Raw genomic sequence first — 57,671 nt, forward strand, 5'->3', positions numbered from 1 at the left:
ATCTCTCAACAAACTAATATATCTGCCCTTTTCTGTTCTCTTTTTTTACATAGTTTATAGTTATAATTATGGAAAATAGAGGTGTTACGATGGCCCGTTTATTTGGTTTTTGTTATCCTGGTTATCGTTATTGTGGGCCTGGTTGCAGTGGACCTGGAGCACCGACGAATCCAGTAGATGCATGTTGTAAGTACCATGATGAATGTTATAGATATTGTGGAGATAAAAAATATTGTGATGAACTATTCCAGCGCTGTTTATATCCATATATCAACCCCTATAGCAAAATGGGGAGAGATGCTAGAGTTTTCTCTAGAGCGATTCATTTAAAGAATTTCTTTTTCTAAAAACCCTTCCTTAAATTTGGAAGGGCTTTTATTTATTAATCAATCATTACAACATGTCCCATCTTCATTTAAATGTCCAGATCGATTGATTTTTGTTTTTAAGTAATTTTTATTATGTTCAGAAATATCGCCCCACAATTGCTTCCTTCCTGCTACAGGGAGCCCAGATGCTTGTAATGCTTCTATTTTTTTAGGGTTATTTGTAATTAGTGTAACTGGTTTAATCCTTAACGCTCGTAAAACACGAATTGCATCATCGTAATTTCGTGAATCATTCACAAACCCTAACATATGATTTGCATCCACTGTATCATAGCCATTTTCTTGTAAAATATAAGCCATCGCTTTACTAAATAGTCCGATCCCTCTTCCTTCATGATTTGCTAAATAGAACAATGCTCCCGTTCCATGTTCTACAATCATTTTCATTGATTCTTTTAATTGGTATCCACAATCACATCGTTTACTACCAAAAATATCGCCGGTATGACAAATGGAATGCAACCGAATAATTGCATCTTCCCCATTTTTAAAGTCTCCATAAACTAGTACACTTGATTGCTGCCGTTCTGCTAAATTTACTGAAGACAATTTATCAATAATCTTTTGAAAATCTTCCGTCACTTCTTCGCAATTTAACCAACAATACCACTGAAAAATAACTGTATTTCCATATAAATTAACTGGTAAGTTTACTGGACCAACTAAATAAATGGCACCTTTTTCGTTTTGTATGAGTTTAATTTTATTTTCTAAAATAGATAACACTTTACTATTTAAATTTACCTGTGCCAATGCGTTTTCCTCCTTCTTTGCTGTTAGTTTGGTTACTTTAGTAAAATTTATGTCACACCGTCATTGAAAGGTTAAGATATTCAGTTGAAAAATGAAGTGATATACTATGAAATACATATATAGAGAAAATGAGGTAAAATAGAATGAAATATAGTTTTCGTAACGATTATAGCGAATTATGTCATCCCGAAATTTTTGAAGCTCTTATAGCAGCTCAAAAGGAACAAAATAATGGATATGGCTTAGATAAACATAGTGAAAATGCGAAAAAGCTAATTCAAGAAAAATTGGAAACGAATAATTGCGATATTCATTTTGTTACAGGTGGAACACAAGCAAATGCAACGGTAATATCATACATATTACGACCATATGAAGCGGTACTAAGTTGTGAATCTGGACATATTAATGTACATGAAACAGGGGCCATTGAAGCAACTGGCCATAAAGTCTATACAGTTCCAGGGCAAGATGGAAAATTATATCCGATTGATATCATCAATGCACTGAAAACTCACACAGATGAACATATGGTGAAAATCGGGATGGTTTATATATCACTATCTACTGAAGTTGGAACTGTATATAGTGTTTCAGAGTTAAAAGCTTTATATGATTGCTGTAAAGAAAATAATCTTTATTTATATATAGACGGCGCTCGTCTTTCAAGTGGTTTAGCAGCAAGTGATGTCGAGTTTCACTTGTTAAAAGATCTATGTGATGTTATGTATATTGGTGGAACAAAAATCGGATTGATGAGTGGAGAAGCCATAGTCATTTTTAACGATCAATTTAAACCTTATTTCCGTCATCATATAAAAAATAAAACTGCTATGTTGGCAAAAGGATTTGCAATTGGCATTCAGTTTGAACGTGCATTCCAAGATAATCTATATTTTGAAATGGGAAAACATGAAAACGAACTTGCATATTTTTTAAGTAATGAACTTAAAACTTTAGGCGTACCTTTACTTAGTGAATCACCTACAAATCAAATTTTCCCTATATTTAGTAAAGATCAAGTTGAGGAATTAAAAGAACTTTATGATTTTGAAATATGGGGAGAAGTAGAAGATAAAATTGCTATCCGCTTTGTTACTTCTTGGGCTACAACAAAAGAAGCATGCATTGAACTAATTCAAGATATTGAGAAAATCATTTCAAAATAAAAATAAAATCTTCCTATTTCTAATTTAAAAGAAAGAGGAAGATTTTTTATTTACCCATTATATAAGTCTTTAATAATGCTAACCGTTCTCGAATATGAGATTTTACCGCAACACTTCGAGGCGTTTTTGCAGCTAATACATCCGCTTCTAAACCAACAACATTTGCTAAAAATTTCGCTCTTGCTAAATGGTAATCATTCGAAACAATCGTAATAGTTTTAACTCCTTCTGGTAAAAAGTCTTTTGAAAATAATAAGTTCTCATAAGTTGAAGTTGATTTTTCTTCCATTTGTATTCTTAATGGGTCAATTCCTGCATCGATTAAATATTGTGCCATTACAGATGCTTCTGTTGCTGGTTCATCGATTCCCTGTCCACCAGAAACAATTACTTGCACATGCTTATGATTTTGCAAATAATCAATCGCTACATCTAAACGATTTTTTAATGATAGCGAGGGATCCCCATTTGGCTTAATTTTTGCACCTAAAATTATTAAATAATCATTAGAACCATCTGCAACAGGTGTTTTGCCCTTCTCTATCTTTTCTCCCAGCCATGTGTAGCCACTTCCAATTAATAATAGAAATACAATTCCCCCACCAATCCAAAATTTCATACACTCACCTCTTACCTCTATTAAACGAATGATTAGAGGAAAGGGTTCTCACTTTTACTAATTTATTGATTCTCTACAAATCGCAATAACTGATTAATTAAATCTGGCATTTCATAAAATCCACTGTTAATTCTTAACCGCTCCGAAACCTGGTGTGCGTCCTTTCCATATGGACCTAAATTCATAACAGGAGCATTAAATTTTGCAATTTGTTCAAATGGGATATCATAAGTTCGATTCCACACAGGGGTATTTTCTTCATAGGCAATCCAACCATTATCATCCATTAGCTGACAATAACTTAAATCGCATATTCCATTAAAATAATGTACTTGTTGTAGTGGAATATTATATTGTTCTGATGCTTTTAATACTACATCAATGGCTTTTTTCACTAGTGGATGATCACTTGAATTCACTGCTGGATAAAATGGTGGTGCAAATAACACGACAACTGCTGGTGCTAACTCCTGACATTGAATCATTAATCTATCTGCAATAGCAAAGGATTGGTCACGCTCATCTAAATTCGGCAATGCCAATACCTCATGTATTAGTTGTTCAATATGTGGCTTCCCTAGTTTGTTTGTTGCGTAATCCAAAAGTTCACTATAACGAATTGTTCGAATTTTTCCTATAGGACTAATTTTCATATTTGCACAAACTTCATCATACCGCGCTTGACATTTTTGCATTGCCTTTTTTGTTACTTCTTCAAACATATCAAAAATTTCAGCCGCGCTTCTCTTCATTAAAAAGACATTGTACATCGCCACTGCTCGATACGGTGTTTGGGTAGAATATTGATCTTTTAAATCTTGTAATTTTAAGGCTACCGGAAGAGGGGTTGTTTCACCGTAAACTGTTTCGCAAAATGTATCGTTCCATTCCATTTCAATTTCCAAATAAGCGCTCATAAAAGGTGCACTTATCCCCTTCAACGGCTCACCTACATGGGTTTCCTTTCCGTAGAATAACGCTGCCGGCATTACTTTCCCAATTGAACCAGTATATAAATATTCATTTGTATCATATGGTCCTTGGGAAAAGGAAGGTTCGCTATTTAAGAATAGACTAATCTCCAAATTATAATTTTCAGTAACTTCTGCAATATGTTTTACAGCGACACGCATACCAGCTGAACTTACTTCTTCGTCTGGTACTGTAACTAATAATAAATTTAATGCCCACTCTTCTTCAATTGCACGTTCTAAAGCTTGCATATGAAGGGCAAGCCCCATTTTCATATCCATTACACCACGACCGAATAAGTAGTCACCGGATTCAAGATCCTTTTGTGCCTGCTCATTTAACATCCACTTTGCTTCATGAAAAGCTTGCGTAATCATTTCAGGTTCTGTGGCAAGCGGCATAAGCGCACCATATTCTTCAATTTGAACCGTATCAAAATGACTAATGAGCACCACGGTCTTTTTTGCGTTTGGATGCTTATATAACGCAGAAAGCACTTGTCTTCCACCTTCAACATCAACGGTTTGTAAAAAGTGTTGATTTGTATTGAAATACGGTAACAATTGAAATTTCGCAAATAACTTTTGTGTAAATTCCTGTTCGCCTTTAGTTAATGTTTGACTTTCCCAACGTACAAGTTCGTATAGTAATGATTTTAATTTTTCTGGAGTATCCCATTTCATCCTATCATCCTTTACTCGAAGATATTTTTTGAATACCCTAAACATCCCTAAACTATCATTTACCTAATAATAATAGTTTTAACTTTGCAAATAGTGGAATTCGTTTAATTTTACAGAACCCTAATAATGGATACAAATATTTGTGCTTTAAGAGCCAGATGTTTTCAATAAATTGGGATGACATTTAATGAGTTGTCTTATGATGGAATTCTCTTGGGAGCTCTTCTAACAAAAGATTAGCGAAAAATTTTCAAAGCCAAGTTACGAAATATCGTTCAAACCAACAACCTGAACTTAAACGCAAATACTTTGACAATTAGTGCCCATAATACTTTTGCGAGAGATTTACTTGAAGTAAAGATTATCAATGTTATTGAAGAAATTTTCTGTAAAACAAAAGGTAATTTGAAGAGGAAAAAACAGATTTGATTGAAGCAAGGATTGGAAACTTAATTGCGTTTTTAAATACGACTTAATCAAAAATATGTGAAAATTAAGATAATAATACCTACTTCTACATTATATTACAAATCAACTTCGATGTCCTATTAGAAATTTAATAAAAAACTTTTATTAATATATTATGTGGTTATAAATTACTGGATCGAAAATTATGTATATACTTAACAATACACTCCCTAGACGCAATCAACGTAAGTTGTATTTTGAATTAAAATAGGTGCTTATCTTTAGTAAAGTTAAGCACCCTTTTATTGAGGAAAGACTTTTTATTGAATATTTACCTTAATCAAAATCATACATATCATCATCATTTTCTTGCTCTACTTTAATAATTCGACCAGTTCTGGCATTGATTTTAACTTCATACATTTTATTTTGCATTGTTAAAACGTAAACTTCATATTTTAATACACCGTTATCCATATCTAGATCCACATGTACGATTTGTCCTGGCACTCTACTAAGAGCAATTTGCTGAGCTTGTTGTACAGAAATTCTTTGGTTATTCTGTAAATACATCGGATTTTGATATCCGTAATACATACTAAATTTACCTCCCCTAAGAAATTCAATCGACTCATATTATTCAAAAGATTGGGGGATGGTTACTTTTCTTAGGTTTTGGCATGATTAGGATTTTAATTTGAACTGTCATCTGAAAAAACCGACATTTGCTAGATTATAATAAAAATAAACATAGACAATTCTACAATACTTGCAGAATCATCTATGTTCTAGTGATTATTTAGAAACGATTTTTCTCTAAGAATTATAAAGATTTAATCATTCCTTAAATTTCTTGACGCTTACTCGCCTACCATACCGTCATGATCATTATCTCGCATGTATTGGTATAACCAGTGATCACTCGTAATTGGCATACTGAAACCAGCTGCTTTTGCCTCTTTAATCGTCACCTGTCCATCCCCGTTTGTATCAATAGTAGAAATATCACCTTTATTTTTTGAACTAGATGATTTAGAAGATTTATTACCAGTTAAACCAAGTGATTTGTTTACTTCATCAGGGTTCACATTATCAAATGTATCAACTACTTTTTTACCTTTTATCGTATATGTATATTTATAACTGGAAGGAATCTGCGTTTTCGTATTTGGATATGTAATAATCGCTTCGAAATTAGTGGCCCCACCAGCTTTACGAATCGCATCCTCCATATAAGCTTGATCACCATGTCGGTTGAGCGTACTGTCTTGAGGGGTAATATTATATGCATTTGATACCCCACCTAGTGAATCAGCAATAATATGCCCTTCATCTAAAACTGGGCTTTCAACACCAGGAACTTTTGCCTCGTCAGCATAATATCTTCCTGAAGACAAAACTGGTTCGTTACGATCATCCTGTAAAATAATTTCATCAGCAATAACACGTACTAGTTGTCCGTACTCATTGGTAAAAGCCCAATATTCACGGTCACCAAAACCAATATCAACGACAACATTTGGTTCACGATAACCAGACAAATCACCACCATCAACTTCAATCAGTTTATGACCTGAAAACAGTTCATCCTTTGATTGGGTTGAAGTCTCTTTTTCTACCGGTTCATCTACAACTGTAGTGACAATTTCATCGTTTTCATTATTATTACTTGTATTTACAGTGTTTTCTTCTTGCTGAACTGTTTCTTCATCAGTAATGGATACATCTTCTACGTTGGTACAACCAACCATAAAAATGCTCAACAATAGCAAGAATAAATAATTTAATTTCTTTTTCATTTAGGACTCTCCTATTTTTTCTTTTTCTAAAATTCTTGGATGGTTTACATAGTTGTTTGATTACTACGGAGATGTGTCCTTTAGTTGAATATCGTATAAGATAAAAATCCAAGCCCACAAACTCTAGAAATTCAAATCAAACTCTAAGTAAAAAACTGTTAGCAAAACCTATAAACCTCACTTATTATATCATGCCTGCCTCATTCCTCTTAAAAGTCAGAATTTACTCAAGCTTCTTAAAATCCCTTTTTGTTCCTATTACCTGTTATTAAATTACTTTTACCTTAACTAGAGGACAGGTTAAAATGAAATCCACTGTTTCTATTTGACTTTTTCATAGGAAGATGGATAATTAATAGAATATAAGAGAAATTTTAGTTGTAAAGGAGAATAATAATGTTTGATCAAGTAGCAGTAGGAATTTTACAAGCTCTTACAGTTGTAACAGTTGCAGTTATTGTTGTAGTAATGCCTCTTGTTGATACAATGGTACGCAAATAATTAGGACAAAATACAACACTGTAAATAAAAAGCCGGTTAAAGTTTACTCAATTGTAAATTTTAACTGGCTTTTTTATGAAAAACTGATATGTGTATATCTCACATTAATCATTTAATACATCAATATTATCAATTGGTTCCCCTGCATTAAACTTTTCACTGTAAACCATTCGAATAAATTTTATTCTTTCTTTTTCATTCAGTTTCTCTAACAATCTATGCCATTCTTCAAAAGCTTTTTCAGCAGTATTAAGTAGACCAGCCTCATGCATTGCTTCAGAAAGTGCTTCATCTTTAATATGATGTTTTGGGTTACTTTTAATTTTAATAGTCATATCCCTGAATACTAGTGTTGCACCTTTTCTAGCATATGCAATGTAGTTTGGTGAAATTTCCATCGCTTCTATAAGTGTTGGTGCATGTAGAATTTTATCCGGTTTATCGAAGGTACAAATCAAATGTTTACCATCTGGATGTACATATATGTATTGTTTTTCTTTCACAGTTTATACCACCTTTTTTAGAACAGCAGCTATTACTTTATTAAAATTAAAGTTATTGTTGAACCATAATCATTTGAGTATACTCCAGTACCATAACAATCCAATATCATATAGTTATTAACTGCCATTACTTAAGTATATAATTAATATTCAAAGAATCAATAAATCTGTCGCATTTCTTGAAATTAGAGCGATTTTCTAACGCGCTTTCTTTGGTGCAAAGAAAAAAAGAGAACTCTTGTTATACAAGAGTTCTCTTCGTAATATTAGTACGTCCCAGGAGGGATTCGAACCCCCGACCGTACGCTTAGAAGGCGTATGCTCTATCCAGCTGAGCTACTGAGACATTATCACTTAAGGAGTGATTTCCTTAAGGACAATATTTATTATAGCAGACCTAGATGAAATGTCAACAACTTAAATAAACATTTTAAGAAAAATTTTCTTTGTTTTTTTATTCTATTCTTCCAATTCAAACACCTTTGTAAATAACTCATTACCTTTATCTGTATACCCCGTTACGGTCCACTTTCCAGATTCAAAATCCACTACTACATAACTTTTATCAGCAATGCCTCGGGGTTTCAGTAAGCTTCCAGGGTTTACAAATAACACATTATCTACAAGTTCTGCACCTAATAGATGGGAGTGGCCAAAAAAGGCAACATCTGCACCCACTTCTTTTGATCGATATAATAAATTCATTGTAGTTGATTTTACATTTAATAAATGACCATGAGCGACAAAAATCGTTAAGCCACCGATTTCAAACACTTCTTCTTCTGGAAATCGTGTATCATGATCACAATTACCGCGCACTTTTTTTACATTTTCTAAATATGGGTGATCAAAGGGTAATTCGCTATCACCGCAATGTATGATTGCATCCACATTCTTATGTTGGTCGCGTACACGTTTAATTACTTCAGCATCTCCATGGGTATCACTCATGACTAAAAGTTTCAACACCCATCCCCCCTCTTACATATTACAGAAAGTGATTATTTCAGTAACGTAGGTAATTTATCCGCTAACTTACGAATTGCATTGCCTCGGTGTGAAATAGCCCCTTTTTCTTCAGGAGATAACTCTGCCATAGAGCGGTCTAGTTCTGGAACGAAGAAAATTGGATCATATCCAAAGCCATTAGTTCCTCTCTTCTCATGAAGAATTACCCCTTCACAAGTTCCAAATATAGTATATGTCTCGATTTCTGGACCAGCTATCGCTAAAGCACAACAGAAACGCGCAGTACGCTCTTTATCTTCAACGCCTTGCAATTTTTCAAGTACCTTTACTATATTCGCTTCATCGTCATGATCTCCTGCATAACGTGCTGAATAAACGCCTGGTTCGCCCCCTAATGCATCAATTGCTAATCCACTGTCATCTGCAATGACAAGTTTCCCAAGGGCATTAGCTAGCGTTTCAGCCTTTAGTATAGCATTTTCTTCAAATGTCGTACCAGTCTCTTCAATCTCCATATCTGGTGCGACATCAAACATCGTTACTACTTCATAACCTAGAGGAATAAACAATGCTTCAAAATCTTTTGCTTTCCCTTTGTTTTTTGTTGCGATAACCACTTGTTTCATTTAAGCTTCCTCCTTCATAGACCGTACAAGATTTGCTGCTTCTCCCAGTACTTCCTTTTGGATAGCAATTAGTTCTTGAATGCCCTTTTCCCCTAAGGATAGCAATGTGTTTAACTCATCGCGGGAAAATGTTGCTTCTTCTCCTGTACCTTGGATTTCTACAAAACGGCCATCCCCTGTCATGACAAGGTTCATATCAACCGCTGCAGCCACATCTTCTACATAGTTTAAATCGACAACTGGGCCTATTTCTTCAAGAATTCCAACACTTGTTGCAGCTAAAAAATCTACAATAGGAAACTTAGTAAAAGGTTTTACTTCATTGTATTTCACTAATGCTTGTGTTAATGCAACAAAGGCACCTGTAATCGATGCAGTACGTGTACCACCATCTGCTTGAATTACGTCACAATCAATCCAAACAGTTTTCTCTCCTAATGATTCTAAATCCACGATTGCACGTAATGCTCGTCCAATTAAACGTTGAATTTCCATAGTACGACCATTTATTTTACCTCGTGAAGCATCGCGTTGAGTGCGTTCTGCTGTTGCTCTAGGTAACATTGAATACTCTGCTGTAATCCAGCCTTTTCCTTGACCTCGTAAAAAGCCTGGAACTCTATCTTCAATTGTCGCTGTACAAATTACTTTTGTATTCCCTACTTGAATTAATACAGAACCTTCTGGATGCATTAAATAGTTTGTCTCCATTTGTACTGGTCTTAATTGTTCTATAGCTCGTCCATCATGTCTTGTCATAAAAGTCCTCCTTGTTACTCGCGTCAATCTTATCACAAAATATTTTTCCGTACCACGCTCATACGATAGGTATCTTTGAATTTGCTAAAATTTCCTATATTACTGTGCTAGTACGCAAAAGTAAAACAGGTATTCAAACGACTGCCTTGTTTGAATACCTGCACATTATAGTTTTATACGTCGAATATCCAAATCATTTATTGATAGCCAGTTTTCAGCAATTGTTCGAAAAATAGGAACGGAACCAGTTGCATAAAAAATGTGATGTGGTTCTTCACTACTTGTGTTTAACTTTTGCTCATAGGCTAGTAGCTCTTTCACTTCTTTTGCTGTTTCCTCTGCAGAAGATAGTACAAATACATCAGATCCTACTACTTTCTCAATATGATGTTGGATAATTGGATAATGTGTACAACCTAAAATAACTGTATCAAACTTTTTGTTCTTGAGCGGTTTTAATCCTTTTGCTACAAGGTCGAATGCAAATTGTCCCTCATATTCTCCACTCTCCACTAATGGAACGAATGTTGGACATGCAAGAGGAATTATTTTCGCCTTCGTACTTAAAGAAAGCAGCGCATTTTCATATGCTCCACTTTTAATTGTTCCTTCTGTTGCAAGAACAACTATTTCGTTTTTCTTTGTTTTTTTCTCTGCAGCACGTGCACCAGCATTAATTACACCGATAACGGGAATCGACAAGTGTTTTTGTAAACTTTCTAATGCTACTGCCGTTGCTGTATTACATGCGATGACTAACATTTTAATGTTCATTTTCACTAATGCATTCGCCATTTGCCATGTAAATTTTAATACTTCATGTCGATTTCTAGGCCCATACGGACACCTTGCAGTATCACCTATATAATAAATTGTTTCATTAGGTAAAACATTTATTATTTGTTTAGCGACTGTTAAACCGCCAACACCTGAATCAATAACGCCTATCGGGGCATTCACTAAAACCGCCTCAATCCTCTTCCATTTGTAAATGTAGTTTGTGTAATAATTTTGATAATGTTTCTACTTCTTCTTTATCAAAATCCACTAATAATTCGTGGAGGTAATTTTGTCGTTTTTTAATTACTTCCTCAATTATTCGTTCGCCTTCTTTTAACAAATGAATGTGTACAACACGACGGTCTTGTTCATCCCGAATACGCACAACTAATTCATTTTTTTCCATACGATCAACCAAGTCGGTTGTCGTACTGAAAGCTAAATACATTTTATTCGATAATTCCCCAATTGTCATATCGCCCGATTCGTGTAACCATTGAAGCGCAATAAACTGTGGAGGAGTAATCGTAAAATCACTTAAAATTTCTCTTCCTTTTTGTTTTATCAAATGAGATGTATAACGAAGTTCTTTTTCTAAAAAAGCTACTGTATCTTTGCTATGCTTTTCAATATCACTCATTTAGTGCATCCACTCCTCAAGAATCAATCCTTGTATAGCATCATCCGAATTATAGTTCATAACAGACTTCTGCTTTTTGGTGTCAATTCTATTTTGAAGTGTTTTTTATGAAATAGCAAGCATCCATTCAATGTAGCGATAATTCATCTAGCCTTAACAATTCAATTAAGGCTTGTGATCTGCTGGATACGCCCAGTTTTTGAATCGTGTTTGAAATATGATTACGCACCGTTTTTTCGCTTATGCCCAACTTTTGCGAAATATCCTTTGTGGAATAATCTAGTATTAATAACTGGAATATTTCCCGCTCCCTTTTCGTCAAAAGTGAACGATGCTGCGGGCTATTCATAAGGCAACACCCTCCTATCTCCTCTTCTATGTAAAGTATGTCAAGAGATGAAAGGCTGTGAGGGCATTTTCACTATTTCCCATGCAATATCTGTTTTTCTTTTTCATTCCATGGTGTTGCTTTACCGGTATTTTTATCAATCTGTACTATTGTACCCCTACCAGTAAAACAGATTTCGTCATTTTCATTTTTAGCTAAATAGTGAAGATCGATTGAGGTAGTTCCAATATGAGCCGCCTTTACATAGATTCGAAGAGTTTCATCGAAGTACACTTGTTTTAAATAATCACATTGTAAGTTAGCCACAACTGGAATTTTTGTTATTTGTTCTGTCGTCCAATTCGTCATGAAACCAAGATGTTTTAAATATTCAATACGGGCAAATTCAAAGTATGCAAATGGCACCGTATTGTTCAAATGTCCAAACATATCAGTTTCAGAAAATCTAACTTTTACTTCAGTAAAAAATTCAAATTCTTCTTCCCATGTTTTCAGATCGTGAATATAATTTGCTCTCATGCTAAAACCCCTTCCAATAATCACCTTAATCCCCATTAAAAATGAATAATGGTTCATTGTATTATATCAGAAGTTTTATAGTTTTCGAAAGCAAATACAATGTGATCCATCTTTTTGAGACATCTTTTTATTGAATGGTGTTAATTCCTTTGTGACTTCTATCTATATTATGCAAGCAATAAAAAAAGGTATCTAAATGTCACATTAAATGACTTAGATACCCTTAAAAGTTTGAATCACTATATTATATCAATATATTAGTCAACCATATGATCTGAACCGAAGAAGTTACGGAACATTTGTACAGTTGTAGAACGGTTAAGTGATGCAATTGAAGTAGTTAATGGAATACCTTTTGGACATGCAGCAACACAGTTTTGAGAGTTACCACAGTTTGCAAGGCCACCATCACCCATAATTGCTTCTAAACGCTCGTCCTTATTCATAGCACCAGTTGGGTGTGTGTTGAATAGACGTACTTGTGATAATGGTGCAGGTCCGATAAATGAAGATTTTTCAGATACGTTTGGACAAGCTTCCATACATACACCACAAGTCATACATTTAGATAATTCATAAGCCCATTGACGTTTACGTTCTGGTAAACGTGGACCTTCGCCTAAATCATAACTTCCATCGATAGGAACCCATGCTTTAACTTTTTTAAGTGCGTTAAACATACGGCTACGGTCAACTTGTAAGTCACGAACCACTGGGAAAGTTCTCATAGGTTCAAGACGGATTGGTTGTTCTAATTGATCGATTAATGTAGAACATGATTGACGTGGACGACCATTAATTACCATTGAACAAGCTCCACATACTTCTTCAAGACAGTTACTGTCCCAAGTTACAGGGGAAGTTTTTTGTCCCTCAGCTGTAACAGGATTTTGTTGAATATACATTAAAGCTGAGATAACGTTCATACCAGGACGGTACGGTACTTCGAATTTTTCCCAACGTGTAGATCCATTTGGATTGTCTTGACGTTGGATTTCGAGTTTAACCGTTCTGCCAGTAGTTTCTACGGCTGTTGTCATGATTAATGACCTCCTTATTAGTTTGAAGAGTAGTCACGTTTACGTGGAGGAATAAGTGAAACGTCTACTTCTTGATAGCTAATTTCTGGTTCTCCTGTTTTAGGATTGAATTTAGCCATAGTTGTTTTTAAGAAGTTTTCATCGTCACGCTCAGGGAAGTCTGGTTTATAGTGAGCTCCACGAGATTCGTTACGTAAAAGTGCCCCTTTAGTAATAACACGTGCTAGGTATAACATATTTTTCAACTGACGAGTAAAGTGAGCACCTTGGTTACTCCATTTTTGCGTATCGTTGATATTAATGTTTTCCCAACGTTGTAACATTTCAGTAAGTTTGTTGTAAGTAGCTTCTAGACGATCGTTATAACGTACAACTGTTACGTTATCTGTCATTAACTCACCAAGTTCTTTATGCAGTAAGTATGCGTTTTCAGTTCCATCCATTTTAAGGATAGCATCCCATTTCGCTTGCTCTTCTTTAACGCGAGCATCGTATAGAGATTGTGGAAGATCTTCAGCGTGTTTCTTTAAGCCTTTTACATATTTAACTGCGTTTGGTCCAGCTACGCTACCACCGTAGATTGCAGATAATAATGAGTTAGCTCCAAGACGGTTTGCACCATGTTGTGAGTAATCACATTCACCAGCTGCAAATAGACCAGGAATTTCAGTCATTTGATCATAATCTACCCATAAACCACCCATAGAGTAGTGAACTGCTGGGAAGATTTTCATTGGTAATTTACGTGGGTCATCACCTACGAATTTTTCATAGATTTCGATGATACCACCTAGTTTAATATCTAATTCATGTGGATCTTTATGAGAAAGGTCAAGATATACTACGTTTTCACCGTTAACACCTAATTTTTGGTTTACACAAACATCAAAAATTTCACGTGTTGCGATGTCACGAGGTACTAAGTTACCGTAAGCTGGGTATTTTTCTTCTAAGAAGTACCAAGGCTTGCCGTCTTTATAAGTCCAAACTCGTCCACCTTCACCACGAGCAGATTCTGACATTAGACGGTTTTTGTCGTCCCCAGGAATCGCTGTTGGGTGAATTTGAATCATTTCACCGTTTGCATATGAAGCACCTTGTTGGTAAACAATTGATGCTGCAGAACCAGTATTAATAATTGAGTTTGTAGATTTACCGAAGATAATACCAGGACCACCAGTTGCCATAATAACAGCATCAGAACGGAATGCTTGGATTTCTTCAGTTTGCATGTTTTGAGCAACGATACCACGGCAGTGACCTTCGTCGTCTAATACAACTCCAAGGAACTCCCAGTGTTCGTATTTCGTAACTAAACCATCAACTTCATAACGACGAACTTGCTCATCAAGTGCGTATAATAATTGTTGACCAGTTGTTGCACCAGAGAATGCTGTACGGTGCATTAATGTACCACCGAAACGACGGAAGTCAATTAAACCTTCTGGAGTACGGTTGAACATAACTCCCATACGGTCGAATAAATGAATGATACCAGGAGCAGCATCACACATTGCTTTTACTGGTGGTTGGTTCGCTAAGAAGTCCCCACCATAAACTGTATCATCAAAGTGGATCCATGGAGAATCCCCTTCACCTTTTGTATTTACTGCACCATTAATACCGCCTTGCGCACAAACAGAGTGTGAACGTTTAACGGGTACTAATGAGAATAATTCAACTTCAGTGCCTTCTTCAGCAGCTTTCATCGTAGCCATTAAGCCGGCTAAACCGCCACCTACGACGATGATTTTGCTTTTCGCCATGATTATTCCTCACTCCTCATTTTTGCTAAGAACTATCTGATGTTCTATTTTGTAATTACACGAATGCTAAAATTGCAGCAACCCCAACGATACTTAATAGTACGAAGAATACCATTGTAACATATGAAGCCACTTTTTGAGATTTCGGTGATTGAGTAATACCCCAGCTTACTAAGAATGCCCAAATACCGTTAGATAAGTGGAAAGTAGCTGATACAATACCCACGATGTAGAATGCTAACATCCATGGATTAGCAACGATTTCTTCCATCATACTGAATTCAACTTCAGCACCTAGCGCTTTTTGAACACGAGTTTGGAAAATGTGCCAAGCGATGAAAATAACAAGGAATACTCCTGTGAAACGTTGAATTGCGAACATCCAGTTACGGAATGTACCGAAGCGTTTCACGTTGTGTGTGGCAGTAAAGGCAATAAAGATACCATACAGACCATGGAATAAAATTGGTATGTAGATTACTACCCATTCAACAATTAACAATAGCCAGTGTGGAATTAAGTCCATCATTCCTGTAGCATTGTTGTAGTTTTCTTCACCACCCGTAGCAGTGAAGTTCAGCGATAAGTGGAACACTAAGAACAGACCTACAGGAATAATACCTAGTAGTGAATGTAAGCGTCGCCAGTAGAACTCTCGATTTTTCGACAAGACTGTTACCCCCCTTAGTACTTTAAATACAGTAGCCAATATAACGTCACTATTTTGTAAACGTTCAATCATTGACTGTGTATTTCATCATGGTACAATATTATGACATGTCCATTGTACTCTCAGAAACCAACACCGTCAAGGTTACTTGGAATTTTTTAATCGACCGAAAATGGAATATTTTTTCTAAGACAAGCCATAAATATTCTGAAAAAAACTTACTTTTCCTAAAATACCCTAAAAAAATAATTAAATTCATGAAAGAAGGAATTTTAGATGACATCAATTCACGATAAAACAGTTCCTGCATTTGGTTACGAAATTATTAGAGATTACATACTTCCTACTATTTTGGGAAAACATGAAAAGGATGTTCTCTACTGGGCTGGAAAAGATTTAGCACGTAAATTTCCATGTACTGATCTTCAACTCATTACCTCATTCTTTCAGGATGCAGGATGGGGTACTCTCTTAGTTGAAAAGGAAGAAAAAGATGGTTATATCCTCACTTTGTCAAATGAAGCAGATTTGTTTAACTTAGAAAATCGAACATTCCGACTAGAAGCAGGTTTTATTGCTGAACAGATACAATCAATTCAAGGCTGTATTACGGAATGCTATGATGAAAAAAGAGAAAAACAAAATCAAATTGTATTTACAGTAAAATGGGACAACAAGGAAAAAATAGGTTAAGAATAAATTTCTTCCATATTAATATAGAAGAAAAGGTGTTTTCGAAAATCGAAAACACCTTTTTATTTCTACTTTACAATTTCCTCTATTAAATTAAATTCATCGTGTAAAGCATTTGCTGCTTTAACCATATCATCTTGTGGTACGACAACTGATACTTTTATTTCTGATGTACTTACCATTTTTACTAGAATATTTTCCTTACGTAATCGATCAAACATACGAGCAGCTACTCCAGGATTTGAAACCATGCCTGCCCCAACGATTGAGACTTTTGATAACCCAACTTCAAAATCCGCAAAGCTAAATCCTAATTCCGGTTTATTTTTTTCAAGTACTTTAATTGCTTCAGCAAAATCCTCTTTATCTATAGAGAAGGAAACAGTCGGTTTTACTCCATCTATTACTGCTTGTACAATAATGTCGACATCGATATTGTTATTGGCTAGAGTTGAAAAAATATTTGCTAACGAAGAATTTTCATACGAATCGTATCCTACCGTTAAACGAATAATTTCTGCCTCATATGCAACGCCTCTAACAACTAGGTTTTTTTCCATGTCAACCTCTCCTTTAATCAATGTTCCTTGAGCTTCCGTACTTGAACGAACTACTAATGGTATTTCATAAATTTTTGCTAATTCAACTGCTCTTGGATGTACAGTTTGAGAACCTAAATGTGCTAATTCTAACATTTCATCATAAGTGATTTGTTTTAACCTTCTTGCACCTTTTACAACTGCTGGATCTGCTGTATAAATTCCATCTTGAGCAGTAAAGATTTCAATATGCTCAGCCTTTAGCGCAACTCCAATCGCTACTGCAGTTGTATCTGCCCCGCCATCACCAAGTGTTAAGATATTATTCCTGTTATCAACACCTTGTGAGCCTGCAACAATAACGATTTCTCCTTTTTTGAGGCGGTCAATAATTCGTTCACCATTGATATTGTTTATTAGAACACTATCATTGTTTTCAATTGTTTCAATCCCCGCTTGCCATCCTGTTAATGAAATAGCTTTAAATCCTTTTTTCTGTATTGCGATTGCTAAAAGGCTACTAGCAATTTGTGCGTTGGTCGATTCAATTACATGCAACTCTCGTTTTGATGGTTTGTCTGATAGGAGATTTACAATTTGATAATTTTTATCTTCCAATAACTCCATATTTGGAACGACCACAATTACATTGCGTCCTCTTTTCTTTTCATCAATAATTCGTTTTGCGATTTGTTCTATTTTTTCAGTTGATGATAGTGAGGTGCTATCAATTTTTATTACGATGCTAACCATTTGTACCCTCTCCTTTATACGAAGAACTTAATTGGTTTTCTATAAAAAAGGGCAACCTCTCACTTATCGTGAAAAGCTGCCCCACCATACATAATGCAAGAAAGTATATGAACTGAGATAGCCCTCCAGAATCATTTTTAGATTCTGACAGTCTTACATTTATTCAATGCAAAACCAGCAAGTAAACCGAACAATTTGTTCACCGCTTCGGCAAGTTACCCTTTCGCAAGTCTTCATTGGAATTGTTCATCCTTCAACAAGTTACTATTGAACCTTGCACCTCTACCATTCTATTAAATTTTCTTGTGCTTACAATATCATACAATTATTCCTTTGGCAATGTATCTTTATGGAAATATTGGTATATTGCATTGGCAGTTTTACTAGGTATGTTTGCTTCCATTAATTGTTCCACAGTAGATTCTTTTATTTTTTTGATTGATCCAAAATGTTTTAATAATTGTTGCTTTCGTTTTGGTCCTATTCCTTCAATTTGATCTAAGACTGATTGTATTGCATTCGTTTGATGTTGTTGACGTAAAAACGTAATTGCAAAACGGTGTACTTCATCCTGAATTCTTTGGAGTAAGTAGAAGCCATCGCTTGTTCGTTTCATTTCAATTGGAACAGGTGGATCACCGAATAGTAGCTGGGAGGTGTTATGTTTTTCATCCTTTGCCAAACCAGCAATCGGTATGTAAAGTCCGAGTTCATCCTCCACTACTTCTCTAGCAACTTCCATTTGCCCTTTTCCACCATCGATGATGATTAAATCTGGTAAAGGTAAATTTTCTTTTAAAACTCTCGTGTATCTACGGCGAATTACTTCCTGCATTGCACCATAATCATCGTGTTTTGCCGCTTCTCGAAGTTTATATTTTCGGTATTCCTTTTTAGCAGGTTTTCCGTCTATAAATACAACCATTGCGGATACTGCATCGGCTCCATGCATGTGACTATTATCAAAGGCTTCAATTCTAAGTGGTGGTGCAATATTCATGGCTAAACCTAATTCCTCACATGCGCCTACAGTACGTTCTTCTTGTCGTTCAATTAGCTGAAATTTTTCATGTAAAGCAATTTGTGCGTTTTTCATCGCCAAGTCCACTAATTCCTTTTTCTGTCCCCTTTTAGGAATGATTACTTTAACATCTAACAATTTTTCTAAAATAGTTTCATCGATATTGCTTGGAATAAAAATTTCTTTTGGTTTTATATGTTCAGGTATGTCGTAAAAACGACCGATAAATGTTAGGAATTCTTCTTCTGGATCTTGATGTATTGGAAAAATTGACACATCTCTTTCAATTAGTTTACCTTGTCGTACAAAAAATACTTGTACACACATCCATCCTTTTTCAACGGCATAGCCGAAAACATCTCGATTGGATAAATCTTTAGAGACAATCTTTTGCTTTTGCATAATCGTTTCGATATGAGCAATTTGATCTCGGTATTCTTTTGCTCGTTCGAATTCCAGATTTTCTGCTGCATCTAGCATTTTCTTTTGCAGATTGTCTTTAACTTCTTCATAGCCACCACTTAAAAATTTAGAAATTTCTTCAATCATTTCCTCATAAACAATTGGCTCTATTTCCTTTACACAAGGAGCTAAACATTGTCCGAGATGATAATATAAACATACTCGATCAGGTAGTTTTGAACATTTTCGGAGAGGATAAATTCGGTCTAACAATTTTCTTGTTTCATTGGCAGCGAATGCATTTGGATATGGCCCAAAATATTTTGCTTTGTCTTTTTTAACTTTTCGAGTTGTTAGTATGCGCGGATATTTTTCATTTGTAATCTTTATATAAGGATAAGTTTTATCGTCTTTTAGCATAATATTGTATTTTGGATCATGCAGTTTAATTAAGTTTAGCTCCAACATTAGTGCTTCTAAATTACTAGATGTGACGATATATTCAAAGTCCTCGATTTCACTAACTAAGCGTTGGGTCTTTCCATCATGCGTACCGGTAAAGTAAGAACGAACACGATTTTTTAAGACTTTCGCTTTTCCAACATAAATAATTGTTCCTTGACGATCTTTCATTAAATAACAACCAGGTTCATCCGGTAAGATTGCCAATTTATATTGAATGTTTTCATTCATACTTATCACCTTTAATTTTTCGATATCTTTATTATAAAATTTAGGTGAAGACAAAAGCGAGAGAAAAGATAAGCAAATTAATTACTTTGAAGAGCAAATATTTTAGCCAAATAAGCAAATAAATCCAGGTCAAAAGCAAATAATAAAGAAAGGCTGTGTTAAAAGTCATTTGACTTTTGACACAGCCCTTGATTAGTAGAATTATTTATTGTTGTTAATGAATTCAGCTAATGCTTCTTTTGGTTGGAATCCAACAGTTTTTGCAACTTGTTGACCATCTTTGAATAATAATAAAGTCGGAATTGACATTACTTGATATTCAGCAGCAGTTGCTTGGTTATTATCAACGTCTAATTTGACGATTTTTACTTCTTCTCCCATTTCAGCATCAAGCTCTTCTAAAACAGGTGCGATCATTTTACAAGGTCCACACCATGTAGCCCAGAAGTCTACTAATACTAAACCTTTTTCGATTTGTTGAGCGAAATCTTGATCTGTTGCGTGTGTAATTGCCATATAAATAGCCTCCTTATTCTAACATCAAATGTAGTATAGCATGATTTACCAGAGAAAAAATAATATTTTGCTTACTGTAGTATTATGTCGAATTTAAGAAGCTTTATTACGCTAGAAAAAACTGCAATCCTATTAAGAATTGCAGTTCACCAAATCAATTATGAATTAACTTTTAATGCTTTAAATTCTTCGATTAATAATGGAATCACTTCGAATAAGTCTCCAACAATTCCATAATCAGCTACTTTGAAAATGTTAGCTTCTGGATCTTTATTAATGGCAACGATTACTTTCGAGTTCGACATACCAGCTAAATGTTGGATTGCCCCAGAGATACCAGCAGCAATATAAAGATCTGGAGTAACTACTTTACCAGTTTGACCAATTTGAAGCGAGTAGTCACAGTATCCTGCATCACACGCACCACGAGAAGCACCAACTGCTCCACCTAGTAAGTTTGCAAGCTCTTTTAAAGGTTCAAAACCATCAGCAGATTTTACACCACGCCCACCTGAAACAATTACTTTTGCTTCCGATAAGTCTACACCTGTCGATGCTTTACGAACTACTTCTTTAATAATTGTACGTAAGTTTTGAATATCAACAGAAAGTTCTACTACTTCACCAGCACGGTTTGTATCTTGTTCAATTGGTGCAATGTTATTTGGACGAATTGTTACAAAAACAATCCCATCTTTAATTTTCACTTTTTCAAATGCTTTACCAGAATAAATTGGACGGATAAATAATGCATCATCACCAGTACCTTCAATTTCAGTAACATCGGAAATTAATCCACTTTGTAATCTTGAAGCGATTTTTGGTGATAAATCTTTTCCTAAAGAAGTATGACCAAGTACAATTGCATCTGGTTTCACTTCATCTTTAATAGCAAGTAACGCTTGGCTAAAGCCATCAGAAGTGTATGATTTTAAATGTGGATGCTGTACGACTACAACACGGTCTGCCCCATATTCTATTAAGCTACCAGCTAATTGAGAAACTTGATCGCCAATTAGTGCGCCTACAACTTCTCCACCATCAGCAATTTTTTGTGCTGCTGCAATTGCTTCAAAAGAAACATTTCGTAAAGCCCCTTCACGTACTTCGCCTAACACTAACACTTTCTTTGCCATATATAAATCCCTCCGTTACCCTTTTTCGTTATCCTCTTAGACTACTTTTGCTTCAGTATGAAGTAAGTTAACAAGCTCTTTTACTTGTGCAGATAATTCCCCTTCTAAAATACGTCCAGCAGATTTTTGCGGTGGTAAGAAAATCTCCACAGTTTCAATTTTTAACTCAACATCATCTTCATCGATGTCTAAATCATCTAATTCAAGTTCTGCTAGAGGCTTTTTCTTAGCCTTCATAATCCCTGGTAAAGATGGGTAACGTGGCTCATTTAATCCTTGTTGAGCAGTTACTAATAATGGTAAAGATGTTTCAATAGTTTCCAAATCCCCTTCAACATCACGAACAATCTTTACGTTCGTTCCATCGATTTCTAAATTTGTAATTGTCGTAACGTAGTTAATTCCTAATAAATCTGCAACGCGTGGACCAACTTGACCTGTTCCACCATCAATTGCAACGTTACCAGCTAAAATTAAATCAGCATCTTTATCTTTTAAATATTCTGCTAGAATATAAGCTGCTGCCCCTTGATCTAATTCATCTAAATCATCTTCTGTATTAATTAACACTGCTTCATCAGCACCCATTGCCAACGCGGTTCTTAGTTGTTTTTCTGAATCTTCTCCACCGATAGTAACAACAACTACTTTGCCACCCTTAGCATCGCGTATTTGGATTGCTTCTTCAATCGCGTATTCATCATATGGGTTAATAATAAATTCAGCACCATCTTCTTGAATTTTACCATTTTGAATAACAATTTTTTCTTCTGTGTCAAATGTACGTTTTACTAATACAAAAATATTCATAATTACTGACCTCCAGTTATAAATTATTTTCCTTTAAAGGATGGTTGCCTTTTTTCTATAAATGCTTGAATTCCTTCTTTGGCATCTTCAGACTCGAATACAGTACCAAAGCTTTGAGCCTCAGCCTTTACCCCTTCATGGAATGATTCAGATTTATTATATTGCAACATTTGAATCGCAGTTTTTAATGCGATAGGGCTCTTTAAAGCTATTTTTTTTGCAATCTCTAACGTTTTTGGTAGTAATTCATCAACTGGATAAGCTTTATTTGCTAATCCCCATTGGACTGCTTCAACCCCAGTAATTGGTTCACTTGTGAAAAGCATTTCTGCTGCCTTTGCCACCCCAACATAACGTGGTAGTCTTTGTGTACCCGCAAATCCTGGTATTAAACCTAGTTGCAATTCAGGCAGTCCAAGTTTTGCATCTTCAGAAACAAAACGCATATGACAACCCATCGCCAGTTCCAAACCACCGCCAAGTGCAGCACCATGAATCGCAGCGATAACTGGTTTTGGGAAAGTTTCTAATCGTTCGAATACTTGTTGTCCACTGCTTGCTAGTTCAGAAAACTCTGCTCCAGAAGCAACTTCTGTAAATTCTTTGATATCTGCCCCTGCAGAAAAGAAGCGCCCTTCACCATGTAATACAATAACGCGAACTGTATCATCATTTTCTACAGCATCTAGTAACTCGTTAATTTCTATAATTAATCCCCTTGATAGTGCGTTTGCAGGTGGTCGCTGAATTGTAACAATAGCAACTGCATCTTCCACCTTCCAACGTAAATATTCCATTTCTCCCACACCCTTTAATTCTTTATTCCATTTAATAACAACTGCGTAACTTTTGGAGCAGTAGCAATTAAATCGTAACGATATTCATTCATTACCCAAGTTGTAATGGTTTCATCAATGGTACCAAATACCATTTGTCGAGCAATTCTAACATCCATATTTGGATTGAATTCTCCACTAACCATACCTTCAATTAATATTTCGTCTAATAACTTCAAATACTCTTTTAATACCGAGTTAATCTTTAATCGCAATTGTTTACTCGATTGTCTCAATTCTAATTGCGTGACTGTTGCAAGGTGGCGATCATTTGCTAGGACCGTAAAATGGTTTTCAATCATTCGAGAAAGTTTCTCAGTTGAAGATTCTCCATTTTTGATGATTTCTTGTAAATTCTCAATAAATACACCCATTTTTTCTTCAAAAACCGAGATTAATATATCTTCCTTATTTTTGAAATACAAATAAATTGTACCGTCAGCAATTCCCGCTTGTTTTGCAATCTTTGAAACTTGAGCTTGATGATAGCCATTTTCTGCAATCGCAATAACAGCAGCATCAATAATTTGTTTATACTTCGGTTTATCACGCTTCATATAGCTCACCACCAAAAAAATATGAAAACATGAATGACGATTCATTCATGTTTTCATATTATAATTTATTCAACTTTCTGTCAATATTTCACTATATTATTTAGCCTGTAATTCTAAGTTTTTTTGTTTTTCTTCTTCCACTAAAGTACGTCTTAATATTTTACCCACTGCAGTCTTTGGTAATTCTTTACGGAATTCATAATATCGTGGCACTTTGAATGCAGCTAAATTTTGACGGCAATATTTATCTAATTCTTCCTCTGTTACAGATTTTCCTTCTTTTAAAACGATAAAAGCTTTTACCGTCTCTCCACGATAAGGATCAGGAATTCCCGCTACCACACATTCTTGTACTGCATCGTGTTCGTATAGTACTTCCTCTACTTCACGTGGATAAATATTAAATCCACCAGCAATAATCATATCTTTTTTGCGATCAACTACATAGAAATATCCATTTTCATCCATATAGCCTAAATCTCCTGTTAAGAACCATCCATCTATAAATGTCATTGCAGTATCTTCAGGTCGATTCCAATAGCCTTTCATCACTTGAGGTCCTTTAATGGCAATTTCTCCAATTTCTCCAGGAGGCAAAATTATTCCATCACTAGAACGGAGGATAACGGCATCCGTATCTGGCCATGGTACGCCGATTGAGCCCTTCACGCGATTACCCCAGATAAAATTAACATGTGTAACTGGCGAAGTTTCCGTTAGTCCATAGCCTTCCACTAATTTCCCACCAGTTATTGCTTCAAATTTTTCTTGCACCTCAACAGGTAATGGAGCAGAACCACTTAAACAAGCCTTAATAGATGATAAATCATATTTTCCTATTTCAGGATGATTCAATAACCCAATGTACATGGTTGGTGCACCAGGGAATAGTGTTGGTTTATGTTTGTCTATTGCTTTTAAAGTTTGTTCAATATCAAACTTTGGTAATAGCACCATCTTGGAATATTTCATGACTGATAAAATTAATACAGTTGTCATCCCATATACATGGAAAAATGGAAGTACACCTAAAAATACTTCTTCCCCGTCTTTACATTTATACATCCATGCATCACACATTTTTGTATTCGCAATTAAATTTTTATGAGTTAACATAACTCCTTTTGGTGATCCCGTAGTTCCACCCGTATATTGAAGCAATGCAATATCATCTTCTGAATTAAAATCAACTTCGAGTGATGCAGGTTCTTGTGTGCGCATAATTTCAGTAAATAAATGTGTAATGCCTTTATGTTCTACTTTGACACTAAAGCCATATTGTTTTTTTTGTATAAATGGATAAATTAAATTTTTCGGGAATGGTAAATAATCTTTAATTGCTGTGATGATAACGTTTTCAATTTTCGTTCTCTTTATCACTTTTGTAATTCTTGGATATAGTATATCTAATGATAAAATAACTTTAGCACCGGAATCTTCCATTTGATATTGTAATTCACGTTCAGTGTAAAGTGGGTTTGTTTGGACAACAATACCACCCGCTAATAAAACACCGTAGTAAGCGATAACTGCTTGCGGACAATTCGGTAACATAATCGCAACACGGTCACCTTTTTCCACACCTAAACGCCTAAGATAATTTGCAAATTTTAATGAGGATTCATACACTTCCTTAAAAGTTAGATTTCTTCCCATAAAGTGAACAGAAATTTTATTCGGATGCTTCTCATATGCCCTAGTTAATAAACTTTGAACAGGTATATCCTCATAGGTTAAACTATGAGGAATTTCTTCTGGATATTGCGAAAGCCACACTTTATCAGTCATGAAAATCCTCCTCTTTATTCAAATTTTTAAATTTTCTTACAATTATTATAATTGAAAAGGAAAAGGCTTTCAAACTATTTTTATAAAACTTTCAAAAATTTGCTAGAAAACGTAAAAATATTCTCGTTTTAATAGCATTGTTATTGATGATTAGATAATAAAATTGGTAGATGATTTCACCAAAAATACTATAATAAGATAACAACTAAACTACGGTATAAACAAAAAAACTAGTAGATTATCCCATTAATCTACTAGCATTAAACCATTTTATATAGTAGACAAATAATAAATGCCTACAATTAAAAATAAAATACAGACAACTATTAATACTTTTGCTAATTTCTCCATTTGTCCTCCTATACAATGCTTGCCCCAATGACAAATGATAAACCGAGAGAAATAGTAAAGGAAATAAATCCAACTGAACGATTATCATTCGCTATCTCTTCATCAACTTTGAAGCGTGGTGTTAAAAACTCGAATAAAAGATACGCAAAAATTAATAATACAAATCCAAAGAATCCCCAACCGACCATTTCAAGTAAGGTCGAATGACGTTCAATCGAATATCTAAATATATTACAAATGCCTAGTATTTTTCCCCCAGTAGCAAGAGCTACGGCGACATTCCCCTTTTTTATTTCATCCCAATTTTTATATTTAGTAACTATTTCAAATACAACCATTGAAACAACCAAACAGAGTACTACAACACTAAAGTATCCTGCTGTTTCTACTAAAGGGTGTTGCCAAAAACTCGAACCTAGCATAATGTCATCCCCTAATTCTAAATTTTAGATGGAGAAGTAAACTCCACCTAAAATTTTGTTATTTCAATTCAACTATAGTGACGCCAAATCCACCTTCACCTGCTTCACCATAGCGGAATGACTTCACACGTTTATGTCCTTTAAGGAAGTTTTGAATTCCTTGTCTTAATGCACCCGTGCCTTTACCATGGATGATTGAAACGCGTGGATAATTAGCCAGAAGTGCATCATCTATATATTTTTCTGTACGTAGGATAGCATCTTCATACCGTTCTCCACGTAAATCCAATTCTAATTTCACATAGGAATTACGATTTTTAACATTTGTCATAGCGACAGTTTGTTTTTGTTTTTCTGGCTTCACATATTGTAAGTCTGATTCTTCTAATTTCATTTTTAAGATGCCGATTTGTACAACCCATTCTTTTTCCGATACTTTCTCAAGTAACGTCCCTTTTTGACCATAACTAATAACTTTTACTTCATCGCCAACTTTTAGATTCTGCTCACGTTCTCTAATTTGTGCTTGCTTCTTGAGTACAGGGTTCTCGATTGGTGCTGCTTCTTCTAGACGTTTTTTCGCATCGATTAGCTCGTGTTCTTTAATAGCCTTATTTGCATTTTCACGCATTTCGCGTAGTTCTGCAATAATTTTTTCAGCCTCTTCTTTTGCTTGGTCAACAATTTTTCGGGCTTTGTCTTTTGCCTTCTTCTCTAAATTATCTTTCTTTTCATCAAATGTTTTTAAGCGTTCATTAAGTTCTTCATGTAATGTACGTGCCTCTTCAAGTAGTTCATGTGCTTCTTCTGCTTCACGCTCAGAACGACGTCTACTTTCTTCTAATGAAGCAATCATTGCTTCAACTTCATGACGGTCAGAACCAGTGAAGGATTTTGCTTGATTGATAATTGATTCTTTTAAGCCTAGACGTTTTGATATTTCAAATGCATTTGAACGACCTGGAACTCCAATGAGTAAACGGTATGTTGGACTCAATGTTTCCACATCAAATTCAACGCTAGCATTTACTACTCCAGGACGATTATAGCCATATGCTTTCAGTTCTGGATAATGGGTAGTTGCCATTACTCTAGCACCTCTGCCAACTACTTCATCCAATATAGAAATCGCTAATGCTGCACCTTCTTGTGGGTCCGTTCCTGCTCCAAGCTCATCAAATAATACAAGCGATCTTGAGTCAAATTTACTTAAAATATCTACAATATTTACCATATGAGATGAGAATGTTGATAAAGATTGTTCAATGGATTGTTCGTCACCAATATCAGCAAATAATTGGTCGAATACGGCTAATTCTGACCCGTCTAATGCTGGAACAGGTAAACCAGCTTGCGCCATTAATGTACAAAGTCCAACTGTTTTTAATGTAACAGTTTTCCCCCCTGTGTTTGGCCCAGTAATAACAATTGCTGTAATATCTCTTCCAAATTCAATTGTATTTGGAACGGCATCCTCTATTGGAATAAGTGGATGTCTAGCACGAACGAGTTTGATATAGCCTTCTTCATTAATTGTTGGTTTTGTACATTTATTTGCTTGTCCGTATTTCCCCTTAGCTAAAATGACATCGATATCACCTAAAATTTGAACTAGAATAAATAGTTCATGAGCAACTTCTTGAACTTTGGCAGAAAGTTCCGTTAAAATTCGTTCAATTTCAACTTTCTCTTTAATTTTTAATCGACCAATTTCATTATTTGCCTGTACAACGGATTCTGGTTCGATAAATAGCGTTTGTCCTGAAGAAGATTGATCATGGACTATACCGCCGTAATGGGCACGGTATTCTTGTTTTACTGGAATTACAAAACGGTCATTTCGAATTGTCACAATGGCATCTGATAGCATTTTTGACGCATTGGATCCGCGCGTTAAACTTTCTAACTTTTGACGCACCTTTGCTTCTTCTGAACGTAATGATTGGCGAATGGATCGTAAAGTCGTACTAGCAGAATCTAGAACTGTACCATTATCATCAATACAATCATTTATTTCATGTTGTAATGCAGTAAGTACAGGTAATTGCTCTTTTCGTTCAATGAAATGAGGAATTTGGATTTCTCCCTCTTCTTGAATTTCTTCAATAAAATTACGCAAGATTCGACTTGCGCGGATTGTACTTGCAATTTCCATTAATTCAACAGGGCTTAACATACCGCCGATTTGTGCTCGTTTGGCATGTGGTCGCACATCAAAAATGCCCCCCATTGGTACATTTCCTTTTACACGTAAAATCGAAAGTCCTTCATCCATTTCTTCTAACAGTTCAACAACTTTTGCAAATTCTGTTTCGGGAATTAGTTGTTCAATTGCACTTTTACCTAATGAAGATGTACAGAATGTGGCTACTTGTTCACGTACTTTATCATATTCTAATGTCTTCAATGCTCGTTCTGCGATCACTCCCGAACACCTCCTAAATCATACTTATATTTCTCTACTTGTTTTTTCTAATAAAAGTTTCAAATTGTTCTTTTGACCATGTATTTACAACTAAATCTTTTTTCACCCATGCTTTTTGCGCATATTTCGTACCAATTTCCATAAATAATAGTTGCTCAATTGCATGGGCATCTGTATTTATTGCGATTGGCACATTTAATTCCATCGCCATCATAAGATGTTCTATGCATAAATCTAAACGGAAAGGGTTCGCATTTAGTTCTAAAATTTTACCGTACTCATTTGCCCATTGGATTAATTGCGGTATATCAGGATTATAACCTTCACGTTGACCTATAATGCGCCCAGTTGGATGAGCAATCATGTGTACATATGGATTACTGATTGCAGTAAATAACCTTTTCATAATCTTTTCCTGAGGTTGTGAAAAACTAGAATGGATTGATGCAATTACAAAATCCAGTTCTTTCATCACATCATCGTCATAATCTAACGTTCCATCTGGTAAAATATCCATTTCTGTACCTGCATATAGGGTAAAGTTTGGATGTGTTTCATTAAACTCAAAAATATCAAGACGCTGTTTTTTCAATCTTTCAGGAGTTAATCCATTTGCGACTTTTAAATATTGAGAATGGTCCGTAATCACACCATGTGTATATCCACGACTAATTAAAGCCTCACCCATTTCTCGAACAGTGTGGGCACCATCTGACCAAGTTGTATGCATGTGTAAATCAGAGACAATTGAATCTAAGGTAACAAGATTGTCTAATTCATCTAAACGTTCAAGCTCTTTACCAGACTCCCTTACTGTTGGCGGGATAAATGGTAAATCAAAATGAGCAAAAAATTCTTCTTCTGAATCAAATGTTACAATCGTTCCATCTTGTTGTTCAACACCATATTCACTAATTTTCTTGCCTTGTTCTTTTGCTAATTGACGCATGCGAACATTGTGATCTTTTGAACCTGTAAAATGATGGAGAGCCGTTGCAAATTCATTTTCAGCAACTAATCGGAAATCGACACTTACTGGGTCTTCCCCGTCAATAATGACAGACACTTTTGTATCCCCTGCTGCGACTACTTCTTTTATTACTAAGTTTTCAAGCAATTGTTCCTTCACTTTTTCTGGCTTGTCCGTAGCAACAATAAAATCAATATCTTTACTCATCTCACTGACACGACGGAAACTTCCTGCTACTGAAAACTTTTGAATTTCTAAAATGTCCAAAAGTACATTTTGAATATCCACCACCACTGTTTGTAAATACCAAATCGGTAGACGTTCTTTCCGTTCTCCAAAATGTTCTAGTTCTTTTAAAATCTTTTCTTCTGTTTTCGGACCGAAGCCTGCCAGTTTTTGAACAGCGTTGGATTCACAAGCTTCTTTTAATTTTTCTGCACTATCAATGCCAAGTTCACTATAGAGTTTAGCAAGTTTTTTCCCACCAAGGCCAGGAAGCTTCAATAATGGAATTAATCCTTTAGGTACTGCTTCTTCAAGCTCTTGTAATTGTGATGATTCTCCTTTTTCAATCAACTCATGGATGACAGCAGCTGTACCTTTTCCGATACCTTTAATTTTCGTAATGTCTTCTATCTCATCTAGACTTCTTTCATCTAGTTCCAGGGCATTGGCAGCTTTTCGAAAAGCTGAAATTTTAAAAGGGTTTTCACCTTGAAGTTCAAGTAATAGCGCAATTTTTTCTAATGTTTTGATAACGATTTTTTTATTCATAAAGAACCTCCGTCCATGCGAAATAGATTCAATTTGTCATCGTGAAAAAGGAAAGTGGCTGTCCAGAAAATGTAATTCATCTAGACAGCCTATCCTATTCTTATTAAATTTCTGTAAAAAATGTTGTAAATATATTTAAGTTTCGTTACAGAAATTGTGCTCCTGGGGTGGTCGCATTAAAATGCCACCATCCTCGTCTCAAAGGGGACGTCTAAAATAAATTTTCAGACGTCCCCTTTACTATTTATAAATATACCACCAATTTTGTACAATTTTAGTCAAAATCGGTGTATGTTCTAACATAAGATTAGCGATAATTGAACTGCCCATTAAGTTTTGAACAGAACTAATTGGTATCAATGCTAACACATACATAATAATAAACAAAATAAAATAAAACTCTACAAAGCAAAGTGCTGCACCTAGAACTCGATTCACCGAGTTTAATATAGGAAAATACTTTAAGAAATCGAATACAGAAGCTAAAATTTGCATTGCAAGTTTAACGACAAAGAAAATTACTGCAAAGGCAATAATTCGATAAAACGTTTGATCGACATCTAAACTATCTAAAATTAACGTCATGGAAGAATCTTGTGTAATTCCTGGATAAGGAACCCATAAAACAAATTTTTCTGCCAATGGTTTATAATAGATATACGCAACTAGTAGTGCAATAAAAAAACTAGATAAGTGAATGGCTTGCACAATAAAGCCACGTTTCAATCCAACAAGTAAACTACCAGCAAAAATCAGTAATAAGATAATATCTAACATTTATTTCAACCCTTTAATTTTTTCAGCTCTTCTTCAAGCTGTTCAACTTGCTCTTTTAATTTTAATAGTTCATGAACAGTATTAACAGCTGTAAGTACTGCTAACTTTGAACTATCTAAAGATGGATTATGTATATGTATTTCTTTCATTTTATCATCTACTATGGATGCAACTAATCGCATATGACCAGTCGATTCAGTTCCTACCATTTTATAAGAATGACCGTAAATTTCCACGGTTATTCGATTTTTTACTTGTTCCTGATCAACCAAAATAATACCTCCCAGAACGTATATAACAAGCTAATCTTTCAAAATGAAAGAAAAAGTCGATAATCTATATCGTTTTATTTCTATCAAATTAGAATATATTTGGAAAATTTATAATACATATCATAACATGAAACGTATTTTGATGTGAACAACGAACCAAGAAAGGGACGAACTTATGTCGAATATTGTGTTACAACTTTCATCAGAGATACAAAATGAAATAAAAACTTACTATGCAACTTCTACGGTGGAACGAAATGCACCGGGTGTCATTTTTGCTGCTAAACTTCCAGATACAGCAATAACGATTTATAAATCCGGTAAAGTAATGTTTCAAGGCATCGGTGCAAAACGTGAAGCAAGTCGTTGGGGTGAAGTGAAAGAAAAAAATCCTGTACAAAACCCTAATCCCAATGCAATTAACGCAAAAGGCGATAAACTTCCAGAGAACTTTGCTACAATGTCGGTTATCGGTTCGGATGAAACAGGTACTGGCGATTACTTTGGACCAGTAACGGTTGCAGCTGTTTATGTACCAAAAGATAAAATTGAATTAATTTATGAAATTGGTGTTAAGGATTCAAAAATGTTAAATGACACCCTTATGACAAGAATGGCTCCAGATATTATGAATATTTGTCCCCACAGCATATTAACTTTACGGAACGAAAAATATAATCAGCTTCAAGCAAAAGGCTATTCTCAAGGAAAAATAAAAGCAATGCTTCATAATCAAGCGTTAAAAAATGTTTTATCGAAAATTGCGCCTAAAAAACCAGATTATATTTTAATTGACCAGTTTGCAGAACGAAATATTTACTATAACCATTTAAAAAATGAGAAAGAAATTGTTCGTGAAAATGTATTATTCTCAACAAAAGCTGAACAACTACATAGCGCCGTTGCAGCAGCCTCTATTTTAGCTCGTTATGCCTTTTTAAGAGAAATGGATCGACTAAGTAAAATTGTAGGAACTGAACTACAAAAAGGAGCAAGTGGTAAAGTTGATGAAATGGCAGCGAATATTTGGTTAAAACACGGAGAAGAAACGTTACGCTCTATGGCGAAATGGCATTTTGCTAATACCGATAAAGCCCGCCATTTAATTGAGAAAAAAAGAAAATAGAAAAGGGATTGTCTGAAAACTTGTTTTGAGACAATTCATATGCGACGAGGATAGTGGAAATTTATTTCGACTACCGCAGGAGCAAAGCTAAGAAGAGGGCTGTTCAGTAAAGTTTACCTTACCGGACAAGCCCTTTTCTATAATTTTCCTAATGGTATTGGACGAACCGGTGCTTGTGCTTTTTGGGTTTGTTCTATTTCATTTTGACCAATTGATTTTTGTAAAATATCCCTCAAAATCGGTTGACACGTTCTTCCTTGACAATACCCCATTCCAGCTCGAGTCCTTTTTTTAACCCCTTGAACACTTGTGCTTCCCTCATCTATCGCTTTTAAAATCGATTCCAGGCATACCCCTTCACATCGGCATATTAATAGATCATCCATCTATATTTTTAAATACTCCTCCCATTTGTCTCTCATAATTTGTCTCCCTTTACGAATTTCCGGAAGAAATGTAATTGGCGAAAGATTTCTTGCCTGTTCTACCTCATTAAATGCAACAGATATTTCATTTTCACTACTTAAATTAAATTCTCTTAAAATACTCCTTGCGGCAAGTTTCCCTTGGGCCATTGCCACTTGAGCACCTTCAATACCAGTAATATTACCTGCAACATAAATTCCTTCTACTGTAGTTTTCAAATGTTCATTATGCAATGGAACAAATCCACCTAGTTCAGGAATATCTATAATGACACAATTAGCTAATTGAGACAGATCAATCAGCGGTAATAACCCTCCAGATAGGCAAACCGTATCTACATGTAAAGTTTTTTCAACCTCTGTTACTTCACCATCAATCTTTAAACTTCTTACATTGACACTCTGAACTTCTGCGCGGCCGTTGATTTGTGTTACTGCTTTTCTAAAATAAATCGGAATCCCATTTATTTTTAGTTGCTTATATTTCAGCAAATGTAATAAAAGTTTTGTATAAGCGCCATGAACAAATTTTCCACCCAAACGATAAATTGGATTTGTCGCCATTCCAGCAGCCGATGCAACAGATTCTAGTACTTCTTTAGGATTGCTTTTTTGATTTAACAAGTTTGTAGTAGGTGGTAAAAATAATCCTTTCACATTTACCCCTGCATGTTTCATTTCAATTGCGACAGAAATGGATAGTGGATCAATCCCAATAAAAATAACATTTTGCCCAATTTTAACATTGTGGAGATTCGTAAATGTTTGGGCTGCTCCGACAGTAACGACCCCTACCTTTTGCCATCCAGGTATAGGCAATGCTTTTTCTATTGCTCCCGTAGCTAATAAAATTGCTTTTGCCTCTATCACTTTTACCACTTCATTTGATAGAAAAACTTTTTTATCCTCTATTTTCCACACGGATGTGTCAAATAAAAATTTCACACTTAGTGCCTTTGCTTTGTCAGCCAAATCCTTTGCAATTATTTTCCCAGCCCAAACTTGTTTCTTTCTTCTGTCCTCATATAACTGCCCTAACAAACGTCCACCTAAACGATAATTTTCATCCACAATAACTACTTGTAGACCTTTTAAAGCAAGTTCAATGGAAGCAGTTAATCCAGCAGGGCCAGCACCAATAATAACAACATCACACTTCATCATTTTGCACACCAGCAAGATTACTTTTGACAATCATATTTTCTTCAATTAATGTTAGACAAGTACGTATTCCCGGAACGCCATTCACTGTTGCTCTACATTCAAAACAATGCCCAATTCCACAATAGACCCCTCTTTGTTCTCCGGTAATCTCACATTGACGGATTGCTCGAATTCCATTATTAAATAATGCTGCTGCAATTGGCTGTCCTTCAATCCCTTTTAATTCTTTCCCATTAAAGATAAAATGGATTTCTTTTTGCTTAGCCATCGTAACCCCTCACAAATTTGAATTTAACCTAGTAGGTAAAACTCTCAAAAAAACGACTCAAATGAAATGGTGTTAAATCCATCTCAGTTGTTTGGTCAGTAACTATTTCTGCAATCATTTGACCCGTGATAGGAGCTAGTGCAACACCATCCCCCTCATGACCAGCAGCAATATATAACCCACTAACTGTAGGAACTTCACCAATAATCGGTAAATTATCAGGAGTGAATGGTCTGAAACCAACAAAGGAACGAATTAAATTAACATGCTGTAAACATGGAAAAGCAGCAATAGCCTTTTTAGCTATTTCCGTTAGGATGAAGCTATTCACAGAGGAATCAAAACCAGCAAGTTCCCTGGAACCTCCAATTAATAGATTTCCACTTTTCGTTTGACCCATTGATAGTCCGATTCCTAATGGATTTTTTTCAGGCGGTTCTTTTTGTAATTTCGATACAATATATGAACCACCTAAAATATTACAATTTATTATTTTAGGTAATTTTTCAGTAACTAAAATAACGCCTTTTCGTGGCATAATCGGTACTTCTAAATGGAGTGAACTTAGTAAACTAGTTACCCATACACCACAACAAAGTACAACGCTATCTCCATATATTTCACCTTGTGTTGTATTTACACCGATTACACGACCATTAACTTCTATGAGGTTTGTAACTTCACAATTTAAGTGCATTGTCATATTTGCTTTAGATGCAGCCTTTGCAAATGCAAAGGCTGTTTTAAGAGGATTTACTTCTGCATCTTGTTCACACCAAGTAGCAGCTAAAATTTTTGGAGACAGGTTTGGGTTTATCTTCCTTGCTTCATCACCAGTAATAATTGTAACTTTTAAACCAGCTTCTCTTTGCTTTTGAACATGTTCATAGAGTACTTTTAATTCCTCTTCATTATTAATTAAGATCATGCCGCCACCGTTTTCGTACTCTAAATCTTCCCCTAATTCTTCTTCAAGATTTTTATACAATTCCGCGCTTTTCATCGCCATTGCTAGCGTCGGCCCGGACTTTTTCGACTGTAACATTATTGCCTTGTCACATGCACCTGACGTACCTGCAGCAATATCCTTTGCATCAATCAGAACAACATTTACATCTTTTTTGGATAAATAATAAGCTACTGATGTTCCAATAATTCCTGCTCCGATGACGATGACCTTTTGCTTCAACGTCAATACCCCCAAAATAAAACCCAAGTTTTAGCCTATATTATGCATGCTCAATATTAATCGTTCTATCCGAGTCTGTTTTATTTGGGAGTAATAAAGACACTAAAACCGTTAAAATTGCAGAAACTAATACACCCCACAAGATACCATATATTACCGATACAATAGCACCTGATACAAGGCCGATACGTCCGCCCCATACGGAGACTTTACTATTTTGAGAACCCATTTCAAATTTCTCAGATTTTCGCTTTTTCCATATAAGCCCGATAATTAATACAGGTACGACCCCTCCACCAGTCATCGTATACGCGAAGGAGAATAAACTGATAATGGATTCTGAATATACCGCTGCTAAAATAGAGAAAATCCCCACTAAAACTACTAGCCATCTTGAAATAGCAATTATTCTTTGATCCTTTAACTCTTTCGAAAATGGAATAATTAGATCATTCACAATAACAATGGCTGCCGAATGTAATTGTGAAGAAGCACTAGAAATGGCTGCTAAGTAGATTAAAATAAAGAATAAAATCGCTACTAACTGAGTCATCTCGTTTAAAATAAGCCAAGAAATCGCATTACTAGCTTCAACATCTGGATTAATCGCTTTCACTATCATACCTGAAACAGAGGCTAAAATAGTAAAGATGATTGCAGCAATACCACTATAAAACATTGCTCGACTCGCTGCTTTTGGATTCACTGCAGCAAAACTTCTTTGCCAATATACTTGAGCAGCTAAAATACCAAAACACCCAGTAATGAATAGATTTAAGACTTCCCAACCGGAAATACTTAATTCCGTTAAGTGACTAGCACCTACATCAGCTAACATCGTTTGAAGATTAGAGTAGCTAAAATCGACCTTTGCAAATACCTTAATATAGAACCATACGGCAAGACCTAATAGTAATACCCCTTGAACGAAGTCGGTCCATACAACGGATAACATACCACCAACTGTTGTATAAATAATAAATACAGCAGAAAAGAAGAAAATTAATGGAAGAGGGTCCGCGCCAGTAAATACAGAAAATAATGCACCCATCCCCTTTGCTTGCCCACCAATCCATGCAATCATAATGGCAGAAGTCAAAATACCCACAATGGCACGAGAGACTTTATCCCGTAGTATGAGATCATTTAAAAGTTCTGCAATACTTTTATAAGTAAAACGTGCAGCAAACCCTGCAAATATTAGAGCAAATAATATCTTTGATCCTTGCTCACCAATAATAAATGGGATATTCGCAACACCTACTTCAAATCCCTTTGAAGAATGTCCTACAAAGTTTCCAACACCCATAATTGTTGCTATATCAGTAAATAAAATTAAGAAAAATGGTAAGGTTCCACCAGCTATAGCGAATTGTAAAAAACTTTCACTCGACTTTTTACGGAAGCGTAAAGACATACCAATAAAGAAAAGACTTAGTAGTATCGTAATCACCCAGGTCCACGTAGCTAACATTACATTCCCCCTTTTTTATTGGTAATGTATGTCTATGCTTTATTAACATCATATATAAATTAAAAACCGTACTACCAACTTTGCTACCAGTGATAGTACGGATTAACTATTTCTTATTTTACAAGTTTACTAATTGCTTTAAATGTATCTCCTTTAGCAACCTGAAGCATTTCAAATAATGCCATTTCGACATTCGTCACTTTCGCACCAAGTTGGACCATTTTTTGTAGTCCAATGGCAGAATTTTGTGCTGTTCGTGAAGAAACACAATCTGCTAAAACTTCTACCTCATAGCCATTAGCAAGTAAGTGTGCTGTTGTTTGATAGACACAAATATGTGTTTCAATTCCTGCTAATAATACTTTTTTACGTCCTGTTGCTTCTAATTGTTGGACAAACTCTTCTGTATCATAAGCACTAAATGTAATCTTTTCAATTGGTTGTTGATCTGTTAAATGTTGTGAAATTTGTTCAACAGTTGGGCCAAGTCCTTTTGGATATTGTTCTAACCAAAGTACCGGCAATCCCAATATTTTTACACCTTCAGTTACTTTTGCAATATTACTTATCACTTCTTCACTATTATCAACAATTTGAGCTAACTTTCCTTGAATATCAATTAGTACAAGTACAGTATCTTCTTTTTGTAACATAATCATTTCCCCTTTGTATTCCAATTTCTTTCCTTATTATATATTGAATAAATAGTAAATTGAATTCTAAATATATGAAAATACTCCTTAACCCAGATAATTCTTGCATAAAAAACCTTCATGAGTTTTTTACACCCAACCCAAGCATGAAAATAAGTACCTTCGGTTCATAATGGTAATGACACAAACAGATGTAAGACGTGGTCTTTTTTGGTGGCTTTGACCCTGTATAAAAAACTGTTTGAGTGAATTTGGTGTTCAACCCTTTGTTAGCTCCACTTGATAGTAGGATGACTACGTACAGAAAAATGCTTATCTTCAAATTCACTCACTGTTTGTGATCATTTTAATTTGGAGTGATTTAATGGAAGTATTTATTGAGAAGTGTGCAGGTTTAGATGTACATTCTGAAACGATTGTAGCTTGTGTTATTAAAGGAACTCGTGAGGACGAATTGTATACGGAGACTGAAACATTTCCAACACTCACAAAAGATTTGTTTCGATTATTAAAATGGTTAGAGACTCATGAGGTTACACACATTGCAATGGAAAGTACGGGCGTGTATTGGAAACCTGTTTTTAATATCTTAGAAGATTTCTTTGACATTACATTAGCGAATGCTCAACGAATTAAAAATGTACCTGGAAGAAAAACAGATGTTTCAGATGCAGAATGGATTGCGAAGTTGCTACGACATGGTTTAATTGAGAAAAGCTTTGTACCACCTGTAAACATTCGTGAACTTAGGGATTTAACAAGACTTCGTAAGAAGTGGATTGGTCATTTAACTTCCGAAAAAAATCGAATTCAAAAGGTATTAGAAAGTTCAAATGTAAAACTAAGTACTGTTATTTCTGATGTATTTGGCGTTTCGGGACGGAGACTATTGAATCGATTAATCGAACAAGGTTATGTTGATGAAGATGATGTAGAAAAAGACATTCATGGGAAGTTGGCTCCGAAAAAGCAAAGGATTACCGATTCATTATTTGGCACAATTAATGAGCATCAAATCTTTCTCATTCGTCAATCCTGGCAACACATTCAATATTTAGAAACCTTGATTTCAGAAATCGATGAACGTGTAGATCAATTACTACAAAATTATCAAGAAGAACTACAATTGTTAATCACAATACCGGGAATAAGTAAAGATACTGCCGCAGTAATTATTGCAGAAATCGGAGTAGACATGGGACAGTTCCCGACATCTCAACATCTTGCATCATGGGCAGGCGTTTCACCGGGTAATCACGAAAGTGCTGGTAAAAGAAAGAGTACACGTACTGTGAAAGGAAATCCTCATATTAAATCAGCTATGTGTGAAGCAGCGTGGGCTGTTTCAAGAAGTCGAAACCGATGGCTAGCAAACAAATATTGGTCACTCGCTGCACGAAGAGGAAAGAAAAAAGCACTCGTTGCGATCTCACATCGAATGCTTCGGGTTATATACTCCATGTTGTTAAACAAGGAGGCTTATAAAGAACCCCAAATAATATAGGTTAACCAAAACCAAAAAGTTTTATACAAAGTTACCCCACAACAGGTAGCTCTGCTTTCTTATTGGCTTTTTTCGGTCAATTTAAGAATAAACATATCTGATCAATAATATTCAAAGACCGAAGGGATTATTTATTTTCACAGAAAAAGAACCCATTTATTAATGGATTCTGATATAGTAATAGTTTTTATCGTAGTATTAGCTTTTTAAATTTTCCCACACAGCCGCGATTCCTTGTCCACCGCCAATACAAACTGCACTTACACCATATTTAGCGTTTCTTCTTCGTAGTTCATAAAGTAACGTTAAAGAGATTCTCGTACCACTCGCTGCTAATGGATGACCAATTGCTACAGCACCGCCATTAACATTACCAATTTCTAAATCAAATCCTAATTCCTTTTGACATGCTAAATATTGAGCAGAGAAAGCTTCATTAATTTCAATCAAATCGATATCGTCTAAAGTTAAATCTGCTTTTCTCAACGCTGATTGGATTGCTGGTACTGGTCCTATCCCCATATACTTTGGCTCTACTCCAACAACATCCCATGAAACTAATCGAGCAATTGGTTGTAAGTTGTTTGCTTTTGCATATTCGCTTGAAGCAACAATCATCGCTGCTGCACCATCTACCATCCCGCTAGCATTTGCTGGTGTTACTACTCCATCTTTTACGAAGCGAGGCTTAAGCTTTGCTAATTGTTCTAAAGAAGACTTTCTTACATGGTCATCGTTCTCAATCACCACATCGCCTTTCCTTGTTGATATAGTAACAGGAACAATTTCCTCTGCGAAATATCCTTTTTCAATGGCGTTTAAAGCACGTTCATGACTTGTTAATGCATGAAGATCAACTTCTTCACGAGAGATATTATATTTACTAGCTAGATTTTCAGCAGTTTCTGCCATAGAACATCCACCAACCGTATCATTTAGCCCTTCCCATAACCAATCTTCTACAACTGTTGAACCAAGAGGGGTACCTGATCGCATACCTTTCACTACATGAGGAACTTGACTCATACTTTCAGCTCCTCCAGCCAAAACTACTTGCGCTTCCCCTGTCTTTATTAGACGAGCAGCAGAAATTAGCGCTTCTATTCCTGTCCCACATAATCGATTTACTGTCACAGCCGGTACTTCAATAGGTATCTCAGATTTCAATCCGACGTGCCTTGCAAAAAATAGGGCATCCTTACTAGATTGATGTACGTTACCAAAAACTACATGATCGATTTCTTTTGGATCAATTCCAGATTTTTTTATCGCTTCCTTTGATGCAATTGCACCTAAATCAATCGCGCCTATATACTTAAAAGTCCCTGAAATATTAGTAAATGGGGTTCTAGCACCATTTAAAATAACAATTTCCATAATAAAACCACCTATTCTATTTCTTAGTTAATATTAATGTAACTTCAGAAATCATTTTATATCTTATCTCCATAGGAATTTCCATTGCTTTTGGAGTATCTAAAAATGAAGTCCAAGCTCTAATTTCATATCCTTGGGCAACACAATCTTCTCCCTTATAAAACTCATGTGAGATTTTAAAAACTTTACGATGCAATTCACTAATAACACTTTTTACAGTTACTTGATCCTCGAAAAATAACGGTTTCTTAAATTGACATAATGCTTCTACTAAAGGAACGTTTATTTTCATTGTTTCAAATATAGTATTTGATCGAATCTCACTTTTGTTTAGATATTCATGGGTTGCCTCATCCATCCATTTATAAAAATTTGGGTAGAACACAATGCCAGCAGCGTCTGTGTCACCCCATCTAACTTTAAAGTCATATTCTACTAGCATAATTAATTCCCGCCCTATATTGGTATTCCATTTCGATAAACTAATTCGAATAAAAATGGCAACGTTATAAGAAAGGGGTGTCCCATAATTAATTGGACATCCCCTACGTTTCGCCTAAATAAATCTTTATTGTATTCTGAATCATTTTGAAACTATGCGTTGTATTGTACTGTTTTATCAATTAATGGTAAATTTAACTTTTTTGAAAGTTCCTCGATGGACAAATCACCATATATATCAATCACGTGGATGCCATCTTTTTCAAAAGTAAATGCTGCATATTCACTTACGAATAAATCTACTTTTCTTTCACCACTAGACTTGTATGTTAATTCATCTACTAATTTAGGCGAACCATCTTTTGAAAATAATAAGGATGCTACAATTACTTTTTTAGCTCCTGCAACTAAATCCATTGCTCCCCCAACCCCTAAAATAGGTTGATTTGGAACAGCCCAGTTGGCAATTTCACCTGTTTTATCAATTTCAAGTGTCCCTAAAATGGCTACATCAATATGGCCACCGCGAATCATCCCAAAAGAATCTGCGCTATTAAAGAATGCTGCACCTTTCGTAATTGTAACAGGTGACTTTCCTGCATCTACAATATCTGGATCCACCTCATCTATTGGTGGTCTCGGTCCCATTCCTAATAATCCATTTTCAGTTTGTAAATAAACTTGTTTATCTCCAAGAAAAGATGTTACTAACGTTGGAATTCCAACACCTAAGTTGACTACATCTCCGTCTTTTAGTTCTTCTGCAATTCTTTTTGCAATAATTGCTTTACTATCTAGACTCAACGTACGCACCTCTTTCCTTTTTGTATCCCGTTTGAACTATGTAATCTACATAGAGATGTGGGGTTACAATAATTTCTGGATCTAATTCATCTACAATTTCATCCACTTCAGCAATGACAATATCAGCTGCAGTTGCCATCATTGGATTGAAATTACGTGCAGTTGCGTAATAAGTTAGGTTCCCTAATTTATCTGCTTTTGCAGCCTTAATTACTGCAACATTACCCCGTATAGCTTTTTCAAAGACATACCGTTCTCCATCGATTTCACGAATCTCTTTTCCTTTACTCAATTCTGTTCCAACTGCAGTTTTTGTGTAAAAGCCACCAATTCCTGCACCACCAGCACGTATCGCTTCAGCAAGTGTGCCTTGTGGAAGCAATTCAATTTCTAATTCGCCTCTTGACCAGGCCATTACCGCTTCTCTATTAATAGTAAAAAAAGAGCCGACAGCTTTTTTTATTTGTCCCGCTACAAATACTTTGTGTAACCCTTGTCCGTTTTCGCCAAGGTTATTACTAACAATTTCTAAATCTTTTACATTTGTACGAGCGATTTTGTCTAAAATAGTTAATGGACTACCTGTAGCACCAAATCCTCCAACTAGAATTCGGTCTCCATCTTTCACTAATTCTTCTATTTTGTCTATATTAACTAATTTCTTCATTCCTTCACCTCATACATGATTGTCTGGCAAAACCTTAAACTAGTAATAAATAGTGCTAATTGCCATCCAAAAAGTTATTTTGTATGATAAGAAAAGGATTTATAATTTAGCAACAATTCGCATTTTATGCATTAGTATTTTGTTTGCAGACAAAACAATGCATCGAATTGTTTTCGGTTCCCAAACCTAATCAAATTATAAATCTCTTTCCTTGAGACAATTAGTATAAGTTGCAGCTTACACTAATTGTCTTGCATTCATTATATTTTCAACTAACTTCGTATTCACTTTACCAGAACGGAATTGATCACTAGACAAGACTTCTTTTAAAAACGGTATAGTTGTACTAATTCCTTCTACTTTAAACTCGTCTAATGCCGCAAGCATACGTCTTATTGCATGATCACGATCATTTCCAAGGACAATTAGTTTACCAATCATAGAGTCGTAGAAAATAGGTACTTTATATCCTTGATAGCAATGGGAATCAACGCGAACTCCTGGACCTTGAGGAATTTGCCATTTTGTAATAACACCTGGTGTTGGACGGAACCCTTCATTCGGTTCTTCTGCATTTATTCGAACTTCAATAGCATGTCCTCTTATTAGAATGTCTTCTTGGCTATAACGTAATGGCTCTCCATTTGCAACATGTATTTGTTCTTCAATTAAGTCAACATTTGTAATCATCTCTGTTACAGGATGCTCTACTTGAATTCGTGTGTTCATTTCTAAGAAATAGAACGTACCAGCATCTTGGTCAACAATATATTCAACTGTTCCAGCACTTTGGTAATTCATTGATTGTGCCAGTTTAACTGCAGATTGACGAATTTCTTCACGTAATTGTTCTGAAATGAGTGGTGCAGTTGCCTCTTCCACTAATTTTTGATGTCTACGTTGCGTTGAACAATCTCGCTCACCCAAATGAATCACATTACCATATGAATCACCTAAAACTTGAATTTCAATATGGCGTGCATTTGCGATGTATCTCTCAACATACATAGATGAATCACCGAATGCAGAAAGTGCTTCAGCTGATGCAGATTCAAAGGTTGATTGAATTTGCGATTCATCTGTAACAATTTTCATTCCTCGACCACCGCCACCAGCAGCAGCTTTAAGCATGACAGGTAGTCCGATTTGCTTTACAATCTTCACAATTTCATCCACAGAATTTACTTTTTCAGAACCAGATAGTATTGGCACTCCACATTCTTTAGCCAATGATCGAGCTACTAGTTTGTTCCCCATTTTTTCAATGTGCTCAGGTTTCGGTCCAACGTAGATGATGCCGTTTTCTTCACAAGCTTTTGCAAGCGCTGGAACTTCAGATAAAAAACCATACCCCGGATGAATAGCATCTACTCCAACTGCTCGTGCAGTAGTAATAATAATAGGTATATTTAAATAACTTTTTTGAGAATTTGCAGGTCCTAATACGACAACTTGGTCAGCTAATTGCGCAGGTAGACTTTCTTTGTCAGCCTCTGAAACAGCAAGTACTGTTTTAATACCTAGTGCTTTACAAGTACGTAAGATTCGTAATGCAATTTCTCCTCTATTGATAATAAGTAAGCTTTTAATTTTCAAAGATTTATACCTCCTACTTAACTTTTACAGAAATAAGCGCATCTCCGTACTCAACTAGTTGTGCATCCTCAACATGGATCGCTACTACTTCTCCTTCAACGCCAGCAGGAATTGCACTAAATACTTTCATAATTTCAATTAATCCTACTGTAGAATCTTCAAATACTTTATCTCCAACTTTAACGTATGGAGCAGCTCCAGGTTCTGATTGAGCATAGTAAATTCCTGTTGTTGAAGCTGTAATTGTCACAACACCTTCTTGTTCCGGAACCTCTACTTTTTGTTTTTGTTGGACTGGTTCAGCTACAACTTCTTCTACCACTTCCGGTTTTTCAGCTACTGCTACTGCTTGAGCTACAGGCGCGGATTCTTGAGCAACCGTATTAGCAACTATTGTTGAATTAATAGTAGGTACCACTTCTTTACCTATTACAATTTTATTCTCACCGTCTTCAACCGCTAAATAATTGAAAGGCGAACTTTCTAATTTCTCAATAAGCTTTGTTAATTCCGTTACTGATAAATTCTTTTCAAAAATTTGATTAGACATATTTTATTCCTCCCAATGTTTATTTACTTGATAATACTAACGATTGATTTTTTGTTTGAATTTGTACATGTTTAATACTACTATTTTTACTAATATTCGATAAAAGTTGTTCAAGTGGTGCTTTTGCAGAGAAGTATTGTTTATATGGCCCGGCTTTGCGCATTTCTTCAATATCTTTTGTACCTTTCATAATATAGCGCAACATAAATTCTTCATCCGAAAGTGTTGGACCACCAAATTGTTCTTTTAACTTTTTGATCGGTATATCTTCAACCGGCTTATAATGTAACTCTTTAGCACGTGGTAAACTTAAGAACTTATCTTTTAAGTTTTGATCCATCATTAAATATCCTGAATCTTCACTATATATTCCTGCAGCAAATTGAATTAATTCGTCAATAACTACTTTGTAACGTTCACCTGTCGCCACGTTGATAGCCGCTTGCGTTACCATAAATTGAGAGTATGGCGTAATCATCACTGGATATCCAAGTTCAGCACGAATGCGAATTGATTCTTCTACCACTTCTTCAACTCGGTCTTGTAAATTCATACCAATTAGCTGATAACGTAAGTTAGAAATTACACCACCAGGAACTTGGTGAATATATTGCGAATAGTCATATTCTAGAGGAGCACCAATTGGTAAGTTGTCCTCTTTTGCAACAACCATTAACTTATCTGAAACTCTTTGAATACGTTCAATATCCAAACTATGACCAAAATTTAAATGTTTTGCATTTTCAATTGTGGTAAATACAGATGGTTGGCCCGATCCACTCGCTAATGGTGGGATTGATGTATGAAGAGTTCTTACACCAAGTTTCATTGCTTCTACATAAAGCTCATTTGCAAGGCCAGTTGTACCATGAGTATGGAACTCTATTGGAAGTCCATTTGAGTTTTCTATAATAATAGGCAATATTCTTCTTAAACTTTCAACCGTTAATAGACCAGCCGCGTCTTTAAAATAAATAACATCCGGCTTATTTTTTACGATTTCTCTAGTTTTCTTAGCAAAATATTCATCCGTGTGTCTTGGAGAGATACTATAGGCAATGGCATGTACTACCTCTACCCCTTTACTGCGCAAGTAAGGTAAGAACCACGGGAAATCTGTTTTTAAATTTCCAAATATATTGGCCATTGTTTGAACACGATTTAGTGCACCCCGATCAATTAGAAGATCATAAAATAGCTTTGAAACAGAAGGAGGTGTTTCTAAAAGTTCGAATAACACTAAGCCTGGTTCACCCATAAATGCCTTTTTTGAATTTGGCATTTTCTCCCCAATAATTCTCACTAATTCCCATGGATCTTCTTTCAAATCACGTACAATTTTTTTGAAGTTGTAAGGCATAATTGGCACTTCAACAACATCAAAACCCGCTTGATCTAAATCTTCTGCAACCGCTTCCACCATACCCACTCGAGATTCAGCAGCCCACAAACTTTGTGTACCATCCCTTAACGTGGTATCAACATAACGAATTTTTTCCATAACGATTAACACACCCTTTTGTTAGAAAATTTAGAGTTTTAGAAAATGCATTTTTCATAGAATAAATTTGATTATTAGAGAAAAATACGCAATTTCTAAGCGGAATCCGTATTCCGTATCCAAATTCTAACTTGAGTGTTATACAATGTCAACACAATTTATAAAATTCTGAAAATATTTTAGATTGTAATTTTTTCTTTTTTAATATTATTAATGTGTTATTTTAAGAAAATAATTTAATTTAGGATGGACTTTCTGTAGAATACTAAGAATACACTTGCTATTTAGAGAGAAAAGTTAAATAATTAGTAGAATATTTGATATAGTATTAGTAAAAATATAAGATTTTAAAATTTATTATAGGTGGTTATTCTATGGTTTCACATTCGAAAAATACTTCTCCAAGAGCAGATGCACAAAAAAATCGTATTAAGATTAAACAATCTGCAATTACTATTTTTAAAAATAAAGGTCTTGAGGCAACAATTGAGGAAATTGCAGATCACGCAAATGTTGGGGTAGGGACAATTTACCGAAACTTTGGTAGTAAACAAGAATTAGCAAATCTAATTTCATATGAGGTTTTAAATGAAATATATAAAAAGCAAATCGAAGTGATTGAATCTGATTTTCCTATTGAAGAAAAACTATATAAAATTTTTGATACTTTCATCTACTTATCTACTGAATATGGTGAAATCCATCAAATGGTACTACAACTTCTTACATCGACTATTGAACCCAATCCATTAAAAGAAGATTGGCAACAAAAATTACATAGTCTTTATCATAGATTAGTAGCACTTGGTCAAAAAGAGGGCATTTTCTCAAAAGAAAATACTTTAATACAGGAAAAAATACTTATTAATACCGTAAATCCTATGATGGTAAAAGAAGTTTCAGCAATACTACCGATTGAGGAAGCAGCGGTTACACTTTCCAAATTTGTTCTAAATGGTCTCATTATCAGAAAATAACAATCTATTATTTTTAAATAATATCAGCATTTCAAATACATGCAAAAAAATTTTAAATAAATGGTTTTTTTTTCAGAACAATAACAGGAATCGAAAAAACTATTCGGAAGGATAATTTATGCTACGACTTAGTTGGCTCATAAGTATAGGAATCTCGTTACTTGGATTTTTGATCGTTGGAAATTTATTTAATGCAAATGATGGGGATTTTGGATTCATAGGTATTATTTTTGTTATTCCATTTCTTTTATTAAGTATGTTTATTACGTTTCGCTATTTCTATGTATTGTCCAATAATGCGACAATGCTTTCAAATATTATTGGATTAGTTGCCGGTGTCATTATCATCGGAATTTTATCTTATTATGAAATAGATTTTAAGAATAATGTACTTAATAGTAATGAAAATAACTATAGCATTTATATTAATTTTTATACTTTTGCACTCATTCACTCTATTTCTGCAGTCATTGGTGGTGTATGGGGGTTGTTTTCGAATTCAAAAGAAAAAGAACATACGACTTAAAGTCTATGTTCTTTTTCTTTTATTAGTTTAATCTTCCATTTTCATAAGGCTTTAAAATACCATAGATTGTTTGAATTACAGGAATTTCCACCCCATGTTTTGCTGCAATTCTCAATGCCCCGCCTTGTAAGTGCTCAACTTCAAGCGGTAACCCTTTTCTCATATCTTGGTGCATCGATGAAGTTGCTTCAGGATGCATAATTTTAATATTATTGGCCATTGATTCGATTTCTTTTTCAGTCAATGAAATTCCTTCTTTTTCTGCAAGCATACTCATTTCATAGACGATGTTTTGTGCAACTGCTAATGTCGCTTCATTTTCTGCAATATATCCAGATGTTAATTGTGTTGCTGATGTAATACCAGAGAAAGACGTAATAAAAATATATTTTTTCCACATATGCTTTAAAATATCTTTTTCCTGTAAAATTTTTGTTTTCACATTACGGCCAACTTCTGCTAGTTTTTCACAAATCTCAATTTGAGCTTCATGAAGTGCCCCGAATCGAACAACACTACTATTATTTGAATGTACAACATGTCCTTTTTCATTTAATGTAGCAATAATGCCTGCAAAACCGCCAATTACCTTTTCCTTACCAACTGCTTTTTGTAGTAAATCTAATTGTTCTACACCGTTTAACAATGGTAATACAAATGCACCTGTTCGTTCTACAATCGTTTGAATTTGTGGAATTGCTTGTTGTAAATGGTAGCCCTTTATTGCCAAAATAATTAAATCGATATTTTCTACACTCTCAGGAGTAGTATAAATCTTAAAATCTTGACTTGTGAAATCCCCCTCAGGACTATTTATTACAAGCCCTTCTTTTTCTAATTGTGCCGCGCGTCGTTCTCTTACAAAATAAGAAACATTATATCCTGCTTCGAGTATTCTTCCACCAAAATAAACACCTAGGGCACCAGCACCCTGAACTAATATATTCATCATGATAACCTCCTAATCTACTTAACTCTATGTTATCATGAATATTCAGAAGATTGTTGGTTTTTGTTAGTGTAAAAAGGGACGCCCTTAATGGACATCCCTTCTTACATGAAATTATTTTAAATATTTATCAAAGAAATCCACCATTGCATTGTAAAACTCAATACGGTTTTCCTCGTTCATGAATCCGTGTCCTTCATTGTCTTTTAACATGTATTCTACATCTACACCACGTGAACGTAATGCTTCAACGATTTGATCTGACTCTTGTTTATTTACACGAGGGTCATTTGCACCTTGCGCTACGAATAATGGTGTTTTAATTTTGTCAGCATGGAATACTGGCGATACTTTTGTTAATAATTCTTTATCTTCTTCTGGGTGCCCTACACGCTCATAGAACTGTTGACGCATTGTTTCCCAATATGGTGGAATTGTATCCAGTAGTGTAAAGATGTTTGAAACCCCAACATAGTCTACTGCAGCAGCATAAAGGTCTGGGGTAAATGTAATTCCGGCTAATGTTGCATACCCACCAAAGGAAGCTCCATAAATACCGATTTTCTCTGGATCTGCAATTCCTTGGTCAATAGCCCATTGTACACCATCTGTAATATCGTCTTGAATTGCTAAGCCCCATTGTTTATTTCCAGCCTCTAAAAATGCTCGTCCATATCCAGTAGAAGAGCGGAAGTTCACTTGTAATACAGCATAACCACGATTTGCTAACAATTGCACTTCTGGGTTAAAGCCCCACATATCTCTTGCCCAAGGACCACCATGAGGAATAACAATCAACGGAAGATTTTCTGCCACTTTATTTTTAGGTAATGTTAAATAGCCATTAATTGTTAAACCATCCCGAGCTTTATATGAAATAGATTGCATCTCAGCCATTTCATTAGGGTCTAACCATGAACCTAATGTTGCTAGCTCAGTTAGATTATCTGTAGTTGAATCATAGTAATAATATTTTCCATAAACTTTATCACTTGAAACAGATACGATGAATTTCGTCATATCCTTGTTGTAATCATTAATACCAAATTCACTTTCACTAACACCTAGTTTGTTTTGAATGTTCTTAAATACCTTTTCAAAATCGTTATCGAAAAACTCATAATGCACTTTATCTGTCATATAAGTAGCAAATAAGATTTTATCTTTTGATGTGCTGTAAATTGCATTACTAATGTCCACATTTGAGTTTGTGAAAAGGATTTCCTCATTCCCTTGTAAATCATATTGAACTAATTCAATTTTGTCTCGACCTTTATTGGATAACATATAGACCGATTGATTATCTTGAGAGAAAGCAATTGGTGAAACTGTATCTCCAGATTCAATTGTAATGAATGGTTTAAATTCATCTTTTTCTGAGTCACGGTAAAGAACAGCCCCGGCTACACCATCTGTAGCAACAGCCATACGAACTTGTCCATTACTGTCAGATATCCATGATTGAACATTCCCTGGATTCTTAGCAACTAGTTTTGTTTCACCAGTTTTAACATTTAATTTATAAACATCGAAAACAGTAGCGTCTTCTTTGTTCATCATAATTAAAATTTCATCTTTAGCATCTTTTAATATATCAATTGGATAGGCAACAACATTTTCATATGGAGTTAAATCTTTCTCTTCTCCACCATTAAACGTAGTTGTGTAGATATGATAGTTTTCATCGCCACCATTATCTTTTAAATATAAAATAGTATCTTCTTTCCAAATGAAACCAGCAATATCACGATCTGTTAAATTCGTCACACGTTCTGGTTCTGAATCACTATTCATTTCTTTGACAAAAATATTTAGTCGATTTTCCCAAGCTGCAGCATAAGAAATATAGTTACCATCTGGAGATAATTGATATCCTAAATTACCTGGATTTTTCATGAAATCTTCTACAGAGTATTGTTGTACACCAGTATTATCAACATCTTTATTTTCTACTTTTTCGAAATTACTGAAAATTAATTCGAGCTCGCTATCTGTAACCGTTATACGATTATTCGGCACACCTTCAAAAAGCCCTAATTTATCAGCAGTAGATTTATAACTTTGACCTTCTTTTTCCACGTTTAATTTATTGACTAACACATTGGCAATTTGCTCTTGGGTAATCACACCATCAATATTTTGCCAATCGGCACCTTTAAGCAAAGCATTTAGCACTTCTTTTCGCATAAAGTCAGAACCATGCTGATAACTTAGTTTAGTAACAGCTTGTTCGAGAAATGCCTTAGTGGTAACCCATGAATTTTGATTTGTTGTAACTGTAGCAATCTCTTTATCTATCGGATTTGTAGAAGTGGTAGCAACTGCTGAAAATGGTAATGTAAAGAGTGATGCTACTATAACTGAAGATATTACTTTTTTCTTCATACTATTCCTCCTTTTCTAATTCTACTTACGAACTGAACTGGGAATAGTTTCATATTCACCTAAATTTTTCTGAAATATTTTAAAAAATCCACGTCCCAATTTAGGAACGTGGATACTTTTACTAGCGTACTTCTGCTCCAGCTTCTACAAGAGCTTTTAATACTTTTTCATGTGCGTTGACAACTTCATCATCTGTTAATGTGCGTTCAGGATCGAAGTATGTTAATGAGAATGCAACTGATTTTTTACCAGGAGCCATTTTCTCACCTTCATAAACGTCGAACACTTTCACATCTTTCAATAGTTTCGTACCAGCTTTGCGAATAATTTCAATAATTTCTCCTGCTGGTGTTGAGCGATCAAGTTCTAATGCAATATCACGCGTCATAGCAGGGAAACGTGGTACAGCTGTATAAACAAGATCTTCAACTGTTGCAGTTAAAATTGCTTTTAAGTTCAATTCCGCAACAAATGTATCTTTAAGATCTAAATTTTTACGCTCAACTGGATGTAACCCTCCAATAATACCAACCTTTTCTCCATCTAAGAAAATATCTGCTGTTTGACCTGGATGTAAACCATCGACAGTTGATTTTACATAAGAAATTCGATCTGCTAATCCTAATTTTTCAAATAATCCTTCTAAAATTCCCTTTACAATGAAGAAATCTGCGTTAACTTTTTCACCTTGCCATGCGTTGTCTACCCATTTTCCAGTAACAACTACAGCAACATGCTCCTCTTCATAAGGAAGTCCTTCATCTGTTTTGCCTAAGAATACAGAACCAATTTCATAAAGTGCTACAGATTCAGCATTACGAGCAACGTTATAACTTGCTGATTCTAATAAATGAGGAATTAAGCTTTGACGTAAAGTTGAACGTTCTTCACTCATTGGCATTAATAATTTTGTTGTTTCTTCTGCTTTTAAAGCATATTTTTGTGATAGCTCTTCAGATGTTAAAGAGTAAGTCACCGCTTGGTATAAACCAGCACCCTCTAAGAAATTACGAGCAACACGACGTTTCGCTTGGTAAGATGTTAATCCACCAACTTGATCATTGCCTTCTGGTAATGTCATTGGAATTTCATCGTATCCGTAAAGGCGTGCAATTTCTTCAACGATATCTTCTTCAATTTTAATATCTTGACGGCGAGTTGGCGCATCGATGATTAGTAAACCATTTGCCGCTTCCACATCGAACTGTAAACGTTTTAAAATTGATAACATATCTTCTAGAGAAATTTTCATACCAAGACGTGCATTGATGAAGTCAGGTGAAACAACTACACGAGTTGGCGTTTTATCTAACTCATCCACTAACACTGTTCCTTCTAAAACTTCTCCACCTGCTAGTTCTGCGAGTAATTGAGCTGCACGTTCAGCTGCTAAAATAACTCGGTTTGGATCTACACCTTTTTCGAAACGAGCCGATGCATCAGAACGTAAACCAATTTCCTTTGATGTACGACGAACAGAGAAGCCATCAAAATAAGCAGATTCGATGACAACAGTTGTTGTATTTTCTGTTACCTCAGAATTTGCACCACCCATAACACCTGCAATGGCAACTGGTTCTACTCCATTTGTAATAACAAGGTTATGTGCTTTTAACGTACGTTCTTGATCATCTAAAGTAACAATTTTTTCTCCTTCATTTGCAAGACGAACGACAATTTCTTTCGTTTTTAATGCATCATAATCGAAGGCATGTAGTGGTTGACCATATTCCATTAAAATATAGTTTGTAATATCAACGACGTTATTGTGTGGACGAACACCTGCAGCCATTAGGTAATGTTGTAACCAAAGTGGTGATTGTTCGATTTTAACGTTTTTCACAACTTTTGCTGCATATAATGGATTTTCTTTTGCTTCCACACGTAATTTTAAATAATCTTCTGCTTTTTCATAAGTTGTTTCATATTTCACTTCAGGTAATTTCACTTCACGAGATAAAATGGCAGCTACTTCATATGCCACACCTAACATTGAAAGTGCATCCGAACGGTTTGGTGTTAAGCCAAGCTCTAATACTATATCACGTAAACCAACAAGCTCTAATGCATCACTACCTGGAACTGCATCTTCAGGTAACACGTAAATTCCATCCGCATAAGCTTTTGGAACAACACGACCTTCAACACCTAATTCTTGTAACGAACAAATCATTCCGTTTGATTCTTGACCGCGCATTTTTGCTTTTTTAATTTTGATCCCACCTGGAAGACGAGCACCTGGTAAAGCAACGATTACTTTTTGACCTGCTGCAACGTTTGGTGCACCACAAATGATTTGTCGTACATCCCCTTCGCCTACTTCAACTTGGCATACGTTTAATTTATCTGCATCGGGGTGTTTTTCCTTTGAAACAACATAACCAACTACAACATTCGTCATGCCTTGTGAACGATCAATTACTGCATCTACTTCGATTCCAGAGCGTGTAATTTTTTCAGCTAATTCTTCGGCTGTTAAACCATCTATATCTACATATTGTTTTAACCAATTTAAAGATACTAACATTTTTGGCCCTCCTACTCTTCTGTACGGTGGAATTGTGATAAGAAACGAATGTCATTTGTGTAGAAATGACGAATATCATCCACCCCATATTTCAACATCGCAATACGTTCTGCACCAATACCGAAAGCAAAGCCAGATAATTTTTTCGAATCATAGCCAGCCATTTCTAGAACGTTTGGATGTACCATACCAGCTCCTAAAATCTCAATCCAGCCAGTTTGTTTACATACGTTACAACCTTTACCACCACATTTATGACAAGAAACGTCCACTTCTACAGATGGCTCTGTGAATGGGAAGAAACTTGGACGAAGACGAATTTCACGCTCTTCACCAAACATTCTTTTTGCCAGTGCATCAAGTGTACCTTTTAAATCACTCATACGAATGTTTTCACCAATTACTAACCCTTCAATTTGCATAAATTGGTGTGAGTGAGTAGCATCATCATTGTCACGACGGAATACTTTCCCTGGACAAATAATGCGAATAGGCTCACCTTTTTTAGCTTCCATTGTACGAGCTTGAACAGGTGAAGTATGTGTACGTAAAAGTGTTTCTTCAGTAATGTAGAAAGTATCTTGCATATCACGTGCAGGGTGACCTTTTGGCAAGTTCAATGCTTCAAAGTTATAATAGTCTTTTTCCACTTCAGGACCTTCAGCAATTTCATATCCCATAGAAAGGAATAAATCTTCAATTTCCTCAATAACACGAGTTAATGGATGACGGTTACCTGTACGAATTTTTCGACCTGGTAATGTTACGTCAATTGATTCCTTTTCAAGTTGTTCTTGAATTGCTTGTTCTTCTAAAACTGCAATACGAGCTTCAAGTTGGTTTGTTACGTTTTCACGAACTGTGTTTACTAAAGCCCCCATTTTTGGACGTTCTTCAGGAGATAATTTCCCCATTCCTTTTAATAAATCCGTAATTGGACCTTTTTTTCCTAAGTACGCAACACGAACGTCATTTAATTCTTTTAAATTTGAAGCAGCTTCGATTTTCGCTAGTGCTTCTTGTTCTAATTGCTTAAGTTGTTGTTCCACTTTTATTCCTCCTTAGAGAATTCTTTTTACGATTGAGCTATTTGCGTTTGGGTAGGAAATACTTTTTCCATATAAATAAAAAAACCCCGCCCCTAAAAAAGGGACGAGGATTATATCGCGGTACCACCCTAGTTATTGCAAAAAAGCAATCACTTCATTAACATAACGACTAACTTAGCCGGCCTTCCTTTCACAAGTTGATCCCGGAAGCTGCTCGCGGGGTGAACTTCAATTTTGGTTACATACATAAGCTTGCAGTCTATGGCTTATGCTCCCTACATGCAACATTAAAATTTACTCTTCCCGCTCATAACGCATTTTTATTATGAATTTCTAAATCCTTCATTATTTTACGTCAACTCTCAGTATTTTTCAACTAATTTACGAACGCACAAGTTGATATAAAAGTATTCCTGTTGCGACAGCCACATTTAATGACTCAGCCTGCCCTAAAATTGGAATGATAACATTTTGATCGGTTTGGCTTAATAATTGGGGATGAATGCCACTACCTTCATTGCCAACAATTAATGCAAAGCCATCTGTTTTTTTAATTTCAGTATATTCAATCGCATCCTGAAGTGCTGTACCATACACTTTTACACCATTATGTTGTAAGTCTTCAATCCAATCTTCTAACTCACCACGTACAACAGGAATGTGGAAATGAGAACCTTGACTTGAACGTAACGTTTTTGGATTATAAGCATCTGCACAGCCTTTTCCAAGAATTACTGCATCGATTCCAGCAGCATCTGCTGTACGAATCATCGTTCCAATATTGCCTGGGTCTTGTACAGCATCAACAAGCAATAATTTACGCCATTTCAATTGATCTTCACGAGAAATTTCTTTCTGTTTACAATGAGCAAACACACCTTGTGATGTTTCTGTTTCCGCAATCTCCTTTGCAACAGTTGGCGTCACTTCCACCATCATTACATTATCGATATCCCATAATAATGGTAAATCGACACCTTCACGAACAATGATTTGGATAATTTGGTCTTTATTTTTTAACGCTTCTTCTACTAAATGAAATCCTTCTACAAGAAATTCACCTGTTTTTTCACGTTCTTTCCGAGTTGTCACTAGCTTTTTCCAATGTTTTACTAATGAATTTTGAGTTGATTCGATTCGTTTCATATGAACTTTATTTACCGCCTTTTCACTTCATTCTTGCCTAATTTTACATGAAAAGTGGAAGCATGTAAAAATTTATATCGTAGCTAGTCGATTTAATTGAGTGCCTAACAATTCGATATGTTGTTCAGTTGTACCCTCCCCAAAGGAAACACGGAAAAATTGTCGTGCCTTCGATAAAGTATGCCCCATCGCTAAAATCGCTTTCGTACCAGATGCACTATTAATATCACATGCACTTCCAGTGGAAATACAAATATTTTCTTCATTTAAACTTAACATGACGTATTGACCTTCAAGCCCTGGAATGCAAAGTCCACAAATGCTAGGAAATTGCTTCTCTTCCTGCGATTCAATCCACTCGATAGGTGAATCACTAATGAATTCTTTCAACCGTTTTCGTAATTGCCAATGCTTTTCTAGATGATACTTATACTGTTCCACAGCAGTAGCCATCGCAATGATTGCAGGGGTATCCACCGTACCACCACGAATTCCTTTTTCATGGGTTACCCCTGGAAAAACGTGAACGATTCTTCTACGGGGATTCAAATAAATTGCACCGCACCCTTTTGGTCCACCAATTTTATGGGCTGATACAGTAATGCTATCCACTTTTTGTGAGAACTGTGTGATATCTAGCTTGCAAAATGATTGAACACAATCAACATGATATGGAATTCCATGTTCACTAGCGATATTTGCAATTTCTTCTACAGGTTGAATCGATCCAATTTCAGAATTTACATGTTGTATGGAAATTAACACCGTATCTTCCCGAATGGCGCCTTTTAGTTCATCTAAATTGATTACTCCATCACTTGTTAATGAAAGTTTCGTAACTTCAAACCCTTCCCGTTCCAATGTATTCATCGCTGCATGGACACTCGTATGTTCGGCAGCAGAAGTGATAACATGTCTTCCCTTTCCTGCCCTAGCAAGGGAAAGAATAGCGATAATGTTACCTTCAGTTCCACTTCCTGTAAAAATAATTCCATCACGATTAACACCCATTTTGTTTGCTACAATTGCTCGCGCTTCCTCTAACAAAAAATGAGCTTTCCCTCCAGCATCATGCAAACTGGATGTATTTCCATAAACTTCTTTCGCTATTTGACTATACGCATCTATTGCAGCTTCTGTCATAGGACTTGTTGCCGCGTAATCTAAATAAATCATTGTGATTATCCCTCATTTTCAATCAATAATCTTCAGCTAAATCTAAAATTTTTATAAGTTTAGTAGTAAAATCAATGCTTGTTTTCTACTTCATTTTATGTAAATATAGGTGTCAAGACAACTGTAAAGAAGGGGACTATATGAAAATCGATACGGATATCGTCATTATTGGAAGTGGTATTGCCGCATTACAAGCAGCTCGTGTCTTATCACAAAAATTTGACGTTCATATCGTCACAAAGGCAAATATAACAAATGGTAGTTCTTATAAAGCCCAAGGTGGTATTGCCGCTGTTACAAGTACTGATGACAATACTTCTTTGCACATTCAAGATACATTAGATGCTGGTGAACACCACCATTCCTATGAAAATGTTGAAGCTCTAGTTGAAAAAGGTCAAGATGCGATTACACATCTTATCCATGACCAATTTCCTATTGATCGAAAAGAGGATGGCACTATTTCATTAGGTCTTGAAGGTGCGCATAGTAAACCACGAATTATTCACTCAGGTGGCGATGCAACCGGTAAAGCATTGGTCGATCAT

At 35.3% G+C, this 57,671-nt stretch carries 56 protein-coding genes, 1 tRNA gene, 1 riboswitch and 1 other annotated feature (1 of these 59 running past the window's edge); of the genes, 8 read left to right on the forward strand and 49 right to left on the reverse strand.

Annotated features, from left to right (window positions below; all coding sequences use genetic code 11):
• Window positions 1–89: 89 nt before the first annotated feature.
• Entirely contained in the window at window positions 90–347 is a 258-nt protein-coding gene (locus tag NKR20_RS12055) for a Parvovirus coat protein VP1-like protein (protein ID WP_121212791.1), read from the forward strand.
• A gap of 39 nt (window positions 348–386) precedes the next feature.
• Here NKR20_RS12055 and NKR20_RS12060 read toward each other — a convergent pair whose 3' ends face one another.
• Entirely contained in the window at window positions 387–1,142 is a 756-nt protein-coding gene (locus NKR20_RS12060; protein ID WP_253426938.1) for a GTP cyclohydrolase II, read from the reverse strand.
• A gap of 143 nt (window positions 1,143–1,285) precedes the next feature.
• Here NKR20_RS12060 and NKR20_RS12065 point away from each other — a divergent pair, with 143 nt between their 5' ends.
• Complete coding sequence (locus tag NKR20_RS12065; RefSeq protein ID WP_253426939.1) at window positions 1,286–2,311, forward strand: threonine aldolase family protein; 1,026 nt, start codon at window positions 1,286–1,288, stop codon at window positions 2,309–2,311.
• Between the two features lie 46 nt (window positions 2,312–2,357).
• On the opposite strand, the gene NKR20_RS12070 is transcribed toward NKR20_RS12065, so the two are convergent.
• The 16 genes from NKR20_RS12070 to NKR20_RS12145 all read right to left on the reverse strand — a co-directional run bounded on the left by NKR20_RS12070 (window position 2,358) and on the right by NKR20_RS12145 (window position 15,914).
• The gene (locus NKR20_RS12070; RefSeq protein ID WP_121212788.1) at window positions 2,358–2,930 is read right to left on the reverse strand and encodes a YdcF family protein; all 573 of its coding nucleotides are present in this window, start codon (window positions 2,928–2,930) and stop codon (window positions 2,358–2,360) included.
• Between the two features lie 62 nt (window positions 2,931–2,992).
• A complete protein-coding gene (locus NKR20_RS12075; RefSeq protein WP_253426940.1) occupies window positions 2,993–4,585 on the reverse strand; it encodes a M20/M25/M40 family metallo-hydrolase in 1,593 nt (530 codons plus the stop codon).
• Window positions 4,586–5,329: 744 nt separating this feature from the next.
• On the reverse strand, window positions 5,330–5,590 hold the full coding sequence (locus NKR20_RS12080; RefSeq protein ID WP_253426941.1) for a PepSY domain-containing protein: 261 nt from the start codon (window positions 5,588–5,590) through the stop codon (window positions 5,330–5,332).
• Window positions 5,591–5,853: 263 nt separating this feature from the next.
• Window positions 5,854–6,792 carry a DNA/RNA non-specific endonuclease gene (locus NKR20_RS12085; RefSeq protein WP_253426942.1) on the reverse strand — a complete coding sequence of 313 codons (939 nt, stop codon included), beginning with the start codon at window positions 6,790–6,792 and terminating at the stop codon, window positions 5,854–5,856.
• 605 nt (window positions 6,793–7,397) lie between these two features.
• Entirely contained in the window at window positions 7,398–7,796 is a 399-nt protein-coding gene (locus tag NKR20_RS12090; protein ID WP_121212784.1) for a hypothetical protein, read from the reverse strand.
• A 272-nt stretch (window positions 7,797–8,068) separates the two neighbouring features.
• Window positions 8,069–8,142 (reverse strand) — tRNA-Arg (locus NKR20_RS12095).
• Window positions 8,143–8,255: 113 nt separating this feature from the next.
• The gene (locus tag NKR20_RS12100; protein WP_341943851.1) at window positions 8,256–8,765 is read right to left on the reverse strand and encodes a metallophosphoesterase; all 510 of its coding nucleotides are present in this window, start codon (window positions 8,763–8,765) and stop codon (window positions 8,256–8,258) included.
• A 32-nt stretch (window positions 8,766–8,797) separates the two neighbouring features.
• Window positions 8,798–9,391 (reverse strand): XTP/dITP diphosphatase, encoded by a 594-nt coding sequence (locus tag NKR20_RS12105; RefSeq protein ID WP_253426943.1) that lies wholly within the window; start codon window positions 9,389–9,391, stop codon window positions 8,798–8,800.
• Window positions 9,392–10,150: a ribonuclease PH gene (rph, locus tag NKR20_RS12110; RefSeq protein ID WP_253426944.1), complete on the reverse strand. Its 759-nt coding sequence runs from the start codon at window positions 10,148–10,150 to the stop codon at window positions 9,392–9,394. It abuts the gene before it with no gap.
• 165 nt (window positions 10,151–10,315) lie between these two features.
• The gene (gene racE / locus NKR20_RS12115; protein WP_121212780.1) at window positions 10,316–11,110 is read right to left on the reverse strand and encodes a glutamate racemase; all 795 of its coding nucleotides are present in this window, start codon (window positions 11,108–11,110) and stop codon (window positions 10,316–10,318) included.
• Window positions 11,111–11,120: 10 nt separating this feature from the next.
• Window positions 11,121–11,570, reverse strand: coding sequence for a MarR family winged helix-turn-helix transcriptional regulator (locus tag NKR20_RS12120; RefSeq protein WP_121212779.1), 450 nt, complete (start codon window positions 11,568–11,570; stop codon window positions 11,121–11,123).
• Window positions 11,571–11,697: 127 nt separating this feature from the next.
• A complete protein-coding gene (locus tag NKR20_RS12125) occupies window positions 11,698–11,919 on the reverse strand; it encodes a helix-turn-helix domain-containing protein (protein ID WP_097072809.1) in 222 nt (73 codons plus the stop codon).
• A gap of 72 nt (window positions 11,920–11,991) precedes the next feature.
• Complete coding sequence (locus NKR20_RS12130; protein WP_253426945.1) at window positions 11,992–12,438, reverse strand: acyl-CoA thioesterase; 447 nt, start codon at window positions 12,436–12,438, stop codon at window positions 11,992–11,994.
• Between the two features lie 257 nt (window positions 12,439–12,695).
• Entirely contained in the window at window positions 12,696–13,478 is a 783-nt protein-coding gene (sdhB, locus tag NKR20_RS12135) for a succinate dehydrogenase iron-sulfur subunit (protein WP_121212777.1), read from the reverse strand.
• Window positions 13,479–13,495: 17 nt separating this feature from the next.
• Window positions 13,496–15,244 (reverse strand): succinate dehydrogenase flavoprotein subunit, encoded by a 1,749-nt coding sequence (sdhA, locus tag NKR20_RS12140; RefSeq protein ID WP_121212776.1) that lies wholly within the window; start codon window positions 15,242–15,244, stop codon window positions 13,496–13,498.
• Between the two features lie 55 nt (window positions 15,245–15,299).
• Window positions 15,300–15,914, reverse strand: coding sequence for a succinate dehydrogenase cytochrome b558 subunit (locus NKR20_RS12145; RefSeq protein ID WP_121212775.1), 615 nt, complete (start codon window positions 15,912–15,914; stop codon window positions 15,300–15,302).
• A gap of 276 nt (window positions 15,915–16,190) precedes the next feature.
• Between NKR20_RS12145 and NKR20_RS12150 the strand changes: the two genes are divergently transcribed.
• On the forward strand, window positions 16,191–16,607 hold the full coding sequence (locus NKR20_RS12150) for a YslB family protein (RefSeq protein WP_121212774.1): 417 nt from the start codon (window positions 16,191–16,193) through the stop codon (window positions 16,605–16,607).
• Between the two features lie 68 nt (window positions 16,608–16,675).
• Here NKR20_RS12150 and NKR20_RS12155 read toward each other — a convergent pair whose 3' ends face one another.
• From NKR20_RS12155 to zapA, 13 genes are all read right to left on the reverse strand, one after another.
• The gene (locus NKR20_RS12155) at window positions 16,676–17,899 is read right to left on the reverse strand and encodes an aspartate kinase (protein ID WP_253426946.1); all 1,224 of its coding nucleotides are present in this window, start codon (window positions 17,897–17,899) and stop codon (window positions 16,676–16,678) included.
• A 110-nt stretch (window positions 17,900–18,009) separates the two neighbouring features.
• Window positions 18,010–18,192, reverse strand: a riboswitch (Lysine riboswitch).
• Between the two features lie 32 nt (window positions 18,193–18,224).
• The gene (gene uvrC, locus NKR20_RS12160; RefSeq protein ID WP_121212772.1) at window positions 18,225–20,015 is read right to left on the reverse strand and encodes an excinuclease ABC subunit UvrC; all 1,791 of its coding nucleotides are present in this window, start codon (window positions 20,013–20,015) and stop codon (window positions 18,225–18,227) included.
• A 201-nt stretch (window positions 20,016–20,216) separates the two neighbouring features.
• Complete coding sequence (gene trxA, locus NKR20_RS12165; protein WP_121212771.1) at window positions 20,217–20,531, reverse strand: thioredoxin; 315 nt, start codon at window positions 20,529–20,531, stop codon at window positions 20,217–20,219.
• 158 nt (window positions 20,532–20,689) lie between these two features.
• Window positions 20,690–21,667, reverse strand: coding sequence for an electron transfer flavoprotein subunit alpha/FixB family protein (locus NKR20_RS12170; protein ID WP_253426947.1), 978 nt, complete (start codon window positions 21,665–21,667; stop codon window positions 20,690–20,692).
• Between the two features lie 36 nt (window positions 21,668–21,703).
• On the reverse strand, window positions 21,704–22,477 hold the full coding sequence (locus NKR20_RS12175; RefSeq protein WP_121212769.1) for an electron transfer flavoprotein subunit beta/FixA family protein: 774 nt from the start codon (window positions 22,475–22,477) through the stop codon (window positions 21,704–21,706).
• A gap of 23 nt (window positions 22,478–22,500) precedes the next feature.
• On the reverse strand, window positions 22,501–23,274 hold the full coding sequence (locus NKR20_RS12180) for an enoyl-CoA hydratase (RefSeq protein ID WP_121212768.1): 774 nt from the start codon (window positions 23,272–23,274) through the stop codon (window positions 22,501–22,503).
• Between the two features lie 14 nt (window positions 23,275–23,288).
• On the reverse strand, window positions 23,289–23,870 hold the full coding sequence (locus tag NKR20_RS12185; protein ID WP_121212767.1) for a TetR/AcrR family transcriptional regulator: 582 nt from the start codon (window positions 23,868–23,870) through the stop codon (window positions 23,289–23,291).
• A gap of 96 nt (window positions 23,871–23,966) precedes the next feature.
• The gene (locus NKR20_RS12190; protein WP_253426948.1) at window positions 23,967–25,658 is read right to left on the reverse strand and encodes an AMP-binding protein; all 1,692 of its coding nucleotides are present in this window, start codon (window positions 25,656–25,658) and stop codon (window positions 23,967–23,969) included.
• Between the two features lie 359 nt (window positions 25,659–26,017).
• Window positions 26,018–26,431 carry a DUF350 domain-containing protein gene (locus NKR20_RS12195; RefSeq protein WP_121212765.1) on the reverse strand — a complete coding sequence of 138 codons (414 nt, stop codon included), beginning with the start codon at window positions 26,429–26,431 and terminating at the stop codon, window positions 26,018–26,020.
• A gap of 58 nt (window positions 26,432–26,489) precedes the next feature.
• Window positions 26,490–28,856 (reverse strand): endonuclease MutS2, encoded by a 2,367-nt coding sequence (locus tag NKR20_RS12200; protein ID WP_121212764.1) that lies wholly within the window; start codon window positions 28,854–28,856, stop codon window positions 26,490–26,492.
• A gap of 34 nt (window positions 28,857–28,890) precedes the next feature.
• Window positions 28,891–30,600: a DNA polymerase/3'-5' exonuclease PolX gene (gene polX, locus NKR20_RS12205; RefSeq protein WP_253426949.1), complete on the reverse strand. Its 1,710-nt coding sequence runs from the start codon at window positions 30,598–30,600 to the stop codon at window positions 28,891–28,893.
• Between the two features lie 240 nt (window positions 30,601–30,840).
• Window positions 30,841–31,377, reverse strand: coding sequence for a CvpA family protein (locus NKR20_RS12210; RefSeq protein ID WP_121212762.1), 537 nt, complete (start codon window positions 31,375–31,377; stop codon window positions 30,841–30,843).
• Window positions 31,378–31,382: 5 nt separating this feature from the next.
• Window positions 31,383–31,649, reverse strand: a complete 267-nt coding sequence (gene zapA / locus NKR20_RS12215; protein WP_121212761.1) for a cell division protein ZapA — start codon at window positions 31,647–31,649, stop codon at window positions 31,383–31,385.
• A 175-nt stretch (window positions 31,650–31,824) separates the two neighbouring features.
• On the opposite strand from zapA, the gene rnhC reads away from it, so the two are divergent.
• Window positions 31,825–32,775 carry a ribonuclease HIII gene (rnhC, locus tag NKR20_RS12220; protein WP_121212760.1) on the forward strand — a complete coding sequence of 317 codons (951 nt, stop codon included), beginning with the start codon at window positions 31,825–31,827 and terminating at the stop codon, window positions 32,773–32,775.
• A 137-nt stretch (window positions 32,776–32,912) separates the two neighbouring features.
• On the opposite strand, the gene NKR20_RS12225 is transcribed toward rnhC, so the two are convergent.
• The 6 genes from NKR20_RS12225 to NKR20_RS12250 all read right to left on the reverse strand — a co-directional run bounded on the left by NKR20_RS12225 (window position 32,913) and on the right by NKR20_RS12250 (window position 37,948).
• The gene (locus tag NKR20_RS12225; protein ID WP_253426950.1) at window positions 32,913–33,161 is read right to left on the reverse strand and encodes a (2Fe-2S)-binding protein; all 249 of its coding nucleotides are present in this window, start codon (window positions 33,159–33,161) and stop codon (window positions 32,913–32,915) included.
• Window positions 33,162–34,364 (reverse strand): NAD(P)/FAD-dependent oxidoreductase, encoded by a 1,203-nt coding sequence (locus NKR20_RS12230; protein WP_253426951.1) that lies wholly within the window; start codon window positions 34,362–34,364, stop codon window positions 33,162–33,164. It abuts the gene before it with no gap.
• Window positions 34,351–34,632 (reverse strand): (2Fe-2S)-binding protein, encoded by a 282-nt coding sequence (locus NKR20_RS12235; RefSeq protein WP_253426952.1) that lies wholly within the window; start codon window positions 34,630–34,632, stop codon window positions 34,351–34,353. Before NKR20_RS12235 ends, NKR20_RS12230 begins: the two co-directional genes overlap by 14 nt.
• A 28-nt stretch (window positions 34,633–34,660) precedes the next feature.
• The gene (locus NKR20_RS12240; RefSeq protein WP_253426953.1) at window positions 34,661–35,821 is read right to left on the reverse strand and encodes an NAD(P)/FAD-dependent oxidoreductase; all 1,161 of its coding nucleotides are present in this window, start codon (window positions 35,819–35,821) and stop codon (window positions 34,661–34,663) included.
• A gap of 40 nt (window positions 35,822–35,861) precedes the next feature.
• On the reverse strand, window positions 35,862–37,295 hold the full coding sequence (locus NKR20_RS12245) for a sodium:solute symporter family protein (RefSeq protein ID WP_121212755.1): 1,434 nt from the start codon (window positions 37,293–37,295) through the stop codon (window positions 35,862–35,864).
• Window positions 37,296–37,408: 113 nt separating this feature from the next.
• Entirely contained in the window at window positions 37,409–37,948 is a 540-nt protein-coding gene (locus NKR20_RS12250) for a hydrolase (RefSeq protein WP_121212754.1), read from the reverse strand.
• A 364-nt stretch (window positions 37,949–38,312) separates the two neighbouring features.
• Here NKR20_RS12250 and NKR20_RS12255 point away from each other — a divergent pair, with 364 nt between their 5' ends.
• Window positions 38,313–39,452 carry an IS110 family RNA-guided transposase gene (locus NKR20_RS12255; protein ID WP_253428089.1) on the forward strand — a complete coding sequence of 380 codons (1,140 nt, stop codon included), beginning with the start codon at window positions 38,313–38,315 and terminating at the stop codon, window positions 39,450–39,452.
• Window positions 39,453–39,650: 198 nt separating this feature from the next.
• Here the strand turns inward: NKR20_RS12255 and NKR20_RS12260 are convergent, their stop codons facing one another.
• The 7 genes from NKR20_RS12260 to NKR20_RS12290 all read right to left on the reverse strand — a co-directional run bounded on the left by NKR20_RS12260 (window position 39,651) and on the right by NKR20_RS12290 (window position 46,388).
• Window positions 39,651–40,832, reverse strand: a complete 1,182-nt coding sequence (locus NKR20_RS12260) for an acetyl-CoA C-acetyltransferase (RefSeq protein ID WP_253428129.1) — start codon at window positions 40,830–40,832, stop codon at window positions 39,651–39,653.
• A 13-nt stretch (window positions 40,833–40,845) separates the two neighbouring features.
• Entirely contained in the window at window positions 40,846–41,271 is a 426-nt protein-coding gene (locus tag NKR20_RS12265; RefSeq protein WP_253426954.1) for an acyl-CoA thioesterase, read from the reverse strand.
• A 152-nt stretch (window positions 41,272–41,423) separates the two neighbouring features.
• The gene (locus tag NKR20_RS12270; protein WP_253426955.1) at window positions 41,424–42,074 is read right to left on the reverse strand and encodes a CoA-transferase; all 651 of its coding nucleotides are present in this window, start codon (window positions 42,072–42,074) and stop codon (window positions 41,424–41,426) included.
• A complete protein-coding gene (locus tag NKR20_RS12275) occupies window positions 42,061–42,741 on the reverse strand; it encodes a CoA transferase subunit A (RefSeq protein WP_121212750.1) in 681 nt (226 codons plus the stop codon). The genes NKR20_RS12270 and NKR20_RS12275 overlap by 14 nt, the downstream gene beginning before the upstream one ends.
• Window positions 42,742–42,978: 237 nt before the next feature.
• Window positions 42,979–44,331, reverse strand: coding sequence for an acetyl-CoA carboxylase biotin carboxylase subunit (locus tag NKR20_RS12280; protein ID WP_253428131.1), 1,353 nt, complete (start codon window positions 44,329–44,331; stop codon window positions 42,979–42,981).
• 19 nt (window positions 44,332–44,350) lie between these two features.
• Window positions 44,351–44,887 carry an acetyl-CoA carboxylase biotin carboxyl carrier protein gene (locus tag NKR20_RS12285; RefSeq protein WP_253426956.1) on the reverse strand — a complete coding sequence of 179 codons (537 nt, stop codon included), beginning with the start codon at window positions 44,885–44,887 and terminating at the stop codon, window positions 44,351–44,353.
• A gap of 19 nt (window positions 44,888–44,906) precedes the next feature.
• Window positions 44,907–46,388: a hypothetical protein gene (locus NKR20_RS12290; protein ID WP_121212747.1), complete on the reverse strand. Its 1,482-nt coding sequence runs from the start codon at window positions 46,386–46,388 to the stop codon at window positions 44,907–44,909.
• Between the two features lie 374 nt (window positions 46,389–46,762).
• On the opposite strand from NKR20_RS12290, the gene NKR20_RS12295 reads away from it, so the two are divergent.
• Both NKR20_RS12295 and NKR20_RS12300 read left to right on the forward strand, forming a co-directional pair.
• The gene (locus NKR20_RS12295; protein WP_253426957.1) at window positions 46,763–47,365 is read left to right on the forward strand and encodes a TetR/AcrR family transcriptional regulator; all 603 of its coding nucleotides are present in this window, start codon (window positions 46,763–46,765) and stop codon (window positions 47,363–47,365) included.
• A gap of 118 nt (window positions 47,366–47,483) precedes the next feature.
• Window positions 47,484–47,891: a nucleoside-diphosphate sugar epimerase gene (locus tag NKR20_RS12300; RefSeq protein ID WP_253426958.1), complete on the forward strand. Its 408-nt coding sequence runs from the start codon at window positions 47,484–47,486 to the stop codon at window positions 47,889–47,891.
• A 22-nt stretch (window positions 47,892–47,913) separates the two neighbouring features.
• Here NKR20_RS12300 and NKR20_RS12305 read toward each other — a convergent pair whose 3' ends face one another.
• The 6 genes from NKR20_RS12305 to NKR20_RS12330 form a co-directional block, all read right to left on the reverse strand.
• Window positions 47,914–48,843, reverse strand: a complete 930-nt coding sequence (locus tag NKR20_RS12305; protein ID WP_121212744.1) for a ketopantoate reductase family protein — start codon at window positions 48,841–48,843, stop codon at window positions 47,914–47,916.
• 111 nt (window positions 48,844–48,954) lie between these two features.
• Entirely contained in the window at window positions 48,955–51,225 is a 2,271-nt protein-coding gene (locus NKR20_RS12310) for a S9 family peptidase (RefSeq protein WP_121212743.1), read from the reverse strand.
• Between the two features lie 121 nt (window positions 51,226–51,346).
• Window positions 51,347–53,752 carry a phenylalanine--tRNA ligase subunit beta gene (pheT, locus tag NKR20_RS12315; RefSeq protein ID WP_121212742.1) on the reverse strand — a complete coding sequence of 802 codons (2,406 nt, stop codon included), beginning with the start codon at window positions 53,750–53,752 and terminating at the stop codon, window positions 51,347–51,349.
• Window positions 53,753–53,763: 11 nt separating this feature from the next.
• Window positions 53,764–54,801, reverse strand: a complete 1,038-nt coding sequence (pheS, locus tag NKR20_RS12320; protein ID WP_121212741.1) for a phenylalanine--tRNA ligase subunit alpha — start codon at window positions 54,799–54,801, stop codon at window positions 53,764–53,766.
• A 96-nt stretch (window positions 54,802–54,897) separates the two neighbouring features.
• Window positions 54,898–55,123: a binding site (T-box leader), on the reverse strand.
• 59 nt (window positions 55,124–55,182) lie between these two features.
• Window positions 55,183–55,947: a TrmH family RNA methyltransferase gene (locus NKR20_RS12325; protein WP_121212740.1), complete on the reverse strand. Its 765-nt coding sequence runs from the start codon at window positions 55,945–55,947 to the stop codon at window positions 55,183–55,185.
• A 72-nt stretch (window positions 55,948–56,019) separates the two neighbouring features.
• Window positions 56,020–57,123, reverse strand: coding sequence for a cysteine desulfurase family protein (locus NKR20_RS12330; RefSeq protein ID WP_253426959.1), 1,104 nt, complete (start codon window positions 57,121–57,123; stop codon window positions 56,020–56,022).
• Between the two features lie 140 nt (window positions 57,124–57,263).
• Between NKR20_RS12330 and nadB the strand changes: the two genes are divergently transcribed.
• Window positions 57,264–57,671 carry the 5' end (the start) of an L-aspartate oxidase gene (gene nadB / locus NKR20_RS12335; RefSeq protein WP_253426960.1) on the forward strand. It continues 1,179 nt past the right edge of the window, so 408 of the gene's 1,587 nt are visible here — the first part of the coding sequence; its start codon is at window positions 57,264–57,266; its stop codon lies off the right edge, out of view.

It is taken from the genome of Ureibacillus endophyticus (genome assembly GCF_024159215.1).
GTDB lineage: Bacteria > Bacillota > Bacilli > Bacillales_A > Planococcaceae > Ureibacillus > Ureibacillus endophyticus.

What these genes read in the sequence shown, in the direction of transcription:
- uvrC (WP_121212772.1), bottom strand. Translation starts at nt 20,015, where the DNA reads ATGAATGAAAACATTCAATATAAATTGGCAATCTTACCGGATGAACCT.
- NKR20_RS12155 (WP_253426946.1), bottom strand. Translation starts at nt 17,899, where the DNA reads ATGGTTAGCATCGTAATAAAAATTGATAGCACCTCACTATCATCAACT.
- NKR20_RS12130 (WP_253426945.1), bottom strand. Translation starts at nt 12,438, where the DNA reads ATGAGAGCAAATTATATTCACGATCTGAAAACATGGGAAGAAGAATTT.
- NKR20_RS12250 (WP_121212754.1), bottom strand. Translation starts at nt 37,948, where the DNA reads ATGTTACAAAAAGAAGATACTGTACTTGTACTAATTGATATTCAAGGA.
- NKR20_RS12295 (WP_253426957.1), top strand. Translation starts at nt 46,763, where the DNA reads ATGGTTTCACATTCGAAAAATACTTCTCCAAGAGCAGATGCACAAAAA.
- NKR20_RS12230 (WP_253426951.1), bottom strand. Translation starts at nt 34,364, where the DNA reads ATGATGAAGTGTGATGTTGTTATTATTGGTGCTGGCCCTGCTGGATTA.
- NKR20_RS12255 (WP_253428089.1), top strand. Translation starts at nt 38,313, where the DNA reads ATGGAAGTATTTATTGAGAAGTGTGCAGGTTTAGATGTACATTCTGAA.
- NKR20_RS12075 (WP_253426940.1), bottom strand. Translation starts at nt 4,585, where the DNA reads ATGAAATGGGATACTCCAGAAAAATTAAAATCATTACTATACGAACTT.
- NKR20_RS12150 (WP_121212774.1), top strand. Translation starts at nt 16,191, where the DNA reads ATGACATCAATTCACGATAAAACAGTTCCTGCATTTGGTTACGAAATT.
- NKR20_RS12055 (WP_121212791.1), top strand. Translation starts at nt 90, where the DNA reads ATGGCCCGTTTATTTGGTTTTTGTTATCCTGGTTATCGTTATTGTGGG.
- NKR20_RS12070 (WP_121212788.1), bottom strand. Translation starts at nt 2,930, where the DNA reads ATGAAATTTTGGATTGGTGGGGGAATTGTATTTCTATTATTAATTGGA.
- NKR20_RS12105 (WP_253426943.1), bottom strand. Translation starts at nt 9,391, where the DNA reads ATGAAACAAGTGGTTATCGCAACAAAAAACAAAGGGAAAGCAAAAGAT.
- NKR20_RS12325 (WP_121212740.1), bottom strand. Translation starts at nt 55,947, where the DNA reads ATGAAACGAATCGAATCAACTCAAAATTCATTAGTAAAACATTGGAAA.
- NKR20_RS12065 (WP_253426939.1), top strand. Translation starts at nt 1,286, where the DNA reads ATGAAATATAGTTTTCGTAACGATTATAGCGAATTATGTCATCCCGAA.
- NKR20_RS12080 (WP_253426941.1), bottom strand. Translation starts at nt 5,590, where the DNA reads ATGTATTACGGATATCAAAATCCGATGTATTTACAGAATAACCAAAGA.
- sdhB (WP_121212777.1), bottom strand. Translation starts at nt 13,478, where the DNA reads ATGACAACAGCCGTAGAAACTACTGGCAGAACGGTTAAACTCGAAATC.
- NKR20_RS12225 (WP_253426950.1), bottom strand. Translation starts at nt 33,161, where the DNA reads ATGGATGATCTATTAATATGCCGATGTGAAGGGGTATGCCTGGAATCG.
- NKR20_RS12195 (WP_121212765.1), bottom strand. Translation starts at nt 26,431, where the DNA reads ATGCTAGGTTCGAGTTTTTGGCAACACCCTTTAGTAGAAACAGCAGGA.
- NKR20_RS12290 (WP_121212747.1), bottom strand. Translation starts at nt 46,388, where the DNA reads ATGGAAAAAATTCGTTATGTTGATACCACGTTAAGGGATGGTACACAA.
- NKR20_RS12285 (WP_253426956.1), bottom strand. Translation starts at nt 44,887, where the DNA reads ATGTCTAATCAAATTTTTGAAAAGAATTTATCAGTAACGGAATTAACA.
- NKR20_RS12310 (WP_121212743.1), bottom strand. Translation starts at nt 51,225, where the DNA reads ATGAAGAAAAAAGTAATATCTTCAGTTATAGTAGCATCACTCTTTACA.
- NKR20_RS12170 (WP_253426947.1), bottom strand. Translation starts at nt 21,667, where the DNA reads ATGGCAAAGAAAGTGTTAGTGTTAGGCGAAGTACGTGAAGGGGCTTTA.
- NKR20_RS12175 (WP_121212769.1), bottom strand. Translation starts at nt 22,477, where the DNA reads ATGAATATTTTTGTATTAGTAAAACGTACATTTGACACAGAAGAAAAA.
- NKR20_RS12235 (WP_253426952.1), bottom strand. Translation starts at nt 34,632, where the DNA reads ATGGCTAAGCAAAAAGAAATCCATTTTATCTTTAATGGGAAAGAATTA.
- NKR20_RS12180 (WP_121212768.1), bottom strand. Translation starts at nt 23,274, where the DNA reads ATGGAATATTTACGTTGGAAGGTGGAAGATGCAGTTGCTATTGTTACA.
- rnhC (WP_121212760.1), top strand. Translation starts at nt 31,825, where the DNA reads ATGTCGAATATTGTGTTACAACTTTCATCAGAGATACAAAATGAAATA.
- NKR20_RS12120 (WP_121212779.1), bottom strand. Translation starts at nt 11,570, where the DNA reads ATGAGTGATATTGAAAAGCATAGCAAAGATACAGTAGCTTTTTTAGAA.
- NKR20_RS12210 (WP_121212762.1), bottom strand. Translation starts at nt 31,377, where the DNA reads ATGTTAGATATTATCTTATTACTGATTTTTGCTGGTAGTTTACTTGTT.
- NKR20_RS12300 (WP_253426958.1), top strand. Translation starts at nt 47,484, where the DNA reads ATGCTACGACTTAGTTGGCTCATAAGTATAGGAATCTCGTTACTTGGA.
- NKR20_RS12275 (WP_121212750.1), bottom strand. Translation starts at nt 42,741, where the DNA reads ATGAAGAAATTAGTTAATATAGACAAAATAGAAGAATTAGTGAAAGAT.
- NKR20_RS12245 (WP_121212755.1), bottom strand. Translation starts at nt 37,295, where the DNA reads ATGTTAGCTACGTGGACCTGGGTGATTACGATACTACTAAGTCTTTTC.
- NKR20_RS12305 (WP_121212744.1), bottom strand. Translation starts at nt 48,843, where the DNA reads ATGATGAATATATTAGTTCAGGGTGCTGGTGCCCTAGGTGTTTATTTT.
- NKR20_RS12125 (WP_097072809.1), bottom strand. Translation starts at nt 11,919, where the DNA reads ATGAATAGCCCGCAGCATCGTTCACTTTTGACGAAAAGGGAGCGGGAA.
- NKR20_RS12330 (WP_253426959.1), bottom strand. Translation starts at nt 57,123, where the DNA reads ATGATTTATTTAGATTACGCGGCAACAAGTCCTATGACAGAAGCTGCA.
- polX (WP_253426949.1), bottom strand. Translation starts at nt 30,600, where the DNA reads ATGAATAAAAAAATCGTTATCAAAACATTAGAAAAAATTGCGCTATTA.
- NKR20_RS12085 (WP_253426942.1), bottom strand. Translation starts at nt 6,792, where the DNA reads ATGAAAAAGAAATTAAATTATTTATTCTTGCTATTGTTGAGCATTTTT.
- NKR20_RS12185 (WP_121212767.1), bottom strand. Translation starts at nt 23,870, where the DNA reads ATGAAGCGTGATAAACCGAAGTATAAACAAATTATTGATGCTGCTGTT.
- pheT (WP_121212742.1), bottom strand. Translation starts at nt 53,752, where the DNA reads ATGTTAGTATCTTTAAATTGGTTAAAACAATATGTAGATATAGATGGT.
- rph (WP_253426944.1), bottom strand. Translation starts at nt 10,150, where the DNA reads ATGACAAGACATGATGGACGAGCTATAGAACAATTAAGACCAGTACAA.
- NKR20_RS12265 (WP_253426954.1), bottom strand. Translation starts at nt 41,271, where the DNA reads ATGCTAGTAGAATATGACTTTAAAGTTAGATGGGGTGACACAGACGCT.
- trxA (WP_121212771.1), bottom strand. Translation starts at nt 20,531, where the DNA reads ATGGCAATTACACACGCAACAGATCAAGATTTCGCTCAACAAATCGAA.
- sdhA (WP_121212776.1), bottom strand. Translation starts at nt 15,244, where the DNA reads ATGGCGAAAAGCAAAATCATCGTCGTAGGTGGCGGTTTAGCCGGCTTA.
- NKR20_RS12190 (WP_253426948.1), bottom strand. Translation starts at nt 25,658, where the DNA reads ATGACTGATAAAGTGTGGCTTTCGCAATATCCAGAAGAAATTCCTCAT.